This is a genomic window from Allobosea sp. (genome assembly GCF_017308075.1).
Classification (GTDB): Bacteria; Pseudomonadota; Alphaproteobacteria; order Rhizobiales; family Beijerinckiaceae; genus Allobosea.
This window is the reverse complement of sequence record NZ_JAFKFX010000030.1, coordinates 329,543-385,261: the sequence shown is the minus strand read 5'-3', so window position 1 is coordinate 385,261 and position 55,719 is coordinate 329,543. Positions and strand designations below refer to the sequence as shown.

The 55,719-nt window shown below is 67.9% G+C and carries 56 protein-coding genes and 1 other RNA gene (2 of these 57 only partly in view); 32 read left to right on the top strand and 25 right to left on the bottom strand.

Annotated features, from left to right (window positions below; genetic code table 11):
• Positions 1-35: the final stretch of a TRAP transporter permease gene (locus J0J10_RS13580; protein WP_291647033.1), read on the top strand. Its footprint begins 1,888 nt before the window's first position; the window shows 35 of its 1,923 coding nt (coding positions 1,889-1,923); its start codon lies off the left edge, out of view; the stop codon is at positions 33-35.
• 70 nt (positions 36-105) lie between these two features.
• Here the strand turns inward: J0J10_RS13580 and J0J10_RS13575 are convergent, their stop codons facing one another.
• Together J0J10_RS13575 and J0J10_RS13570 are read right to left on the bottom strand one after the other, a co-directional pair.
• On the bottom strand, positions 106-552 hold the full coding sequence (locus tag J0J10_RS13575; RefSeq protein ID WP_291647032.1) for a hypothetical protein: 447 nt from the start codon (positions 550-552) through the stop codon (positions 106-108).
• 215 nt (positions 553-767) lie between these two features.
• Entirely contained in the window at positions 768-1,514 is a 747-nt protein-coding gene (locus tag J0J10_RS13570) for a superoxide dismutase (RefSeq protein ID WP_291647031.1), read from the bottom strand.
• A 213-nt stretch (positions 1,515-1,727) separates the two neighbouring features.
• Between J0J10_RS13570 and J0J10_RS13565 the strand changes: the two genes are divergently transcribed.
• From J0J10_RS13565 to J0J10_RS13510, 12 genes are all read left to right on the top strand, one after another.
• Entirely contained in the window at positions 1,728-3,182 is a 1,455-nt protein-coding gene (locus J0J10_RS13565) for a methyl-accepting chemotaxis protein (protein ID WP_291647052.1), read from the top strand.
• Positions 3,183-3,268: 86 nt separating this feature from the next.
• The gene (locus tag J0J10_RS13560) at positions 3,269-3,736 is read left to right on the top strand and encodes a response regulator (RefSeq protein ID WP_291635464.1); all 468 of its coding nucleotides are present in this window, start codon (positions 3,269-3,271) and stop codon (positions 3,734-3,736) included.
• 157 nt (positions 3,737-3,893) lie between these two features.
• A complete protein-coding gene (locus tag J0J10_RS13555) occupies positions 3,894-4,175 on the top strand; it encodes an STAS domain-containing protein (protein WP_291647030.1) in 282 nt (93 codons plus the stop codon).
• 5 nt (positions 4,176-4,180) lie between these two features.
• On the top strand, positions 4,181-4,540 hold the full coding sequence (locus J0J10_RS13550; RefSeq protein ID WP_291647029.1) for a response regulator: 360 nt from the start codon (positions 4,181-4,183) through the stop codon (positions 4,538-4,540).
• 9 nt (positions 4,541-4,549) lie between these two features.
• Positions 4,550-6,808 (top strand): chemotaxis protein CheA, encoded by a 2,259-nt coding sequence (locus J0J10_RS13545; protein ID WP_291647028.1) that lies wholly within the window; start codon positions 4,550-4,552, stop codon positions 6,806-6,808.
• A 2-nt stretch (positions 6,809-6,810) separates the two neighbouring features.
• Positions 6,811-7,314 (top strand): chemotaxis protein CheW, encoded by a 504-nt coding sequence (locus J0J10_RS13540; protein ID WP_291635457.1) that lies wholly within the window; start codon positions 6,811-6,813, stop codon positions 7,312-7,314.
• An 88-nt stretch (positions 7,315-7,402) separates the two neighbouring features.
• Positions 7,403-9,364, top strand: coding sequence for a methyl-accepting chemotaxis protein (locus J0J10_RS13535; protein ID WP_291647027.1), 1,962 nt, complete (start codon positions 7,403-7,405; stop codon positions 9,362-9,364).
• Between the two features lie 24 nt (positions 9,365-9,388).
• Positions 9,389-10,237 carry a CheR family methyltransferase gene (locus tag J0J10_RS13530; protein WP_291635453.1) on the top strand — a complete coding sequence of 283 codons (849 nt, stop codon included), beginning with the start codon at positions 9,389-9,391 and terminating at the stop codon, positions 10,235-10,237.
• Positions 10,234-10,827, top strand: a complete 594-nt coding sequence (locus tag J0J10_RS13525; protein ID WP_291635451.1) for a chemoreceptor glutamine deamidase CheD — start codon at positions 10,234-10,236, stop codon at positions 10,825-10,827. Before J0J10_RS13530 ends, J0J10_RS13525 begins: the two co-directional genes overlap by 4 nt.
• A complete protein-coding gene (gene cheB, locus J0J10_RS13520; RefSeq protein ID WP_291647026.1) occupies positions 10,827-11,945 on the top strand; it encodes a chemotaxis-specific protein-glutamate methyltransferase CheB in 1,119 nt (372 codons plus the stop codon). Before J0J10_RS13525 ends, cheB begins: the two co-directional genes overlap by 1 nt.
• Before the next feature lie 10 nt (positions 11,946-11,955).
• Complete coding sequence (locus tag J0J10_RS13515) at positions 11,956-12,342, top strand: response regulator (RefSeq protein ID WP_291635447.1); 387 nt, start codon at positions 11,956-11,958, stop codon at positions 12,340-12,342.
• A gap of 154 nt (positions 12,343-12,496) precedes the next feature.
• A complete protein-coding gene (locus tag J0J10_RS13510; protein ID WP_291647025.1) occupies positions 12,497-13,057 on the top strand; it encodes a glutathione peroxidase in 561 nt (186 codons plus the stop codon).
• 21 nt (positions 13,058-13,078) lie between these two features.
• Here the strand turns inward: J0J10_RS13510 and J0J10_RS13505 are convergent, their stop codons facing one another.
• From J0J10_RS13505 to fliK, 6 genes are all read right to left on the bottom strand, one after another.
• On the bottom strand, positions 13,079-14,497 hold the full coding sequence (locus tag J0J10_RS13505; RefSeq protein ID WP_291647024.1) for a mannose-1-phosphate guanylyltransferase/mannose-6-phosphate isomerase: 1,419 nt from the start codon (positions 14,495-14,497) through the stop codon (positions 13,079-13,081).
• Positions 14,498-14,578: 81 nt separating this feature from the next.
• Positions 14,579-15,124, bottom strand: a complete 546-nt coding sequence (gene mog, locus J0J10_RS13500) for a molybdopterin adenylyltransferase (protein WP_291647023.1) — start codon at positions 15,122-15,124, stop codon at positions 14,579-14,581.
• A gap of 9 nt (positions 15,125-15,133) precedes the next feature.
• Positions 15,134-16,141, bottom strand: coding sequence for an NAD-dependent epimerase (locus J0J10_RS13495; protein WP_291647022.1), 1,008 nt, complete (start codon positions 16,139-16,141; stop codon positions 15,134-15,136).
• 60 nt (positions 16,142-16,201) lie between these two features.
• Positions 16,202-17,347 (bottom strand): GNAT family N-acetyltransferase, encoded by a 1,146-nt coding sequence (locus J0J10_RS13490; RefSeq protein WP_291647021.1) that lies wholly within the window; start codon positions 17,345-17,347, stop codon positions 16,202-16,204.
• A complete protein-coding gene (locus tag J0J10_RS13485; RefSeq protein WP_291647020.1) occupies positions 17,344-17,616 on the bottom strand; it encodes an EscU/YscU/HrcU family type III secretion system export apparatus switch protein in 273 nt (90 codons plus the stop codon). Before J0J10_RS13485 ends, J0J10_RS13490 begins: the two co-directional genes overlap by 4 nt.
• The gene (gene fliK, locus J0J10_RS13480) at positions 17,613-19,178 is read right to left on the bottom strand and encodes a flagellar hook-length control protein FliK (RefSeq protein WP_291647019.1); all 1,566 of its coding nucleotides are present in this window, start codon (positions 19,176-19,178) and stop codon (positions 17,613-17,615) included. Before fliK ends, J0J10_RS13485 begins: the two co-directional genes overlap by 4 nt.
• A gap of 116 nt (positions 19,179-19,294) precedes the next feature.
• On the opposite strand from fliK, the gene J0J10_RS13475 reads away from it, so the two are divergent.
• Positions 19,295-20,305: an aldo/keto reductase gene (locus tag J0J10_RS13475; RefSeq protein WP_291647018.1), complete on the top strand. Its 1,011-nt coding sequence runs from the start codon at positions 19,295-19,297 to the stop codon at positions 20,303-20,305.
• 200 nt (positions 20,306-20,505) lie between these two features.
• Here the strand turns inward: J0J10_RS13475 and J0J10_RS13470 are convergent, their stop codons facing one another.
• Entirely contained in the window at positions 20,506-20,916 is a 411-nt protein-coding gene (locus tag J0J10_RS13470) for a DUF2000 family protein (RefSeq protein WP_291647017.1), read from the bottom strand.
• On the opposite strand from J0J10_RS13470, the gene J0J10_RS13465 reads away from it, so the two are divergent.
• Positions 20,915-21,790, top strand: a complete 876-nt coding sequence (locus tag J0J10_RS13465; RefSeq protein WP_291647016.1) for an AraC family transcriptional regulator — start codon at positions 20,915-20,917, stop codon at positions 21,788-21,790. The genes J0J10_RS13470 and J0J10_RS13465 overlap by 2 nt on opposite strands.
• Positions 21,791-21,796: 6 nt before the next feature.
• Here the strand turns inward: J0J10_RS13465 and J0J10_RS13460 are convergent, their stop codons facing one another.
• On the bottom strand, positions 21,797-22,117 hold the full coding sequence (locus tag J0J10_RS13460) for a hypothetical protein (protein WP_291647015.1): 321 nt from the start codon (positions 22,115-22,117) through the stop codon (positions 21,797-21,799).
• A gap of 111 nt (positions 22,118-22,228) precedes the next feature.
• Positions 22,229-22,840 carry a TetR/AcrR family transcriptional regulator gene (locus tag J0J10_RS13455; RefSeq protein WP_291647014.1) on the bottom strand — a complete coding sequence of 204 codons (612 nt, stop codon included), beginning with the start codon at positions 22,838-22,840 and terminating at the stop codon, positions 22,229-22,231.
• Between the two features lie 100 nt (positions 22,841-22,940).
• On the opposite strand from J0J10_RS13455, the gene J0J10_RS13450 reads away from it, so the two are divergent.
• Together J0J10_RS13450 and J0J10_RS13445 are read left to right on the top strand one after the other, a co-directional pair.
• Complete coding sequence (locus J0J10_RS13450; RefSeq protein ID WP_291647013.1) at positions 22,941-23,681, top strand: SDR family NAD(P)-dependent oxidoreductase; 741 nt, start codon at positions 22,941-22,943, stop codon at positions 23,679-23,681.
• Positions 23,682-23,849: 168 nt separating this feature from the next.
• Entirely contained in the window at positions 23,850-24,962 is a 1,113-nt protein-coding gene (locus J0J10_RS13445; RefSeq protein ID WP_291647012.1) for an acyltransferase family protein, read from the top strand.
• On the opposite strand, the gene J0J10_RS13440 is transcribed toward J0J10_RS13445, so the two are convergent.
• Complete coding sequence (locus J0J10_RS13440; RefSeq protein WP_291647011.1) at positions 24,940-25,743, bottom strand: MBL fold metallo-hydrolase; 804 nt, start codon at positions 25,741-25,743, stop codon at positions 24,940-24,942. The two genes, J0J10_RS13445 and J0J10_RS13440, sit on opposite strands and share 23 nt — an antisense overlap.
• 107 nt (positions 25,744-25,850) lie before the next feature.
• A complete protein-coding gene (locus J0J10_RS13435; protein WP_291647010.1) occupies positions 25,851-26,390 on the bottom strand; it encodes a hypothetical protein in 540 nt (179 codons plus the stop codon).
• A 185-nt stretch (positions 26,391-26,575) separates the two neighbouring features.
• Between J0J10_RS13435 and ettA the strand changes: the two genes are divergently transcribed.
• Complete coding sequence (gene ettA, locus J0J10_RS13430) at positions 26,576-28,228, top strand: energy-dependent translational throttle protein EttA (RefSeq protein WP_291635413.1); 1,653 nt, start codon at positions 26,576-26,578, stop codon at positions 28,226-28,228.
• 198 nt (positions 28,229-28,426) lie between these two features.
• Here ettA and J0J10_RS13425 read toward each other — a convergent pair whose 3' ends face one another.
• Both J0J10_RS13425 and J0J10_RS13420 read right to left on the bottom strand, forming a co-directional pair.
• On the bottom strand, positions 28,427-29,599 hold the full coding sequence (locus J0J10_RS13425) for an alpha-hydroxy acid oxidase (protein ID WP_291647009.1): 1,173 nt from the start codon (positions 29,597-29,599) through the stop codon (positions 28,427-28,429).
• A gap of 69 nt (positions 29,600-29,668) precedes the next feature.
• Positions 29,669-30,295, bottom strand: coding sequence for a YitT family protein (locus tag J0J10_RS13420; protein ID WP_465247203.1), 627 nt, complete (start codon positions 30,293-30,295; stop codon positions 29,669-29,671).
• 118 nt (positions 30,296-30,413) lie between these two features.
• Between J0J10_RS13420 and J0J10_RS13415 the strand changes: the two genes are divergently transcribed.
• The 3 genes from J0J10_RS13415 (at position 30,414) to J0J10_RS13405 (ending at position 33,598) form a co-directional block, all read left to right on the top strand.
• Positions 30,414-32,612, top strand: a complete 2,199-nt coding sequence (locus J0J10_RS13415) for a glycoside hydrolase family 3 N-terminal domain-containing protein (RefSeq protein ID WP_291647007.1) — start codon at positions 30,414-30,416, stop codon at positions 32,610-32,612.
• A gap of 136 nt (positions 32,613-32,748) precedes the next feature.
• Positions 32,749-32,952, top strand: coding sequence for a cold-shock protein (locus J0J10_RS13410; RefSeq protein ID WP_291635407.1), 204 nt, complete (start codon positions 32,749-32,751; stop codon positions 32,950-32,952).
• A gap of 55 nt (positions 32,953-33,007) precedes the next feature.
• Positions 33,008-33,598, top strand: coding sequence for an MOSC domain-containing protein (locus J0J10_RS13405; protein WP_291647006.1), 591 nt, complete (start codon positions 33,008-33,010; stop codon positions 33,596-33,598).
• A gap of 12 nt (positions 33,599-33,610) precedes the next feature.
• Here J0J10_RS13405 and J0J10_RS13400 read toward each other — a convergent pair whose 3' ends face one another.
• Entirely contained in the window at positions 33,611-34,474 is an 864-nt protein-coding gene (locus J0J10_RS13400; RefSeq protein ID WP_291647005.1) for a DMT family transporter, read from the bottom strand.
• Positions 34,475-34,645: 171 nt separating this feature from the next.
• Between J0J10_RS13400 and J0J10_RS13395 the strand changes: the two genes are divergently transcribed.
• From J0J10_RS13395 to metH, 4 genes are all read left to right on the top strand, one after another.
• Complete coding sequence (locus J0J10_RS13395; RefSeq protein ID WP_291647004.1) at positions 34,646-36,073, top strand: aminotransferase-like domain-containing protein; 1,428 nt, start codon at positions 34,646-34,648, stop codon at positions 36,071-36,073.
• A 158-nt stretch (positions 36,074-36,231) separates the two neighbouring features.
• Entirely contained in the window at positions 36,232-37,245 is a 1,014-nt protein-coding gene (locus tag J0J10_RS13390; protein ID WP_291635403.1) for an ArsR/SmtB family transcription factor, read from the top strand.
• A complete protein-coding gene (gene metF, locus J0J10_RS13385; RefSeq protein WP_291647003.1) occupies positions 37,245-38,156 on the top strand; it encodes a methylenetetrahydrofolate reductase [NAD(P)H] in 912 nt (303 codons plus the stop codon). The genes J0J10_RS13390 and metF overlap by 1 nt, the downstream gene beginning before the upstream one ends.
• Before the next feature lie 139 nt (positions 38,157-38,295).
• Entirely contained in the window at positions 38,296-42,048 is a 3,753-nt protein-coding gene (metH, locus tag J0J10_RS13380) for a methionine synthase (RefSeq protein WP_291647002.1), read from the top strand.
• Between the two features lie 94 nt (positions 42,049-42,142).
• Here metH and J0J10_RS13375 read toward each other — a convergent pair whose 3' ends face one another.
• The 7 genes from J0J10_RS13375 to J0J10_RS13345 form a co-directional block, all read right to left on the bottom strand.
• A complete protein-coding gene (locus tag J0J10_RS13375) occupies positions 42,143-43,114 on the bottom strand; it encodes a GGDEF domain-containing protein (protein WP_291647001.1) in 972 nt (323 codons plus the stop codon).
• 110 nt (positions 43,115-43,224) lie between these two features.
• The gene (locus J0J10_RS13370) at positions 43,225-44,457 is read right to left on the bottom strand and encodes an ABC transporter permease (RefSeq protein WP_291647000.1); all 1,233 of its coding nucleotides are present in this window, start codon (positions 44,455-44,457) and stop codon (positions 43,225-43,227) included.
• A complete protein-coding gene (locus J0J10_RS13365) occupies positions 44,454-45,203 on the bottom strand; it encodes an ABC transporter ATP-binding protein (RefSeq protein ID WP_291646999.1) in 750 nt (249 codons plus the stop codon). Before J0J10_RS13365 ends, J0J10_RS13370 begins: the two co-directional genes overlap by 4 nt.
• A 187-nt stretch (positions 45,204-45,390) precedes the next feature.
• Positions 45,391-47,040, bottom strand: a complete 1,650-nt coding sequence (locus J0J10_RS13360) for an HlyD family secretion protein (RefSeq protein ID WP_291646998.1) — start codon at positions 47,038-47,040, stop codon at positions 45,391-45,393.
• A gap of 113 nt (positions 47,041-47,153) precedes the next feature.
• Entirely contained in the window at positions 47,154-47,942 is a 789-nt protein-coding gene (locus tag J0J10_RS13355) for an N-acetylmuramoyl-L-alanine amidase (protein WP_291646997.1), read from the bottom strand.
• Entirely contained in the window at positions 47,939-48,685 is a 747-nt protein-coding gene (locus J0J10_RS13350) for a J domain-containing protein (RefSeq protein WP_291646996.1), read from the bottom strand. Before J0J10_RS13350 ends, J0J10_RS13355 begins: the two co-directional genes overlap by 4 nt.
• Before the next feature lie 179 nt (positions 48,686-48,864).
• Entirely contained in the window at positions 48,865-49,152 is a 288-nt protein-coding gene (locus J0J10_RS13345; protein ID WP_291635385.1) for a glycine zipper domain-containing protein, read from the bottom strand.
• 297 nt (positions 49,153-49,449) lie between these two features.
• Here J0J10_RS13345 and J0J10_RS13340 point away from each other — a divergent pair, with 297 nt between their 5' ends.
• Together J0J10_RS13340 and rnpB are read left to right on the top strand one after the other, a co-directional pair.
• Positions 49,450-50,118: a lytic transglycosylase domain-containing protein gene (locus J0J10_RS13340; protein WP_291646995.1), complete on the top strand. Its 669-nt coding sequence runs from the start codon at positions 49,450-49,452 to the stop codon at positions 50,116-50,118.
• A gap of 45 nt (positions 50,119-50,163) precedes the next feature.
• Positions 50,164-50,556: RNase P RNA component class A (gene rnpB / locus J0J10_RS13335), an RNA gene on the top strand.
• A 67-nt stretch (positions 50,557-50,623) separates the two neighbouring features.
• On the opposite strand, the gene J0J10_RS13330 is transcribed toward rnpB, so the two are convergent.
• Together J0J10_RS13330 and J0J10_RS13325 are read right to left on the bottom strand one after the other, a co-directional pair.
• A complete protein-coding gene (locus J0J10_RS13330) occupies positions 50,624-51,577 on the bottom strand; it encodes an MBL fold metallo-hydrolase (RefSeq protein WP_291646994.1) in 954 nt (317 codons plus the stop codon).
• Positions 51,578-51,701: 124 nt separating this feature from the next.
• Positions 51,702-52,127, bottom strand: a complete 426-nt coding sequence (locus J0J10_RS13325; protein ID WP_291646993.1) for an organic hydroperoxide resistance protein — start codon at positions 52,125-52,127, stop codon at positions 51,702-51,704.
• A 202-nt stretch (positions 52,128-52,329) separates the two neighbouring features.
• Between J0J10_RS13325 and J0J10_RS13320 the strand changes: the two genes are divergently transcribed.
• The 5 genes from J0J10_RS13320 to J0J10_RS13300 form a co-directional block, all read left to right on the top strand.
• The gene (locus J0J10_RS13320) at positions 52,330-52,818 is read left to right on the top strand and encodes a MarR family winged helix-turn-helix transcriptional regulator (RefSeq protein WP_465247202.1); all 489 of its coding nucleotides are present in this window, start codon (positions 52,330-52,332) and stop codon (positions 52,816-52,818) included.
• 373 nt (positions 52,819-53,191) lie between these two features.
• The gene (locus J0J10_RS13315) at positions 53,192-53,650 is read left to right on the top strand and encodes a division/cell wall cluster transcriptional repressor MraZ (protein ID WP_291635377.1); all 459 of its coding nucleotides are present in this window, start codon (positions 53,192-53,194) and stop codon (positions 53,648-53,650) included.
• Positions 53,647-54,669 (top strand): 16S rRNA (cytosine(1402)-N(4))-methyltransferase RsmH, encoded by a 1,023-nt coding sequence (gene rsmH, locus J0J10_RS13310; RefSeq protein WP_291646992.1) that lies wholly within the window; start codon positions 53,647-53,649, stop codon positions 54,667-54,669. The genes J0J10_RS13315 and rsmH overlap by 4 nt, the downstream gene beginning before the upstream one ends.
• Before the next feature lie 2 nt (positions 54,670-54,671).
• Positions 54,672-55,061, top strand: coding sequence for a cell division protein FtsL (gene ftsL, locus J0J10_RS13305; protein ID WP_291635373.1), 390 nt, complete (start codon positions 54,672-54,674; stop codon positions 55,059-55,061).
• A protein-coding gene (locus J0J10_RS13300) for a peptidoglycan D,D-transpeptidase FtsI family protein (protein ID WP_291646991.1) crosses the window boundary here: on the top strand, positions 55,058-55,719 show its 5' end (the start). It continues 1,117 nt past the right edge of the window; only the first 662 of its 1,779 coding nucleotides appear in the window; it begins with the start codon at positions 55,058-55,060; the stop codon falls past the right edge of the window. Before ftsL ends, J0J10_RS13300 begins: the two co-directional genes overlap by 4 nt.

Sequence of the window (55,719 nt, the reverse complement as noted above, 5' to 3'; positions counted from 1 at the left end):
AGGCCGCCGAGGCGCAGCCCGACCCGGCGAAATAGCGCCGGGCCCGGCGCGTCGTGGTGTGACGCGCCGGGCTGAGCCTTGAACTCGCAACAGCCCGGGTAGGGGCTATTTGAACCCGATCACCATGCCGTCGACGCCCGAAGCGAGCTGCAGACCCTGGCGGCGAGCGTCGAGGCTGATGGTGACGCCCTTGTTGTTCTTGAGGACCAGGCGCCCCCGGCCGGCGCGGCCGACCGCCCAGCCTTCGCTCAACTGGACATAGGTTCCGGCGAAATCCTCGCGCTGCCTGAGCCCGTAGACCCGGCCCGTGGCGGTGAGCTTGGACGCGCCGATGCCGCCGACGCCGAGGCCGCCGACGCTGATCGGATAGTTCCGGCCGCGAAAGGACAAGGTGCCGCCGCCGAGCTGGCCCTGGCCGAGGAAGGCGATGGAGAGCGCCTCGATGCGGACGGAGCCGCTCGGCGGGCCGAGCGTGCGCTGCTGGGCGATGGCGGCGGGCGGGAGAAGCATCAGCGCGACCGCGCCGATGCGGGCAAGGCTGTTCAGTGTCACGAGCATGCTCCCTGCTAGGCGGATGCAACCTGAACGATAGAGCCGGCCAGGGTGTTCCACCAGCCGCGATCACCTTGTCGTGGCCTCGGATTCTTCAAAATGCTCGGTTTCCTCAACCCGGTCTTGCGGCCGCACCGGGGGATCAAGACCGGAGCCGTACGAAAAAATGCCCGGCCGTCGCGCCGGGCATCATGGCGGCGGGCCGTCGTCTGCGGTCAGATCGTCAGCTTGCCGGCCTTGGCGGCGGCATAGCGGGCATTGACCTTGTTCCAGTCGACCACATTCCACCAGTTCTTCAAATACTCGGCCCGGCGGTTCTGGTATTTCAGGTAATAGGCGTGCTCCCAGACATCGTTACCGATCAGGACCATCTGCTTGTCCATCAGCGGCGTATCCTGGTTGGGCTTGCTGGCGAGGGCGAGCTTGCCGTCCTTGGTCACGGTGACGAAGGCCCAGCCCGAACCGAAGACACGCAGGCCGGCCGCGTCGAAATCGGCCTTGAACTTGTCGAAGCCGCCGAGGTCGCGGGTGATCGCCGCAGCGACCTCGCCGGTCGGCGCGCCGCCGGCATTGGGGCCCATGATTTCCCAAAACATGCTGTGATTGGCATGGCCGCCGCCGGCATTGCGTACCGCGACGCGGGCGCCTTCGGGCACCTTGCCGAGATCGCCGAGCAGTTGCTGCAGCGGGGTTTGCGCAAGCACGCCATGGTCCTTCACCGCGGCGTTGAGACCCGCCACATAGGCGGCGTGGTGACGGTTGTAGTGGATGTCCATGGTGGTGGCGTCGATATTGGGTTCGAGCGCCGCTGCTTCATAGGCTCGCTTGGGCAGCGAGAAGGGTCCGGCCGGAGCGGCCGGCGCGGCAGCCTGTGCCCAGACCTTCGGGGCCAGGGCGAGGCCTGCGGCGGCGGCGCCGAAGCCGAGCAGCGAGCGGCGCGAAAGCGAAGCGAGGTGATGCATGGGACTCCTCCAGGGGCCGGTCGCCTTATGCTTGGGCTGCCGTTAGGTTATCGTGAAGAGCAAGGCTGGAATACGGCGATCGTGAGATCGGAGTTTCGGGTGGGTATGAGCATTCCATCGGCCAAAAATGGCATGATCACGGCCATTAACCGCCGATTTACTGCGTTCGTTTAGGTTCTGCCCGCCGATTGCTCATGCGGAAGCGCCGTGTCCATGCACGCCCAGGCATTGAAGACGCCTGTCCCGGCCAATGAGGAAGCGCCCGAAGCGCTGGCCGCCTCGCGTGCGGTCGTCGAGATCGCCGAACGCTTCGGCAAGCTGAGCAGCGAGATCACCGACATTTCGGGGCGGATCGGCGACGTCAATGGACAGCTCGACCGGCAGACCGACGGGCTGCACCGCGTCGTCGATTCCGTCGATCAGGTGGCGCGCGCCAATCAGGCGATCCAGCGTTCGGCCGAGGAGGCGCAGAATGCCGCCTCCGTCGTGAAGAGCGGGCTCGAGCGCGTCACCGGCGCGGTCCGGCTCGGCCTCAATGCGGCGCAGAAGGACATTGGCGAACTCTCCGACGGCGCTCAGTCGATCTCGCAGGCGCTCGCCGGCGCCGCGGACCGGGCCCACAAGCTGCGCGAGGCGAGCGAGGCGATCCAGTCGATCACCCGCGAGATCCAGCTGCTTTCGATCAATGCCGGCGTCGAGGCCGCCCGCAGCGGCGCCGCCGGACGCGGCTTCGCGGTGATCGCCGCCGCGGTCAAGCAACTCGCCGAACAGACCCGCGACGCCACGACCGCAAGCGCACGGCAGCTCGAGGCGCTCGTCGCCACCGTCGACCAGCTGGCGAGCCAGAGCGAGGCCAATGCCCTGGCGGCACGGCGCGCCAGCGAGGAGAGCCAGGGGATTTCACGCCAGATCGGCGAGCTCGACCATTTCGGCAAGTCGGTGGTCGGGCTGATCGCCGAGATCGACAGCATTTCGGCGCCGACGCGCGACAATGCGGTGGCCTTCGCCAAGGTCGGGGCGGAGCTGAAGGATCTGGTCGGCGGCGTCGAGCAGTCGAGCCACAGCCTCGAAGTCGCGGCGCGCCGGGCGACCTCGCTCGTCTCGACCAGCGAGGCGATCCTCGGCGCGATCGCCGCCTCCGGCGTGCGCACCCCGCAATCGGAGATGATCGCGACGGCGATCGAGGTGGCGACGACGATCGCCGGCATGTTCGAGCAGGCGCTCGCCGATGGCGAGATCGGCATGGCCGAGCTGTTCGACGAGGATTACCGGCCGGTACCGGGAACCAATCCGGTGCAGCAGATGACGCGCTTCGTCGCATTGACCGATCGCCTGCTGCCGCCGCTGCAGGAGAGGCTGCTCGCCGGCAACCGGCGTGTCGTGTTTTGCGTCGCGGTCGACCGCAACGGCTTCCTGCCGACGCACAACCGCAAATATGCGCAGCCGCAAGGCCCCGATCCGGTCTGGAACAATGCCAATTGCCGCAACCGGCGCCTGTTCGACGATCGCACCGGGCTGGCGGCGGCGCGCAACCAGGAGCCGTTCCTGCTGCAGACCTACAGGCGCGACATGGGCGGCGGCAATTTTCTGGTGATGGAAGATCTGTCGGCGCCGATCTTCGTCAGGGGCAGGCATTGGGGCGCTTTCCGCTTCGGGCTCAGCGTCTGAGCGGCGGATGGTGCGGCAAGCGGTTCTTGGAGTAGCGGGCCTGTGCGCCCGGATGTGGTGTTGAGTATCGGGTCGCAATCGCCGTCATGCATATCGCTCCCGCCTTTCCCAATCTCTCGGTGCTGCTGATCGACGCCAGCCCGCATTATCGGCGCATCATCCGCACGATGCTCTATCAGGCGCAGCTGCAGCGGATCTTCGAGGCGGCGGATCTCGCCGCCGCCGCGACCATGTTCATCCAGAAGCAGCCCAACATCGTCATCCTCGACTGGGATCTGCCGGACGGGGACAGCATGAAATGCCTGGCCTCGATCCGCTCCTTCAAGACCTCGCCCTTCGCCAAGGCGCCGGTGCTGGTGATGATGGAGCGACCCGACCGGCGCGCGGTCGTCCAGGCCGCCAAGCTCGGGGCGCATGAGATCATCGTCAAGCCGATCTCTCCGAACAATCTCTGGCTGCATCTGTCGGGGATCATCAACATCCCGCGCAAATACAAGGAGCAGAGCGGCGCCATCACCCTGGTGCCGCGGGCGATCAGCAACAGCCTGTTCTGAGGCCTCCATCGAACTCCGGGCATCGGCGGATCGGGAGCGTGGGCGCAGCGCCGCACGCCCCGAAACGGTCACAATCCTTCCTCGTCCGGCGAGCGCTTAGCGAAATTTTTACCAATTCCGTGACAGCGTTCGACAATTCGTCACAGGTCGAGCTGCCGTGGTCATTACCGTCTCCCTGCCGCCCCTTCTCGGCCGTTCCGAAGCTGCCGCCTTCCGCAATCAGCTCCTCGTTGCGCTCGAGCAGCGCGAAAGCGTCTGCGTCGAATGCGGAGGGGCCGGAGCCTTTCCCAGCCTCTGGATCCAGCTGCTGCACGCCGCTGCGGCCAGTGCGAAAGCGCACAATCTCAGCGTCACCCTCAAGGCGATGTCCGAGGAGTGCCGTCAGTCCTTTCAGGCGATCGGCTTCGATTTCGCCCAAAGCGCCCTCGTCCTGGAGTGAATGCGATGCGCATCCTGGCAATCGACGACACCAAGACCCTGCTCAGCCTGCTTAGCATGACGCTGCGTAATGCCGGGCATGAGGTGGCGGAGGCGGAAAATGGCGAGGAGGGCCTCGCACGCTTCGACCAGTTCAAGCCCGACCTCGTCATCACAGACCTCAACATGCCGGTGATGGACGGCATCGAGTTCACGCGCGCCTGCCGCGCGCGGCCGACCGGACAGAACACGCCGATTATCGTGCTGACCACCGAGAACGGCGCCGAGATCAAGGCGGAAGGCCGCCGCGCCGGTGCCAGTGCCTGGATGGTCAAGCCATTCGAGCCCAACACCCTGCTCGGCCTCGTCGCGCGCTACCAGAACTGAGGCGGCTTGATGGATCCTCTGGCGGAACTCAAACAGACTTTCTTCCAGGAATGCGAGGAGCTGCTCGGCGCCCTCGAGCAGAAGCTGCAGGCGCTCGACGAGGGCTCGCGCGATCCCGAGGACGTCAATGCCGCGTTCCGCGCCATCCACTCGATCAAGGGTGGGGCCGGGGCCTTCGGCTGCACCGAGCTCGTCTCGTTCGCCCATGTCTTCGAGGCTTCGCTCGACCATCTGCGTTCGGGCCGGGTAGCTCTGGACGATGCCCCGTTCAGCCTGTTTCTGCGCTGTTCGGATGCGGTTTCCGATCTCGTCGCCGCGGCGCGCAACGACGAGCCGGCGCAGGCCCGTCCGGATCTGCTGGCGGCGCTGGAAAAGGTCGGACAGGCCAAGCCGGACGCTCCGGCCGCTGTCAGCGACGAGCCCCCCGGCATCGCCGCGCTCGGCAATCTGCTCGCCATGGTCGAGGCCAAGACCGCGGCGCCGGCCGCATCGGCGCCTGCCGCCGATGATGGCTGGGACGACGAACCCGTCGCCGCCGTCGCCGCGCCCCGGCCCGGCCGGGAGGTCTGCGTCCGGATCAATCCGGACAGCGACCTGTTCCGCCGGGTGATCGAGCCGCGCGTCGTGATCGGCAGCCTGCCGGACGAGGAGATCGTCTCGGTGGCCTGCGATATGAGCCAGGTTCCGGCGCTGGAAGCGCTCGACGTCACCGATTGCCATATGCGTTTCAGCGTACTGCTGCGTACCGAGCTGCCGGTCGAGGAAATCGTCGCCAAATTCGACTTCACCCTCGCCAATGAGGAGTTCGAGGTCGAGGTCATGCCGGCCGCGGCCAATGATGACGGGCTCGACGAGATCGCGCCACCTCCCGAGGTGCCGCAGAACGTCGCCGCGGATCTCTCGGCGATCCTTGCCCGTCTCGGCCCGCCTGTCGCGCCGCTCCCGGCTGCCCCGGAGCCGTCGCCGGCGGCTTCGCTCGCGCCCGCTGCCGTCGCTCCGCCGCCGGTCGCCGCGCCGCGCCCCGCCGCCAAGCCGGCGGCGAACGACGCCGCGGCGGCACGCCAGCGCCAGGCGGTCAGCGTGCGCGTCGATCTCGACCGTATCGATCGGCTGATGAACCTGGTCGGCGAGATCGTGATCACGCAGTCGATGCTGGTCGAATGCGTCCGTTCTCTGCCCTATGACGTCTACGCCAAGACCGCCGAGGGCATCCTGACCCTGTCGCGCCAGACGCGCGAACTGCAGGACCATGTCATGGCGGTCCGCGCCCAGCCGGTGAAGGCCGTGTTCCAGCGCATGCCGCGCCTGGTGCGCGAGCTCGCCCAGACGCTCGGCAAGGAAGTGAAGCTCGTCCTCGAGGGCGAGAATACCGAGGTCGACAAGACGATCATCGAGGAGCTCGCCGACCCGCTGACCCATATGATCCGTAACTCCATGGATCACGGGCTCGAAACGCCGGAGGAGCGCATCGCCGCCGGCAAGAACCCCGAGGGCACGATCAGGCTGATCGCCGAGCATCGCGCCGGCCGGATCGTCATCTCGGTCACCGATGACGGGCGCGGCATCGGTCGCGACAGGCTGTTGGCCAAGGCCAGGTCTCGCGGCCTCGTCGGCGCCGACGAGAGGCTCGCGCCGGAGGAGATCGACCAGCTGATCTTCGCCGCCGGGCTGTCGACGGCCGATGCGGTCAGCGACATCTCCGGCCGCGGCGTCGGCATGGACGTGGTGCGGCGCAATGTCGAATCCCTCGGCGGCCGCATCAGCGTCGATTCCGAGCCGGGCCGCGGCTGCAAGTTCACGCTCGCTCTGCCGCTGACGCTTGCCGTGCTGGAAGGCATGGTGATCCGCTGCGGCGACGATCGCTATGTCATCCCGATCGCCAGCGTGATCGAGACGCAGCATCTCGCCAATACGCCGATCGAAAGGCTGACCTTCGGCCAGGAAGTGCTGCGCTGGCGCGGCGAGGTCACGCCGCTCTACCGGCTCGGCGCGGTGATGGGCTCGTCCGGGACGCGCGACGAGAACATCATCATCATCGCCGAGACGGAGCGCGGCGGAAATGTCGGCATCGCGGTCGACGAGATCGTCGGCCAGCAGCAGGTCGTCGTGAAGAGCCTCGAAGCCAATTACGGCACGGTCAACGGCGCCTCGGCGGCGACGATCCTCGGCGATGGCCTGGTCGCCCTCATCCTCGACGTCGACTCGATGCTGCGCCTGGCGGCGGCCGGCGGTCGCCCAACTGCTCCCGAACTCAAATTGGCTGGATGACCATGACCCTGCAACTCGGCGAAAAGCATTTCACCTCGGCCCAGCCCGAATCGGCCGCGCGCCGGATCGTCACCTTCCGCGTCGGCGACCGGACCTTCGGCATCGATGTCGGCATGGTCCGCGAGATCAAGGGCTGGCAGGCGACGACGCCGCTGCCGCATGCCGCTCCGCATGTGCGCGGCGTGCTCAATCTGCGCGGCGTGATCCTCGCCGTCTACGATCTGCGCACCGCGATTGGACTTGGCGTCACCGATGCGACCGCGACCCATGTCATCGTCGTCGTCGATGTCGAGGACAAGACTGCCGGCCTGCTCGTCGATTCGGTCTCCGACATCGTCGACGTGCCGGTCAGTGCGGTGCGTCCGGCGCCGGATCTGGAGCGCGACGAGCACGGCCTGATCGAGGGACTCGTGCTGCTCGACACCGATATCGTGGCGCTGCTCGACCTCGCGGCGGTGATCAAGGACGGCGGCGACGCCCAGGCCCGGCAGGCACGCGCCAACTGAATCGCCGAGCGATCGCCCAAGGACGCCCGCCACCGCGCCAGAGGAAGCTGTCCGGCCTGCGACCGCCCCGAAGAAACCAACAGAGCCGATGAGCATGATGCCGGCGGGCCTTTCGAAACTGACCTTCAAACTGCCGGCGCTCTTCGCCGGCGGGGCTCTGCTCGCCGCCACCGGGGTCACGATCGCGGTGCAGCAGGCGACTGCGGCGAAGCTTGCAGCGCTCGGCCTCGCCGGTCCGCAGGCCGAAACCGTGACCGCCGCCATGCTCGGCCCGGCGCTGGTCTTCGGCACTGCCGGGATCGCCGTCGCCGCCGGGCTCGGCTGGCTCGTCGCGCGCTCGCTCGCGCGGCCGCTGGTGGCGATGCGCGCGGGCGCCGAGCAACTGGCGCAGGGCAAGGAAGCCGACCTGCCGGAACTTGCGCGTCAGGATGAGGTCGGCGATCTCGCCCGCAGCCTGCAGCAGCTTCAGGACAGCAGCGTCGAAGCCAGCCGGATTCGTGCAGCGCTCGACGGTTGCCGTACCAACATCATGGTCTGCGACGCGCAGGGTCGTGTCGTCTTTGCCAACCGGTCGCTGCTGAAGTTCTTCGCCGAGGCGCAGGACGATTTCCGTATCGCCTTTCCCGGCATTTCCGCCAAGGACATGCTCGGCAAGGTGATGGACGTCTTCCACCACCAGTCGTCCGGCGGGTTCGTGGCCGGCGGCATGCGCTCGCTGCGCTTCGCGCTCGGGCGGCGCACGGTCGCGCTGACCCTGAGCCAGATGGTGCAGGCGGACGGCCGGCTGCTCGGCGCGACCATGGAGTGGCGCGAGCTGACGGACGAGGTCGCGGCAGCCAACGAGGTCGCCGATGTCGTCTCCGCCGCGGCCGAAGGCGACTTCTCGCGGCGTATCCCGCTCGCCGGCAAGTCCGATGCGCTCGCCCGCATCGCCGAGGGCATCAACCAGATCAACGATATCGTCGACAGCGGCGTCGGCGAATTCGCCGAGGTCCTAGCCGGGCTGGCGGAAGGGGATCTGACCCAGCGTGTCGTTGGCGACTATCAGGGCCGGCTCGCCGAACTGAAGCGCGGGCTGAACGAGACGATGGCGCGGCTGGCGCAGACCGTCTCGGGCATCCAGGCGACCTCCGGTCATGTCGCGACCACCGCCGCCGAGATCCGCAGCGGGGCTGCCGACCTCGCCCAGCGTACCGAGGACAGCGCTGCCAGCCTCGAGCAGACCGCGGCGACGACCGAGCAGCTCGCCGCCTCGGTCAAGCAGAGCGCGTCGCGCTCGCGCACGGCGACGGAGCGCGCCGGCGAGGCGATGGGCGTGGCCGAGGCAGGGCAGAAGGTCGTCGCGGACGCGATCCGCGCGATCGAGCGGATCGAGCAGTCCTCGGCGCGGATCTCCGATATCGTCTCGGTCATCGACGGCATCGCCTTCCAGACCAATCTTCTGGCTTTGAACGCCGCGGTCGAGGCGGCTCGCGCCGGCGAGGCCGGCAAGGGCTTCGCGGTCGTCGCCTCCGAGGTCCGCACCCTGGCGCAGCGTTCGAGCCAGGCGGCAAAGGACATCAAGGGGCTGATCGCCGCTTCCAACGAGCAGGTCGCCGACGGGGTTCGTTTCGTGCGCCATACCGGCGATGCGCTGAACCAGATCGTCACCGCGGCGGGGCAGGTGACGAGCACGGTCGCCGAGATCTCCGAGGCCACCGCCGAGCAGGCCGGCGGCATCGCGGAAATGAGCCAGGCCGTGGCGCATATGGACGAGGCGACGCAGCAGAATGCCGCGCTGGCCGAGCAGAGCGCCGGATCGGCGAACAGCCTCGCCAGCCAGATCGAGGCACTGCGGAACCTCGTCGCCTTCTTCCATACCGAACAGGCCTCGAGCCGAGGCCTGCCGATGCCGGCCGTCCCCCATGTGCCTGCGCCGCGCCAGAACTCGGCCTCGCAGCGTCCGGCGCCGGCGACGCCTTCCCGCGGCAGCGACAACCGTTTCCGGCCCGAGCCGCCGCGCCGCAAGGTCGCAGCCGGCGGGCGGCGCGACGAATGGGCGGAGTTTTAAGCGTTGCGGGTGCAGAGTCAGACCATGCTAGCCCCCAGCCCCCCGGCCGAAGCCACCCTGACGCGCGACGATATGGGTTTCGTCGCCAGACTGGTCTACGAGCATGCCGGCATCGTCATCCGCGAGCACAAGGAGGCGATGACGCGCGGCCGGCTGGCCCGCCGCGTCAAGGCACTCGGGATGAGCTCCGTCGCTGAGTACTGCGCCTTCCTGAAGACGCCGGCGGCGATCGACGAGATCCCCGAGCTGATCAACGCCGTCACCACCAACCACACCGCCTTCTTTCGCGAGCGGCATCATTTCGACCATTTGCGCGCTGAGGTCCTGCCACGCCTGATCCAGGAGCGTGCCGCCCGGCGGGGGCGCATCCGGATCTGGTCCTCGGCCTGTTCCTCGGGCGAGGAGGCCTACAGCATCGCCGCCGTTTCGCGCGATGCGATCGGCCATCGCGGCGATCTCGATTTCAGGATCCTGGCGACCGATATCGACACCGACATCCTCGACCGCGCCGCCGCCGGGGTCTATCCGCTCGAACAGTTCGAGCGCCTTCCCGGCGATCTGCGTCCGCTGCTGCGGAACGAGGCCAATCCCATGCGCGGAGAGGCCCGGATCAGCGAGGATCTCAAACGGCTTATCGCCTTCAAGCGGCTCAACCTGATCGAGCCCTGGCCGATGCGCGGCGCCTTCGACGTCGTCTTCTGCCGCAACGTCTTCATCTATTTCGACACGCCGACCAAGGCGGCGATCCTCGATCGCTTCGTCGGGCTCATCCAGCCCGGCGGCTTCCTCTATCTCGGCCATTCGGAATCCCTGCCGCAGCCCCATCCCGGGCTCCGGCTCATCGGCCGGACGATCTACGAGCGCATCCCATGACCCTGGCCCGATCCTCGCGGCGCTATTTCGATCCGCGCTTCGATGCGACCATCATCACGGTCGCGCCGGGCGAGCACGAGATCACCTCGGCGAAGGACGAGATCGTGGCGACGGTGCTCGGATCCTGCATCTCCGTCTGCATGCGCGATCCCCAGGCCGGGGTCGGCGGGCTCAACCATTTCCTGCTGCCGAAGAACAATGGCGGTTCAGACACCCATGCCGGCGAGCGCTATGGCGACACCGCCATGGAGGTGCTGATCAACGGGCTGATGAAGCGCGGCGCAAGGCGCAACCAGCTCGAGGCCAAGGTTTTCGGCGGTGCCCGCGTGCTCTCCGGCGCCACCATGCTGGCGATCGGCGAAGGCAATATCACCTTCGTCAACGAGTTCCTCGCCCGCGAGGGCATCCCGGTCGTCTCCAAGGACGTCGGCGGCACGCGCTCGCGCCGCATCCATTACCAGCCTTCCACCGGCCGTGCCTGGGTCCAGCACGTGCAGCAGGCCGCGCGCGATCCCGAACGGGAGCAGGAGCTCGCTTACCTCAACCGTCTCAAGACCCAGCCGGTGGCGGGCGAAGTGGAGATCTGGTGATGGGCATGCAATCCGCTTCGGCCGGTCCGGTAAAGGTCCTGGTCGTCGACGATTCCGTGCTGATGCAGAAGCTGATGACGCAGATCGTCAACGCGACGCCCGGATTCCAGGTGATCGGCGTCGCCGGCAGCGCCGAGGAAGGCTGGGACGCGATCCAGGAATTGCGGCCCGACATCCTGACGCTCGATCTCGAACTGCCCGGCCGGCACGGGCTGAAGCTGCTCGCCCGCGTGCTGAAGCAGGATCCGCTGCCGGTGCTGATCGTCTCGGCCTTTGGCGGCCCGGGCGCCGACAACACCATCCAGGCGCTGGAGCTGGGAGCGATCGACTTCATCGAGAAGCCGGACGGCACCACCCATACGCTCGAAGGCTTCATGAAGCATGTCGGCACGGCGCTGCAGCGGGCTTCGGCCAGCCGCCGCCTGCTCTTGGCGGCGCGTGCCACGACGCAGGGCGCGGTCGGCGCCAGAACTCCGATCCCGAGTCGCCCGGCCATCTCCCGCGAGATCTGCCGTACGGCCGGCAAGGCGCCGCTGATCGCGATCGGAGCATCGACCGGCGGCGTCCCGGCCGTCCAGGTGGTGATGCGCGATCTCGCCTTCACGCGGCTGCCGATCGTCGTCGTCCAGCACATGCCGGCCGGCTATACCGCGAAGTTCGCGGCCAGGCTCGCGGCGGCGACGGGCCTCGATGTCCGCGAGGCCGCCGATGGCGACCGGCTGAGGCCGGGCATGGCGGTGGTCGCCCCCGGCGGCCATCGCCATCTCGAGATAGAGGAGCGCCGCGGCGAGTTCGTCTGCGTGCTCAGGGAAGGCCCCCTGGTCAGCGGGCATTGTCCTTCCGTCGACGTGATGTTCCACTCGGTGGCGCGGGCCGCCGGCGCCCAGGCCGTCGGCGTGCTGCTCACCGGAATGGGACGCGATGGCGCTGACGGTTTGTTAGCCATGCGCAAAGCCGGGGCCGAAACATTAATCCAAAGCGGCGAGACCTGTGTGGTAAACGGGATGCCGAAAGCCGCGTTCGAGATCGGCGCCGCTGACCGGGCCGTCGCGCTCGACCAGATCGGTGGCGTCGTCGCGGGGCTGATCGGCGACAGGCCGCATCAGCGCACCGCCTGAGGAGAGTGTTATGACAAAGGCGAGAAGCGATTATCGCATCCTCGTGGTGGACGACCAGAAGAGCATGCGCGGCCTCGCGACCTATTTTCTGAAGCAGATCGAGTTCCAGGATATCGACGAGGCCGAGAACGCCCGCGAGGCGCTGATGAAGATGCAGGTCAAGCGCTATGATCTGCTGCTGCTCGACTGGAATATGGACGGGATGAGCGGCATCGACCTGCTGCGCGCCATCCGCTCGGTGCCCGAGCTCAACCAGATCAAGATCATCATGGCGACCTCCGAGCGCTCGGTCGACAAGATGGACGAGGCGACGACCAATGGCGCCGACCATTACGTCGTGAAGCCCTACGAGCTGCGCGACCTCGAAGTCCGCGTGAAGAAGGTCCTGGCCTGCTGAGGCCCGGACCGGATCTTGTTTTTTCCGCGAAGCCCCGGCCGCAAGGCCGGGGCTTCGCCGTCCCTGGCGAGCGGCTGAGGCGGTACCAAAAAACCTGCTCCCGCCGAGGCTGATTTTACATTACAGTGCCTGCCGACCTTGCGGGAGCCAGCCCATGCGCCTCCACCGCCGCCATCTGCTCGCCTTGCTCGCCTGTCCGCTGTTCGCCGAGGTGAAGGCGGCGCAGGGAGAGAACAACGCCTATGCCTTCAGCTTCGACAGGGCGGAGGGTGGCCGGGTCCCGCTCGAAGCCTATCGCGGCAAACCCATCCTGATCGTCAACACCGCGACGCGCTGCGGCCTTGCCGGCCAGTTCGCCGGGCTGGAGCAGCTCTGGCAGCGCTATCGCACCCGCGGGCTGATGCTGATCGCGGTGCCGAGCAATGATTTCGGCGGCCAGGAGCCGCTTGCCGGGGCCGCCATCGCCGAGGCGGTGCGGCAGAGCCATGGCGCGAGCTATCTGATCACCGAGAAGGTCGCGGTGCGCGGCGAGGCGGCCCACCCCTTCTATCGCTGGGCGGCGAGCCAGCGGCCGGCCGAGACCCCGACCTGGAACTTCCACAAATACCTGATCGGCCGTGATGGCAGTCTCGCCGGCAGCTTCAGCTCGCGCACCGACCCGGTCTCGCCCGAACTCGTCCAGGCGATCGGGCAGGCGCTGGAGAAGCGGCGCTGACGAGAAGGCGCGGGCCGGCTCTCAGCCGCGCGCGTAGATGTCCTCGATCCTGACGATGTCGTCTTCGCCTGTATAGGCGCCGACCTGGACCTCGATCAGCTCGAGCGGAATCCGTCCCGGATTCTTCAGCCGGTGCGTGCAGCCGATCGGCAGATAGACCGATTCGTTCTCGTGGATCATGACGGTGCGCTCGTCGACCGTGACTTCGGCCGTGCCCGAGACGACGACCCAGTGCTCGGCCCGGTGGAAATGCTTCTGCAGGCTGAGCTGGCCGCCTTCCTTGACATGGATGCGCTTGACCTGGAAGCGGGCACCGATGTCGATGCGCTGATACCAGCCCCAGGGCCGGTAGATCCGCAGATGCTCGCTGGCTTCGGGTCGGCCGGCGGCCTTCATCCGTTCGACCAGGTTCTTGACCTTCCCGGCTGCCGCCATCGAGGAGACCAGCACGGCGTCGCGGGTCGCGACCACGACGACATCGTCGAGACCGACCACCGTGGTCAGCATCTCGTCGCTGCGCACCAGCGAGCGGCGGCTGTCGATCACCACGGCGCGCCCCTCCAGCACATTGCCGTCGCCGTCCTTGGGCTTGATCTCGTGGATCGAGTTCCAGGAGCCGATATCCGACCAATCGAAGGAGGCGGCGAGCATGCCGGCGAGCTCCGTGCGCTCCATCACGGCGTAGTCGATCGAGATGCTGGTGGCGCGGACGAAGCTGTCCCGGTCCAGCCGCAGGAAGTCGAGGTCTCGTCCGGCCTTTTCAACGGCCGCCTCGGCGGCTTCGAGCACCTCGGGGGCGTGACGCGCGAGTTCGCTCAGCATCGTCCTTGCGGCGAAAAGGAAATTGCCGCTGTTCCAGAGATAGCCTTCGGCGAGATAGCGCGTGGCGAGTTCGAGCTTCGGCTTCTCGACGAAGCGGGCCAGGCGGCTGGCTCCGGGCTCGGCGAGCTCCTCGCCCGGTGCGAGATAACCATAGGCTGTCGAGGGATATGTCGGCGGGATGCCCAGCGTCATGATCAGCCCGGCCGCGGCGAGGCGCGCGGCGCGCTTGCAGTCGCTGCGGAAGGCGGCAGCATCGACGATGAGATGATCGGAGGCGAGGGCGATGCCGATCGCTTCGGGATCGCGCCGACTGGCCAGCACGGCGCCGACGGCGATCGCGGCGGCGGAATCGCGGCGCTCGGGCTCCAGCACGATCTCGCCCTCGATCCCACAGGCGAGCATCTGCTCGGCGGCGATGAAGCGGAAATCGTTGTTGGTGATGACGATCGGCGTGTCGAAGGTCGGGTCGGCCAGCCGCAGCAGAGTCGCCTGAAAGGTCGAGAGCCCGCCTTCGAGCAGCGGGATGAACTGCTTGGGCATGGTATCGCGCGACAGCGGCCAGAGCCGTGTGCCGGCGCCGCCGGCCATGATGAGCGGAATGATCTTGGGCGAAGGCATCTTGCGGTCTCGACGGCGAGCGAAACGGTGTCTGCCTCTCTAGGGCAGCGAAGCTACCATGTCATGAATGGTGCCGATTCTTCAGCCCTTCGGCTTCTGCCCCGGGCGGAAGGCCTGGATCACGGTCGGATCGGTCTCGAGATAGGGGCCTTCGATCAGGTCGATGCAATAGGGGATCGCCGGCATCACCGCGTCGAGGCATTCGGCGATGGCACGCGGGCGGCCGGGCAGGTTGACGATCAGCGATTTGCCGCGGATGCCGGCGAGCTGGCGCGAGAGGATCGCGGTCGGCACCTTGGCGAGGCTGACCTGGCGCATCAACTCGCCGAAACCGGGCATGAGCTTGTCGATCACGTCCTCGGTCGCCTCGGGGGTGACGTCGCGCGGGGCCGGGCCGGTGCCGCCGGTGGTGACGATCAGGCAGCAGCCCTCGACATCGGCGAGCTCGGTCAGTGTGGCTGCGATGCCGGCGCGGTCGTCGGGAATGACGTGCGAGACCGCCTGCCAGGGGCTCGTCAGCGCCCTGCCGAGATAGTCGAGAATCGCCGGGCCGCCTTCATCGGCATAGACACCGGCGGAGGCGCGGTCAGAAACGGTGACGATGCCGATCTTCGCAGGTGACGTCATGGCCTGTCCTCAAACCCGGTAGAAATCGCGATACCAACCGACCATCCGCCCGATCCCCTCGGCCAGCGGCGTATGCGGGCGGAAGCCGACGGCCGCTTCCAGCGCCGAGACGTCGGCGGCGGTGCGCAGCACGTCGCCCGGCTGGCGCGGCTTCATCTCCATGACCGCCTTCCTGCCGACGGCCTGCTCGATGGTCGCGATGAACTCCATCAGCGGCACCGGGGCGGAGTTGCCGATATTGTAAAGCCGCCAGGGCGCCGAGGACGTCGCGGGGCTGGGATCGTCGCCGGACCAGGCGGGGTCGGCGGCGGCGATGGTATCAAGCGTGCGGACGACACCCTCGACGATGTCGCCGACATAGGTGAAGTCGCGCTCGTGCCGGCCTTCGTTGAAGACCTCGATCGGCTCGCCCGCCAGGATCTTCCGGGTGAAGATCATCGGCGCCATGTCGGGCCGGCCCCAGGGGCCGTAGACCGTGAAGAAGCGCAGGCCCGTCGCCGGCAGCCCGTAGAGATGGGCATAGGCATGGGCCATGGCCTCGTTCGCCTTCTTGGTCGCGGCATAGAGGCTGACCGGGTGGTCGGTATTGTCCTCGACGCGGAAGGGCGTGCGCGTATTGGCGCCGTAGACCGAGCTCGACGAGGCGTAGACCAGATGCTCGACGCCGTTTTGGCGACAGCCTTCTAGGATATGTCCGAAACCGGCAAGATTGCTGTCGAGATAGGCTTGGGGATGGGTGATCGAATAGCGCACGCCGGCCTGAGCGCCGAGATGGACGACGCGCTCGAAGCGTCCCTCGGCGAACAGCGTCCGCATGGCTTCGCGGTCGGCGAGGTCGAGCTTTTCGAAGCTGAAGCGATTGTGACCGGCGAGACGCTCCAGGCGCGCCAGCTTCAGGGCGGGATCGTAATAATCGTTGAGATTGTCGATGCCGACGACTTCGTCGCCGCGTTCCAGCAGGACCCTGGCCGTCTCGTTGCCGATGAACCCGGCTGCTCCCGTCACCAGAACGCGCATCGCCTTACCAAGCTGCTCTTGAACGCCACGCGTCGTCTATCGGCCAGTGCGCGGTCCCGGTCAACGCGCCGCGCCGCCGGCCGGGCCGTCTTTGCGGTCGCGCCATTGCCGCAGCAGCAGCCGTCCGCGGGCGGCGAGCCGGGGCAGGGACGAGCCGGTGGGGCCGACCGCGATGATCGCATTCGCCATGGCCTGCCGCTCGCCCCAGGGATAGGCCGAGGCATCGACCCGGTCGCCGGCGCCGCTGTCGAGCCGGAACGGCCCATCGCCGGCAAAGTCGTGGCGCAGCATTTCGATGGCGAGGCCACGGCCGGGCGAGAGCCGGGCGAGGGTTTCGTCATAGGCGATCTTCAGGAAATGCGCCTGTCCGGCGAAATCGAGCAGCACGCCCGCGGCGACCGGCTTCCCGTCGAGTCGGAGCAGGTCGATCCTCGCCATGTCGGCCTCGGCGAAGCGGCTGATCACCTCGCGGAAATAAGCGGCATCGTCCGGAAGCCTCGCCAATGCCGTGCCGTTCGTGCCTTTCCAGCCGGCGGCTTCGAGCGCGAGGAAGTCATCCAGAGCGGTGACGGCGTCGGAGCGGCGATGGCGGCCAAGCTGCAGGGTGCCGGCGCGCTCCAGCATGCGATGCTGCTGCAGGCGCTTCTTGTAGCTCTGGCCCAAAGCGCGGCGCAGATAGCGCTCGGCATCCTCGCCCGGCCGCGGCATCGCCAACGGCCGCTCCCAGCGCTCGAAGCGGTGCAGCCTGCTTCCCGTTTCGGCGCAGGCCGCTGCCAATGCCGTGAAGCCTGCGCCTTCCACAGGCAGCAACGGCAGGCGCAGCAGCTTCGGCAGGTCGGCGGCGCCGGCGAGGAAGCGCAGCAGGGCGAGCGCCGCCGACGCAGCGACCTGCCGGTCGAGCATCGGGGCGGAGGAGACCTCGTAGAGCGGCACCAAGGGCGCCTGCAGCATCGTCGTGAAGCCGGTATGGAGGCTGCGCCGCTTGCCGAAGGCCCAGACGCCGACGAGTTCACCCGCGCTGCCCTCGGCGCAGAGGATGACGATCTCGTCGGCCCGTCGCACGGGCCCCGACAGGGCGGCGACGATGGCGGCCGGCGCCATGTGCAGATTCGGGGCTTCGGCGCGTCGGCACAGATCCGCGAAGGCCGCGGCCATCGCGCCATAGCTCGCAGCGGAAACGCGGCGGACGTCGATCCCTTCGCTCATGTCCGCCTGAAGTCGCGCCGCAGCGACAGCACGAAGGCGATCACCTGCGCGGTTGCGCGGTAGAGTTCTTCGGGAATGGCGTCATCGAGCTCGACGGCGGACAGCGCCTCGGCCAGCAGCGCGTTCTGCTCGATCGCGACCTCATGCTCGCGCGCCGTTTCGACGATCTTCCGGGCGACTTCGCCCCGGCCTTTGGCGGTGACGCGCGGCGCGCCGTGCCCGTCATATTCGAGCGCGACCGCGACCTGCGGGGCGAGTGGCTCGGTCATGAGCGGCGGTCCAGGAACTGGCCGGAAGCGGCCTTGGCCGGGCGCGGCTGGCCGGTGTGCACTTCCAGCGCGGCACTGTCGAAACGGGCCTGGACCAGCGAGGCCTCGAGATCGGGGCCCGCCTGGCGCAGCAGGCGGCTGGTCTCCTCGCGTTCCGCCCAGAAGGAGACGGAGATGGCGCGGCCCTGCAAGGTCACCAGGCCCTGGAGTGCGCCGAGCGGCTCGGCATCGAGCCCGAAGCGAACGCGCCAGATCGGAGCTTCGGGCGTGGCAGCTCCCGGTTGCGGCGGGTCGCGCTCGATCTCGAGCGGCAGCAGCGCGGTACCATTGTGCAAGGCGAGGGGAAGTTCGACGAGCCAGCGTTGCGGGGCTTGCGGCTCGCTGCGGCCGGTCTCCGGCGGCAAGGAGGCGTATTGGGCTAGTGTGATCCGGTCGAGCCCGGATTCTGCCTGTTCGAACAGGGTCTGGGCGATGGCTGCCGGACGCGCAGCCGCTGTCAGGCTGGGCTCCTGTGCCGGCTGCGGCGTCAGCAAGCCGGCACGTGGCATGGCGGGGCGTGAATCGGCGGCGGGCAGCGCCGCGGCGCTCGGGCCGGTCTGCGTTGAGGGACGTGCCGGCGCTGGCTCGCCCTCGGCAGAGCGCAGATCGCGGGCGGGCAGCGCCTGGATGGCCGGCCGCAGCAGGTCGCGTAGGGCCTGTAGCCCGGCCTTGAGATCAGCCTGCGGCAGCCGCGCTTCGCCAATCGCCTGCCGGGCTTCGAGGAAGAGGCCGGAGCGCGCGACGGCGTTGCGCAGGGCGTCTGCGGTGAGCGGCTTGCCTTCGACCGGCAGGCGCTGGGCGAGGATCTGGTCGACCAGGGCGAGCAGCGGTTTTGGCAGGATCAGTGCGACCGAGCCCTGTGCCAGCGCTCCGAGATTGGCGAAGAGCGGGGCGAGGCTGTCCTGCCGGGCGATGGCGGCGCCGAGCAGCGGGCCGGCGATCATGCGCGGTGAGGCGGGGGCGTGCGGGGGCTTGATGCCTGGCGCGGGGATCGCAGCGCTCGCCCGCTGGGCCGGAAGCGGCGAGGCAATTGAAGCGGTCGCGGTCGCGGCGATAGGGGCCGAGATCGATGCCGCGGCGGCGGCTATGGCAAGAGTGGCGCCGGTCGTCGTCACTGGCTGCTGGACGAAAGCTCCGGGGCGCGGCGTCGCAAGTGCCGTCTGGGCCGGTGCGGCGGTTTGGCCCGGGGCCAGAGCAGGCTCACCGGAAGGGGCGGGGCGGCTGCCGATCAGGACGGCCTGCAAGGGCGCGCCGGGCTTGGCCGGCTCGCCGAATCGGAGCAGCAGCGTGGCGCCGGGCTGAAGAGCCGCGTGCCGGGCTTCCGGTCCTGCCAGCAGGAGCGCGATCTTGACGCCGTTGACGAGCGCGGTGGCGTTACCCTGGCCGTCGAGCGACAGCAGCCTGGCCTCGACCGTATTGCCCGCTTTCAGGCCCGCGCTGTTCAGCGCCGCGAGCAAGGTCGCGAAGTTCTGGCTCTGCGCGAGCGTGGCGAGGTTCGCCTGGATGGTCGGCTGAACGGGCATGGGCAGAGCCTGTCACGAAAGGTTGAGGATTTCCTTGCGCAAGGTCGCCCTGCGCCGGTCGCGCTGGTGCGGGCGCGGCGTATCGGGCAGGTTTCCCGTCCCCCATGGAGATCGCCATGAATTATCGCCAGCTCGGCCGTTCCGGCCTCAAGGTCTCGCCGCTCTGCCTGGGCACGATGATGTTCGGAGGGGCGACGCCGGAAGCGGAGTCGCGCGCCATCATCGACCATGCCGCCGCGGCCGGGATCAACTTCATCGACACGGCCGACGCCTATTCCGACGGGCGTTCGGAGGAGGTCGTCGGGCGCGCCATTGCCGGCAAGCGTCATGACTGGGTGCTGGCGACCAAGGCGGCCAATCCGATGGGGCCGGGGCCGAACCAGCGCGGGCTCTCGCGCAAATGGCTGCTCCAGGCCTGCGATGCCAGTCTGAAGCGCCTCGGCAGCGATTTCATCGACATTTACTACCTCCACAAGGAGGATCACGAGACGCCGCTTTCCGAGACGGTACGAGCCGTCGGTGATCTCGTGCGGCAGGGCAAGATCCGCCATTTCGGCGTCTCGAATTTCCGCGCCTGGCGCGTCGCCGAGATCTGCCGGCTCTGCGACGAGCTCGGCATCGACCGGCCGGTGGTCAGCCAGCCCTATTACAACGCGATGAACCGCATGCCGGAAGTCGAGCACCTGCCGGCCTGCAGCTATTATGGGCTCGGCGTCGCCAGCTATTCGCCGCTGGCGCGCGGCGTGCTGACGGCGAAATACGAGCCCGGTCAGGCGCCGCCGGAAGGCACGCGGGCAGGGCGCGCCGACCGGCGCCTGATGCAGACAGAATGGCGCGAGGAATCGCTGGTGATCGCCCGGCAGATCCGCGACCACGCCGCGGCGCGCGGCATGACGCCGGTGCAGTTCGCGGTGCTCTGGGTGCTCAACAACAAGCTGCTGACGGCGGCCGTCGCCGGGCCGCGCACCATGGAGCAATGGCAGGGCTATCTCTCGGCCCTCGATGCCGCGTTCAGCGCCGAGGACGAGGCTTTGATCGACGCGCTGGTGCCGGCCGGCCATCCCTCGACGCCGGGCTATTCCGACCCGGCCTATCCGCTGGAGGGGCGGGTGGCGCAGACGAGGTGAGGGCGCTCCACTTTTCCCTTTTCCCTGAGGGTGAAGTGGCCCGAAGGGCTGGGTTGTGGGGGCGGCCTTTCCGTCATGCTCGCCCTTGTGGCGAGCATCCACGGCTTGAATGTTGTATGCGTCAAAGGAAGACGTGGATGGTCGGGACAAGCCCGACCATGACGCGGGGAGGTCGCGCGACCCCGGAATTTGCCTCCGCCTTAGGGATGCAGCTTCAGACCCTTGATCGCCTTGTCGACGGCCTTGCGCTCGCCATGGAGGGCTAGGCCGACGAGGTCGAGCGCCTCGGTCGCGACCTCCTCGACCGCGGCGCGGTTGGCCTCGTCATGGCCGGTGGCGAAGAGCTCGCGCGTGTAGAGCGAGGGGCGCAGGCCCGCCTCGCCGGCGCGGTGCAGCACGCGGGACAGATCGGTGGAGGAGGCGGCAAAGACCAGCACAGGCTGGCGGATCAGCGGGCCGTAGACCTTTCCCGAGCCGTCGCGGTAGGCTTCCCCGCCGAGTTCGGGCGTGGCGGCGACGAGCCCGCCCGAGAGGAAGCAGGCGACGTTGAGCTTCTGCCAGCTGGCGAGCTCCGCGTGGACGATGCCGGCAATCTTGGTGTCGAAGCGCATGACGGGCACGATAGGGCGCGGGTGGCCGGCTGGTCTTGAACGTTCGTGCGTTGCGGGCGACTGGATTCGCACGGCGCCGGACGAGGCCGGTCCCGAGCGGATCGAGGCCTTTTTCGACGACCACGCCTATGATCCGCACCGGCACGACACCTATGCGATCGGCTATACTCTGAGCGGCGTGCAGAGCTTCGATTATCGCGGGGTGAAGCGCGATTCGACGCCGGGCGACCTGATCGTCTTGCATCCCGACGAGCTGCATGACGGGCGGGCCGGCATGGCCGGCGGCTTTCGCTACCGCATGGCCTATGTCGAGCCGGGGCTGATCATGCGGGCGCTCGCCGGCCGGGCGGGCGGCACGCCCTTCGTCCGCGATGCGGTCTGCCGCGATGGCAGATTGCTGCGGGCGCTGATCGGCCTGCTCGGCGATCTCGACCATGCGCTGGAACCGCTGGAGCGCGATGCGGCGATCGGCGAGCTCGCCGAGGCGCTGCTGGCGCTCGACCCGTCCTGCGCGCTGTGCCGGCCGGAGACACCGGCCGAGCGGGCCTGCGTCCTGGCGCGCGACTTCCCGGCTGACAATCTCGACGAAGCCGTCGACTCGCAGAGGCTGGAAGCCGTCACGGGGCTCGACCGTTATGCGCTCGCCCGGCATTTCCGCCGCCGCTACGGCACCAGCCCGCATCGCTATCTGGTGATGCGCAGGCTGGAGCGGGCGCGGGCGCTGATCCGGCAGGGGCAAGGGCTGGCCGATGCCGCCGCGGCGAGCGGCTTTGCCGATCAGTCCCATATGACGCGGCGTTTCCGGCAGGCCTACGGGCTTTCGCCGGGGCGCTGGCGGGCGATGCAGGCCGGTGCGACGGACCCGGCCGCCTGAGCGCTGTCAGTTCAGGACGCAGAAGCCGCCGACCACTACCTGCGAGCGGCACCAGACCCGCGGCTCCTCGGCGGAACTCAGCCGCAGCGGCACGGTCGCGCTCGCCGCAACCTGGCTCGGGCTGCTGGCGTAGGGCGGTCGGGCCGAGGCAGGCTGGCCGGCCTGTCGGCTGCGCAGGCCGGGGGTCACGATGAGGGAGCCGTCACGGTTCGCCGGGCGCGCCTGGCTTTCATGCGAACGGCTGCCGTTGGACCTGAACTTGGCAGCTTCGGCGCTGGCCGGAGCGAGCATGACGGCGAGCACGGCGACTGCAAGGGCGCGGATCATCGAAAGCTCCATCGACTGCCGGCGACGGTGCCGGAGATCGATGCGCTTGCCCAGAAAAGCTTCGATTCAATCTGAGCAAGGCGTTAAGCGCACCGGCCGAACCCGCCCGCTTCAGCTCCTGGCCTGCGTCAGGCCATCCCAGGCCGACATCGCCGCTCTTGCGATCGCTTCCAGCTCGGGCCGGGTCGCGCCGTCGCGCGCCCGGATCGACATGCCCTGCTGCACCGTGACGTAGAACGAGGCGATGGCGGCTAGGTCGGATGCCGCCGGCAGTTCGCTCGCCTCGACCGCGCGACGCAGCCGCGCCTCGATCATCGCCTGGGCCTCGGCTCTCGCATCGCGCAGTGCCGTGCAGGTCTGTGGGCTCGTGCCGGCGCCATGGATCACCGAAAGCACGACCATGCAGCCGGCCGGTTTGCCGGGACGCGTGAAGAGCGCCGCGGAGCGCATCAGATAGGCCTCGACCGCCGCTTTCGCGCTCGGGGCGTCGGCGATCTGCCGGCCGAGCTCGACTCCGTCGCCTTCTTCATAAAGCGCCATCGCCTCGCGATAGAGCGCATCCTTGCTGCCGAAAGCGGCGTAAAGGCTCGGCGCGTTGATGCCCATCGCGGCGGTGAGCTCGCTCATCGAAGTGCTCTGGAAGCCTTTCTCCCAGAACAGCATCATTGCGTGGCGCAGTGCCTCGCCCCGGTCGAAGCTGCGTGGTCGGCCGCGTTCCGCCAAGTCGAACTCCTTTTTGTAGCAGTCGGTAAATAATCTGCTTGACGCAAGGCGGCAAGCGCATCACCTATTATGTATCATTCGATACATAATAGGTGATGCGATGATGAGGATGACCGGGAAGAAGGCGCTGGTGACCGGCGGCAGCCGCGGTATCGGGGCTGCGACGGCGCTGCGGCTGGCGCAGGAGGGGGCCGATGTCGCGATCACCTATGAGCGCGCCCGCGACAAGGCGGAGGCGGTGGTCGGGCGGATCCGAGCGCTCGGCCGCAAGGCGATCGCGCTGCAGGCCGACAATGCCGATGCCGAGGCGCTGAAGGCTGCGGTCGAGGGCGCCGCGCATGAACTCGGCGGCCTCGATATTCTCGTCAACAATGCCGGCATCTGGCATTATGGCGAGGTCGGCGGCTGGAGCCTGCAGGAGATCGACGCGATCCTTGCGGTCAATGTCCGGGCCGTGATCATCGCCTCGCAGGCGGCTGCCGCGTATCTGCCAGAGGGTGGGCGCATCATCACCACCGGCTCCTGCCTCGCCGAGCGCGTGACCGAGCCCGGCATCGCGCTCTATGCGATGAGCAAGGCGGCGCTGGTCGGCTTCACCAAGGGGCTGGCCCGTGATCTCGGGCCGCGCGGCATCACCGTCAACGTCGTCCATCCCGGCTCGACCGATACCGACATGAACCCGGCCGCCGGCGAGCAGGCCGAGGAGCAGCGCGCCCGCATGGCGATCCCACGCTTTGGCAAACCGGAGGATATCGCCGGCCTCATCACCTATCTGGCGAGCGAGGAGGGGCGTTTCGTCACCGGTGCGGGGCTCACCATCGATGGTGGGGTGAACAGCTGAGACAGGCGGCGAGCCGCCGGGGCGTTTCGAGGCCATCGCGGCCGCGGTCGTCCCGGGGGACTTTCTTGACGGTTCCTTGCGATATCATCCGTGGTTTCGGGGATCGATCTAACCGGCCGCTAAACTTGGCATGCCAGGGTGCCGTGTCGGAGCGGAGCCTTGCAGAGCATGTCGGAATTCGCGAGATCGGCCGAGGGCCGTGCCTCTTCTCGCCTGGACTGGGTCGATACGGCCAGGGGCTTCTGCATCATCCTGGTCGTACTGATGCATGTCGCCGGCGGCCTCCAGATCGCGCTGGAGCGTGAGAGCTGGATCGGCCCTTTCATCGATTGGGCCAAGCAGTTCCGGATGCCGGGCTTCTTCCTGCTCTCGGGATTGTTCGCCTCGCGGCTGATCGGGAAGAGCTGGCCGGAATTCCTCGACCGGAGGATCGTGCCGCTGGTCTATCTCTACCTGCTCTGGCTGGCGATCCATAGCCTGCTCAAATTCCGGAGCTGGGGCGAGGGTGATGCGGCTGCTCTGTTCGGCTCCTATGCGCTGGGGCTGATCCAGCCCTTCGGCCTGCTCTGGTTCATCTATCTGCTGGCCGTCTTCTTCGTGGTGACCAAGGCGATGCGCGGCTATCCCCTGGTGACCTGGCTGGTTGCCGCGGCGATCGCGACCGTGCCGGTGACGACCGGCTGGCTGCTCGTCGATGCGTTCGCGGCTTATTTCGTCTTCTTCCTGAGCGGGGCGCTGTTCACCCCTGCGATCTTCCGCTTCGCCGACTGGGTTCGCGAGCATCGCACCGCCGCGCTGAAGCTCTGGCTCGTCTGGGCGGCGGCGAGCGCCTTGCTGGCCGGCCTCTTCGGCTATCAGACGCTGCATGAGACGTTCGCGGCCGATCTGGTGCTCGGCCATGCCGGCGCACTCGGCGTCATCGCCTTTTCGGCCCTGTTCGCCGGGCATCTCGGCTGGATCGCCTATTGCGGCCGCAATTCCCTGCCGATCTACCTCGCCTTCTTCATTCCGATGGCGGCGACGCGCATCGCGCTGATCCGGACGGATCTGGAGTTCGACGTCGGTACGGCATCGTTGCTGCTCACGCTGCTCTGCGTCGCGCTGCCGCTGGTCCTGCATCGGCTCGTCGGGGGAACGATGCTGCGCTTCCTGTTCGAGCGCCCGCGCTGGTTCAGGTTGAGCTTCGCGGGCAGACGCAGCGCTGAAGCCGCGGCGCACAGATCGGCGGCCATAATGGAAGGCCGCTCCGCATTGCCGCTCAAGAGCCCGGCAGAACGATGATCGTCGGCTTCGCCGGCAGCGAGGCCTTCGACAACACGATCTGCGACTGCTCGCGCCGCTCGACCGGCCAGAGGTCCTGCGAGCGAGCGAGGAAGCGGTTGAGCGTGCCGCCACCGAAGAAGTGCATCGGGATCATCACCCGCGCCTGCAGCGATTTCAGTACGTCGAGCATGCCTTCCTGGTCGAGCGTGTAGCTGCCGTCGACCGGGAAGAGCACGATGTCGACCCGGCCGAGCGCGCGCAAATGGCCGGGCTCCAGCGGATGGTGGAGATGGCCGAGATGGGCGATGCAGAGCTCGCCGATCTCGAAGACGAACATCGAATTGCCGTCGAAATCGGTGCCGCCGGAATAGGTGCGGATATTGGTCGGGACATTGCGCACGCGCAGGTCGCCGAAGGTGACGTCATGCTTCGCGGCGCCGGCGCCGCTCTGGTCCCAGCCGGGCAGGACGCGCTTGATCGCCGGGTCCGGCGCTCGCGAATAATGCGTCGAATGGGCCTTGTTCATCGTGGCGATGTCGGGCGTCGCTGTCGGGCGGACATAGTCGTTGTAATCGGTCGCCGCCTTCACCCCACCCGGCGTCTCGATCAGGAAGGTGGCGTGGCCGACGAAGGTGAGGCGGACCTCGCCCTTGCCGAGATTGGCGAGGCTGATCGGCAGGCGGCTTCGCGCCATCTCCGGACGGCAGCCGGGCTCACCGGTCTCGGAGCGGACAGGCGAGGCAAGCAGAACCGCTGCCGCCAGCATGGCGAGGCCATGTCGCAAGAGAGTGTCCGACAAGCCCATCGCAAGCGCTCCGTCTCTGCCGACATGGCAGAGCTTCAGGCAAAAGCCGGGCCGTGAAAAGTCCGGCGGCGCGCTCTGGCGGTTTCGTGACTTCGCCTGCTTCAGCCGGTCCGGACCGTCACCGTCGCATCGGCGAGGCGGCGGTACAGGGTCTTGCGCCGCAGCAGCGGCACCCAGTCGTAGAGGAACATCTCGGCCGGCCGCCAGATCACCACCCAGCCGACGATGACGAGGCTCTCCTGGACGACCCGCATGAACGCGCCTTCGAAGGCCTGAGTCAGCAACCAGATCAGCGCCATGCAGAGCGAGAGCCCGGCCAGGCCGATCAGGAAGGCGAGGCGCCCGTCGTGGAAGAGTTGGCGGATGGCGCGGGCTTCGTCGCGCTCCTTGGTCCGGAACCAGCCGGTGATCGCGGCTGGAATATGGGCGGCGGGATCAGGTGCCGAACCGGATGATTGCAGGTGGACCACGATCTCGATCGGCTGCTTCTTCGGCAACTCCTCCGCCCATTCGACGATGTAGTGCTCGGCCTCGGCCGAGAGATCGCGCTCGCGGAAGGGAAACGGGTCGAGATTGTTGAAGAGCTGCGCACCGTCGGTCAGGCGCAGTTCGATCACGCCCTTGCTGTTCGAAGCCGCCACCGCCAGTCCCTCCGCCCTCGCAGCGTTCATAGGCGGCGGCGCGGCTCGGCGGAAGCGCGCGTTGCGCTCTGTGCGCCCGGCGAGGCATCGCGCGCCGGTTGCGGCCCGCTGCCCCTGTCGCTACATACGCGGCAGATTTCCCGAAAGCCTCAGGCCATCACGCCCGGAGCGGAGTTCGCACCTCTATGTCTCGTCAGTTCATCTACCATATGCGCGGCCTGTCCAAGACCTATCCGGGCGGCAAGCAGGTCCTGAACAACATCCATCTGTCCTTCTATCCGGACGCCAAGATCGGCGTGCTCGGCGTCAACGGCGCCGGCAAGTCGACCCTGCTCAAGATCATGGCCGGCTTCGACAAGGAATGGACTGGTGAGGCCTGGGTCGCGGACGGCGCCCGTGTCGGCTACCTGCCGCAGGAGCCGAAGCTCGACGAGAGCCTGAACGTCCGCGACAACGTCATGCTCGGCGTCGCGCCCCAGAAGGCGATCCTCGACCGTTACAACGAACTCGCCATGAACTATTCGGACGAGACCGCCGACGAGATGACCAATCTCCAGGACGAGATCGAGGCCAAGGGCCTGTGGGATCTCGATTCCAAGGTCGACCAGGCGATGGACGCGCTGCGCTGCCCGCCTGACGACTGGGCGGTCGACAAGCTCTCGGGCGGCGAGCGTCGCCGCGTCGCGCTCTGCAAGCTGCTGCTGGAGCAGCCGGAACTGCTGCTGCTCGACGAGCCGACCAACCATCTCGACGCCGAGACCACCGCCTGGCTCGAAGGCCATCTGCGGACCTATCCGGGTGCGATCCTGATCGTCACCCACGATCGCTACTTCCTCGACAACGTCACCAGCTGGATCCTCGAACTCGATCGCGGCCAGGGCATCCCCTATGAGGGCAACTACTCGGCCTGGTCGGTGCAGAAGCAGAAGCGCCTCGAACAGGAAGGCCGCGAGGACGTCGCCCGGCAGAAGACGCTGGCGCGCGAGCAGGAATGGGTCTCGGCCTCGCCGAAGGCCCGCCAGGCCAAGAGCAAGGCCCGTATCCAGCGCTATGACGAGCTGGTGCAGAAGGCCTCGCAGAAGGGCCCGGACACCGCCCAGATCATCATCCCGATCGCCGAGCGGCTCGGCAACAACGTCGTCGATTTCGAGGACCTGTCGAAAGGCTTCCAGGACAAGCTGCTGATCGACGGCCTGACCTTCAAGCTGCCGCCGGGCGGCATCGTCGGCGTGATCGGCCCCAACGGCGCCGGCAAGACCACGCTGTTCAAGATGATTACCGGCGCCGAGAAGCCCGATGCCGGCACGATCAAGATCGGCGAGAGCGTCCAGCTCGGCTATGTCGACCAGAGCCGCGACTCGCTCGACGACAAGAAGAATGTCTGGGAAGAGATCTCGGGCGGCAACGACATCATCTATCTCGGCAAGCGCGAGATCAATTCGCGCGCCTATTGCTCGGCCTTCAACTTCAAGGGCGGCGACCAGCAGAAGAAGGTCGGCTCGCTCTCGGGCGGTGAGCGCAACCGCGTCCACCTCGCCAAGATGCTGAAGTCCGGCGCCAACGTCCTGCTGCTCGACGAGCCGACCAACGACCTCGACGTCGACACGCTGCGCGCGCTCGAAGAGGCGCTGGAGGATTATGCCGGCTGCGCTGTGATCATCAGCCACGATCGCTGGTTCCTCGACCGCATCGCGACCCACATCCTCGCCTTCGAGGGCGACAGCCATGTCGAGTGGTTCGAGGGCAATTTCGCGGACTATGAGGAAGACAAGAAGCGCCGCCTCGGCATCGACTCCACGATCCCGAAGCGGATCCAGTACAAGAAGTTCACGCGCTGAGGCAAAAGCTCGCCGCCGCTCCCGCGTCTCCCGGAAGGTAGGCGGAGCGGCGGTTGCGCAATGGTGTCGGCTTGCCAGCGCGGCGTAAGGGCCTGACGCCCTATCCGGCCGGATGCACAGACAAAAAGACCGGCGGCGCTTTCGGCGCGGCCGGTCTTTGCTTTTCGGAGCCCGCGACTGCGCCGGCTTCGGCAGGCGTCAGCCGGCGGCAAGCCGCCGCAGCGCCTCTTCGCGCCCGCCGACGAGGATGTTCTCGTCGATCGTGTTGATGTCGCGCTTGCCGCAGAGCGCCATGGTGACGTCGAGTTCCTTGCGGATGATGTCGAGGCAGCGGGTGACACCGGCCTCTCCCATGGCGCCGAGGCCATAGAGGAAGGCGCGGCCGATGAAGGTGCCGTGTGCGCCGAGCGCCAGCGCCTTGATGACGTCCTGCCCCGAGCGGATGCCGCCATCGAACAGGATCTCGGTGCGCCCGCCGACCGCATCGACGATCGCCGGCAGGGCCTCGATCGAGGACAGGGCGCCGTCGAGCTGGCGGCCGCCATGGTTGGAGACGATCAGCGCATCCGCACCGCTCTTCACGGCGAGCTCAGCATCCTCGGGATCGAGGATGCCCTTCAGGATCAGCTTGCCGCCCCATTGGTCCTTGATCCACTGCACGTCGTCCCAGTCGAGCTGCGGGTCGAACTGCTCGGCGGTCCACGAGGAGAGCGAGGACAGGTCGCCGACGCCCTTGGCATGGCCGACGATGTTGCCGAAGGTCCGGCGCGGCGTGTCCAGCATCTGCAGGCACCAGCGCGGCTTCGTCGCCAGATTGATCATGTTGGCGATGGTCGGCTTCGGCGGGGCCGAGAGGCCGTTGCGGATGTCCTTGTGGCGCTGGCCGAGGATCTGCAGGTCGAGCGTCAGCACCAGCGCCGAGCAGCCGGCGGCCTTGGCGCGCTGGATCAGCCGGGCGATGAAGTCGCGGTCGCGCATCACATAGAGCTGGAACCAGAAGGGCGAGCCGACATGGTTGGCGATGTCCTCCAGCGAGCAGATGCTCATCGTGGAGAGCGTGAAGGGGACGCCGGCCTTGTGTGCGGCGCGGGCGGCGAGGATTTCGCCATCGGCGTGCTGCATGCCGGTCAGGCCGGTGGGAGCGAGCGCGACCGGCATCGAAACGGGCTGGCCGATCATGGTCGAGGCCAAGGTGCGGTTGGTCATGTCGACAGCGACCCGCTGGCGCAGCTTGACCTTGGCGAAGTCGGTCTCGTTGGCGCGGTAGGTGCCCTCGGTCCAGGCCCCTGAATCGGCGTAGTCGTAGAACATGCGCGGCACGCGGCGCTTCGCCTGGATACGCAGGTCTTCGATGGTCAAGAGCTGGGCCATGGTCGCCTCATCGCGCATTGTCGTCGCCCCGCTCGGTCGCATGGAATGTCGCGGGAGGCAACCGCAGCGTCATGTCACGCCGAGATAGCGGCCCGGCTTGTGGTTGATCGCGAGGTTGAGATTGAGCACGAAGGCGCCGACCAGCGACAATGCCACCTTGTCCAGCGGCAGCACGAAAGCGGCGGCGGCGAGGATCGCGGCATCGATGCCGAGTTGGACCCAGCCGGCGCGCAGCCCATGGCGCTCCTGCAGATAGGCGGCGAGCACGTTGACGCCGCCGAGCCCGGTGCGGTGCCGGAACAGCACCAGCATGCCGATGCCCATCAGCGAGCCGCCGGCGATCGCTGCATAGAAGGGCTCGACCTGTTCGATCCGGATCAGTTGCGGCGTCGCCCAGCTCAGGCCCGAGACCAGCGCGACGGCGAGGAAGGTTCGCAGCGTGTAGGCGCGGCCCATGCGCAGCAGGGCAAGCCAGTAGAAGGGCAGGTTCAAAAGGAAGAAGCCGGCGGAGAAGGACGGGCCGCCCGCCGCCTCGACCAGGAGCGCGAGGCCGGCGAGGCCACCGGTTACCAGCGTCGCCTTGGCGTAGAGCGCGACGCCCAGGCTGATCAGCATGGCGCCGAGCAGCATCGCGATTGCGTCTTCATAAAAGCGGTGCCGATTCGCCGCGCCCGTGCCGATCGTCATCTTTGCCATCCGTCGACGCGTCGCGCTTCAGCTTCCGTTCATGGCCCGGCGGCGAAGCAATGGTTGAGCCATCCGCGCCGATCCTGTACCGGGCGCCCGACCTTCCGAGCAAGCACAAGGCTTCGACATGATTCTGCGGCTCTTTGCTGCACTCCTGACCTGCGGCTTCGCCACCATCGCTTTCGCCCAGCAGGGGGTCGGCTGGAAGACCGGCCCCGAGGCCGCCGCGATCGAGCGCAAGGTCGATGCGCTCATCGGCAAGATGACGCTGGAGGAGAAGGTCGGCCAGCTCCACCTCTCCGGCCGCGGCGAGGGCTTCGACATCAATCAGGTCAAGGCCGGCCGGATGGGTGCGGTGATGAACTTCGTCGTGCCGCAGGAGGTCCGGCAGGTCCAGGAAGCGGTGCGCCAGTCGCGGCTGAAGATTCCGCTGATCATCGGGCTCGACGCGGTCCACGGCTTCTCGACCTATTTTCCGCTGCCGCTCGGCCAGGCGGCGAGCTGGAACCCGCAACTGATCGAGCAGGCGGCCTATTGGACCGGGCGCGAGGCGAGCGCCGCCGGCATCAACTGGACCTTCGCGCCGATGGTCGACATGTCGCGCGATCCGCGCTGGGGCCGGGTGCTGGAAGGCGCCGGCGAGGACGTCCATCTCGCCAGCGTCGTCGCGGCGGCGCGCACAAGCGGCTATCAGCGCGGCGGGGTGGCGGCGAGCGTCAAGCATTTCGTCGGTTATGGCGCGGGCGAGGCCGGGCGCGACTACAATTCGACCTGGATTCCGCTGAGCCAGCTACACGATCTGCACCTGCCGCCCTTCAAGGCCGCCTTCCAGGCCGGCGCGATGACGGCGATGGCGGCCTTCAACGCGCTGAACGGCATGCCGGCCACGGCCCATCGCGGCATGCTGACCGACCTCCTGCGCGGCAAATGGGGCTTTCGCGGTTTCGTAACCTCGGATTTCGGCTCGATCACCGAATTGCGCCTGCACGGCATCGCCAAGGACGATGCCGAGGCGGCGCGCAAGGCGCTGCTCGCCGGCATCGACATGGACATGATGGGCGACGTCTATCACAAGCACCTCGCCAATGAGGTGAAGGCCGGACGGGTGCCGGTGAAGGCCCTCGACGAGGCGGTGCGACGCGTTCTCCGGGTCAAGTACCATCTCGGCCTGTTCGAGCGCGGCGATGTCGACGTCGCTGCAGCGCCCTCGCTGATGCAGACGGAAGAGGCCCGCAAGGTTGCGCGGCAGGCGGCGCGCGAGGGCGTCATCCTGCTCAAGAACGACAAGGCGACGCTGCCGATCGCGCCTTCGGTGAAGTCGGTCGCGGTGATCGGCGCCATGGCGGTGCCTGAGGACGAGCGGGTCTGGACCGATCCGGCCGGTCTCGGCCGCCGCCTGGTCCAGCCGCTGCCGGATGCGCTGCGCGAGCAGCTGCCGGCCGATGTCACGGTCGCTTACGAACCCGCCTTCACCAGGAATTGCGGCACCGAGTTCAAGGACAAGGAGGCGGCCGTGAAGGCTGCTGCCGCCGCGGACCTCGTCGTCGCCATGCTCGGCGAGGATTGCGAGTTCATGGGCGAGGGCGCCTCGCGCACCGATCTCGGCCTGCCGGGCGTGCAGCAGGAGCTGCTCGCGGCGCTGGTTTCGACCGGCAAGCCGGTGGTGCTGGTCCTGGCGACGGGGCGGCCGCTGGTCCTCACCTGGGCCGACAAGCATGTCGCGGCGATCGTCCAGACCTTCCATGGCGGCACCGAGGGGCGCGCGGCCATCGCCGAGGTGCTGGCCGGCAAGGTCAATCCCGCCGGACGGGTGCCGATGAGCTTCCCGCGCTCGGTCGGGCAGATTCCAGTCTATTACGACCAGTTGCCCACCGGCCGGCCGCAGAAGATCCGCCAGCGCTATGAATCGATCTTCATGGACGAGGCCAATGAGGCGCTCTACCCGTTCGGCTTCGGCCTGTCCTATAGCCGCTTCACCTATGCCAATCCGCGTGTCTCGCGCGAGAAGGTGGCGATGAACGGCGCCGTCGAGATCGCCGTCGAGGTGAGCAACCGGAGCGAGCGCGACGGGCAGGAGGTGGCTCAGCTCTATGTTCGCCAGCCTGTGGCCGAGCGGTCGCGGCCGCTGCGGCAGCTCAAGGGCTTCGAGAAGGTCTTCCTGAAGGCCGGTGAGACGAAGACGGTGACCTTCCGGCTCGAGGCCGGCACGCTCGGCGCCCATGACGACGCCGGCCGTTACCGGATCGATCCCGGGTTGGTCGAAGTCTATCTCGGCGGCTCGTCTCTGGCCGAGGCTAAGACCCGGTTCGAACTCACGAAACCCTGAAGGGGGTCCACTTTAATTGCCAATGCTTTGATCTCGACAAGCATTCGTTTTCGGTCAATTCTCGATTGGCGCGGCCCCTGGAGAGCAAGTCTCCAGGGGGCCTCGCGAGACCATGGATGCTCCAAAGGATGCGGCGATGGCGACCGGAACCGTGAAGTGGTTCAATACCGAGAAAGGCTTTGGCTTCATTCAGCCCTCTGATGGCGGCAAGGACGTGTTCGTGCACGTCACGGCCGTCAAGGAAGCGGGGATGTTGACGCTGACCGAAGGACAAAAAGTCTCGTTCGAGCTCAAGACCGAACGGGGCAAAACAGCGGCCGGCGCGCTCAAGCTGCTCTGACCGGCTGGCCCATGAGAACGGCGAGGCCCCCGCCGCCCCGGCCGCGATGACGGCCGTGCTCGCAAGCGGCAGGCTTGCGGCAGTCCTGCGGACGGTGCAGGCGGCGCGCTTCGGTGCGGCCTTCATCACGGCGCCCGTCCGTCACATCGATCTCGATCATCATGGCATCCCCGGCAGCCGCCATTACGGCGCGTTTCGTCGCGCCGGGGCGCGCGAGCCCTGGCTGCCGCGCGGGATAACGCTGCGCAACGATCGCCAGCTGTCGGCGCTGTGTCCGGACGAACTCGCCGAGGTCGCCGCCGCGCTCGCAATCGAAGCGCTGCCGCCGCAATGGCTCGGCGGCAACCTCCTGGTCGAGGGGCTGCCGGGGTTTTCGCGGATCATGCCCGGCAGTCGCCTCGCGATCGGCGGCGCCTGGGGCGGCAAGGGGCGCTTCGACGGCACGGCTGTGCTTCGGGTCGAGGCCTATAACGCGCCCTGCCGGCTGTCGGGACGAGCCGTCGCGGCTGCCGCCGGCCGGCCGGAGTTGGAGTTCGCCTTCGTCAAGGCGGCGGCGCGCCTGCGCGGTCTCGTGCTCTCGGTCGATCTGCCGGGGCAGATCGCGCCCGGCGACCCGGTCGTCCTGCTGAAGCCGATGCAGGGCTGAACGGGGCCGGCGCTATCGCGCAAAGCGCCTTGCGCCGGCGACGCAGGCCACCACGGCGATCGAGGTCGCCACCATCTGCCAGCCCACGGTTTCGCCGAGCAGCAGCGCCGCCAGCAAAAGCCCGAAGAAGGGTTGCAGCAACTGCAGTTGGCCGACCGCGGCGATGCCGCCCTGGACCAGGCCGCGATACCAGAAGACGAAGCCGATCAGCATGCTGAACAGCGAGACATAGGCGAGGCCGAGCCAGGCCGGGATGCCCGCCTGCGCGAAGGAGGCCGGCAGTGTCAGCAATGTGAGCCCGGCCATGATCGGCAGGGACAGGACCAGCGCCCAGGAGATTACCTGCCAGCCGCCGAGATGGCGCGAAAGGCGGGCGCCCTCAGCATAGCCGAGGCCGCAGGCGATGATGGCGGCGAGCATCAGGAGATCGCCGACGGGCGAGGCGGCGAAGCCTTGCGTCCAGGCGAAGCCGACGACGCAGAGGCTGCCGAAGCCGGCGAAGACCCAGAAGGCTGGTCGCGGACGCTCGCCGCCGCGCAGAACGCCGAAGATCGCCGTCGCGAGCGGCAGCAGCCCGACGAAGACGATGGAATGGGCGGAGGTGACGTGCTGGAGAGCGAGCGCTGTCAGGAGTGGAAAGCCGACGACGACGCAGAGCGCGACCACCGCGAGCGGCAGCAGGTCGGCAGGCTCTGGCCGCTTCTGCCTGAGCACGAGCAGGAGGGCGAGGCCGAGCAACCCGGCGATGGCGGCGCGCGCGACGGTCAGGAAGATTGGATCGAAATCGGCGACGGCGACGCGGGTCGCCGGCAGCGAGCCGCTGAAGATGATGACGCCGATGAAGCCGTTGAGCAGTCCGTTCGCAGTTCGATCCATGATGCCTCCGTAGGCCGGTCCGCTCTCCTCGAGCCTCTTTCGAGACGCGATCTGCGATCGCTCCTCAGGCTGAGGGCTGTGGAAGACAGGTGGCCATTTCGCCATCCTGCATCGCGTGAGATGCCGCAGATTTCCAGAGACAGTCCAATACAGTTCAGGCAAACTGTCCTGATGCTGGAAGCCGTACAGATTAAGGACCCGGTCGCCGGCGACACGCTGGTCGGGCGCGTCATGGCGACGATCCGGCAGCGGATCGCCGGGCGGACATTGGCGCCGGGCGCGAAGCTTCCCTCGATCCGCGGGCTCGCGGAGAGCATGGGTGTGTCGAAATCGACGGTGGTCGAGGCCTATGAACGGCTGGCGGCCGAAGGGGCGGTCCAGGCCAGGCGGGGCTCCGGCTTCTATGTCCGGCGCCTGCCGCCGCTTTCGCTCGCCGATGTCGCGCCGCGGCTCGACCGGGCGGTCGATCCGCTGTGGATCTCCAGGCAGTCGCTCGATGCCGGGGTCGACGATCTGCGGCCCGGTTGCGGCTGGCTTCCGGCCGACTGGATGCCGGAAGCATCGTTGCGTCGCGGGTTGCGCAAGCTCGGAACCGCGGAGGCCGCGACGCTGGCCGAATACGGCACGCCGCTCGGCCTGCCCGCGCTGCGCCAACTGCTCGCCCATCGCCTCGCCGAGCGCGGCGTCGAGGCGGCGCCCGAGCAGATCGTTCTGGCGGAGTCCGGTACGCAGGCGATCGACCTCGTCTGCCGTTTCCTGCTCGAGCCCGGCGATACCGTACTGGTCGACGACCCCTGCTATTTCAATTTCCAGGCATTGCTGCGGGCTCATCGCGCCCGGATCGTCAGCGTGCCCTATACGCCGGCCGGGCCCGACCTCGCCCTGTTCGCGCAGGCGCTGGCCGAGCACCGGCCGCGGCTCTACATCACCAATTCCGCCCTGCACAATCCGACCGGCGCGACGCTTTCGGCCGCGACCGCGCATCGCCTGCTCAAGCTCGCCGAGCAGGCCGGGTTGACCATCGTCGAGGACGACATCTTCGCCGATCTCGAGCCGGAGTTCGCACCGCGGCTCGCCGGGCTCGACGGGCTGGAGCGGGTGATCCAGATCGGCAGCTTCTCGAAGACGCTGTCGGCCTCGATGCGCTGCGGCTATATCGCGGCCAGGCCCGATTGGATCGAGGGGCTGACCGATCTCAAGGTCGCGCTCTCCTTCGGTGGCGGGCGGCTCGCGGCCGAACTGGTGCTCGGTCTCCTGAAGGACGGCAGCTATCGCCGGCATGTCGAGGGGTTGCGCCAGCGGCTCGTCCGAGCCATGGCGGAGACGGCCGGCCGGCTCGCCGGGCTCGGCATCGAGCCCTGGCTCATGCCGCGCGGTGGATTGTTCCTGTGGTGCCGATTGCCGGGCGAGCTCGATGCCGGCGCGATCGCCCGGCATGCGCTCGCCGAGGGGATCGTGCTCGCGCCGGGTAACGCCTTCAGCCTGTCGCAGACGGCAAGGCATTTCATGCGCTTCAACGTGGCGCAGTCTGCCGATCCGCGAATCTACGGCGTGCTCCGTGAGGCGATGCAGGCAGCGGCATCACGCCAGCCTGCGTAGGAGAAGTGTGCGGAGCCCGTCCAATGTGGCGGAGGGGCTCCCGCGTTTGTTTGATCCGTCGGTGCCGACTGGAATATCGGACAATCAGGCTTGCATCTTCTTTGTGGTTGACATAAAGATATCTTTATATCTTTCACAGATATTCGAGGTGTTCGCCGGTGACTCGCCGCTTCCGCCATTCGCTGCCGATCCTTCTGGCCTCGCTGCGTGCAGCTGGCGAGGAGACGCGCCTGCGGATCCTGGCACTGCTGGCGGAAGGCGAGCTCTCGGTCTCCGATCTCACCGACATTCTCGGCCAGTCGCAGCCGCGCATCTCGCGACATCTCAAGCTGATGGCCGAGGCCGGCCTGCTGCGGCGCTCGCGCGAAGGGGCCTTCGCCTTCTTCCGGCTCGATGACGCCACGCCGGGTGGCGCGCTTGCGCTCTCGCTCGCACGCGATCTCGACCCCGCCGATCCGGTTCTCGCGGCTGATCGCGAGCGCCTGGCGGCGGTGCGGGCCAGCCGGGCCGCGGCGGCGCAATCCTATTTCGCCAATGTCGCGCGTGAATGGGACCAGTTGCGCTCGCTGCACGTTCCCGATGCCGCGGTCGAGGCGGCGGTCGAGGCGGCGGTCGGCGAGCAGCCGCTGCAGGCGCTGCTCGATCTCGGCACCGGTACCGGGCGCATGCTGGAGCGGCTGGCGCCGAAGGCGGCGCGCGCCGTCGGCGTCGATGCGAGCCATGCCATGCTGGCGGTGGCGCGCGCCAATCTGGAGAAGGCGGGGCTGTCGCGGGTCGAGCTCCGGCAGGGCGATATCTATGCTCTGCCCTTCGCGCGCGGCTCCTTCGATCTCGTGATCGTGCATCAGGTGCTGCATTTCCTCGACGATCCCGCGCGCGCCTTGCGCGAGGCGGCTGCGCTGCTTTCTCCGGGGGGGCGGCTGATCCTGGTCGATTTCGCGCCGCACGAGATGGAGTTCCTGCGCACCGAGCATGCGCATCGCCGGCTCGGCTTCGAGAAGGACGAGATCCTCGCCTGGTTCGCCGAGGCCGGGCTCGAATGCGATCTCGCCGAGGAAATCACGGCTGCCGACGGCGGAAGCGGCCAGCTCGGTGTCATGCTCTGGCGCGGCCGCGATCGGCGCCTCCAGGGCGATTTTCCCCTTCGTCAGTTCGATCGTGAGGTTGCGTGATGAACGCTTTCCGCCCCAGCCGGCACGGCTCGCGCCGCCCGCGCGTTTCCTTCGAGTTCTTCCCGCCGAAGAACGAGGAGATGGAAGTCAGCCTCTGGGAGAGCGTGCGCCGGCTCGAGCCGCTCGGGCCGGCCTTCGTCTCGGTGACCTATGGTGCCGGCGGCTCGACGCGCGAACGCACCCACAACACCGTCAAGCGCATGGTCGACGAGACGGCCTTGAAGCCGGCGGCGCATCTGACCTGCGTCTCGGCCTCCTGCGGCGAGGTCGACGAGGTCATCCGCGCCTATTGGGAGGCCGGGGTACGCCATATCGTGGCGCTGCGGGGCGATCCGGCGGGCGGGCTCGGCACGGTCTATGAGCCGCATCCAGAGGGCTATCACCAGACTTCGGACCTCGTCGCCGGCATCCGCAAGGTCGGCGATTTCGAGGTGACGGTATCCGCCTATCCGGAAAAGCACCCGGAAGCGGCCTCGCTGGACGCCGATATCGACGCGCTGAAGAAGAAGGTCGATGCCGGCGCGACCCGGGCGATCACCCAGTTCTTCTTCGATAACGACGTCTATTTCCGTTATCTCGACAAGGTCCGGGCTCGCGGCATCGAGATCCCGATCCTGCCCGGCATCGTGCCGGTGCAGAATTTCCGGCAGACGGCAGGCTTCGCCCGCAAGACCGGCGCGAGCGTGCCGCAATGGCTGGCCGACCGCTTCGAAGGGCTTGAGGACGATCCGGCGACACGTCGTCTCGTCGCCGCCGCCGTCTGCGCCGAGCAGGTGCTCGACCTCGTCGACCGCGGCGTCTCCGACCTGCATTTCTACACGATGAACAAGGCCGACCTGGTCTATGCGATCTGCCATCTCGTCGGCCTGAAGCCGGAGAAGGTGCAGGCGCAGCAGGTGGCGGCGGAGTGATTTCGCCATTGCGAGCGTAGGTGCGGCAATCGAGGGGCGGCAGAACTCTACCTCTCTGGATTGCTTCGTCGCTCCGCTCCTCGCAATGACGGGAAGGGCGCTGGCAGCGCCGCAAAGAACCGAGACGAAAGCGTTTCCGATGTCCGACTACAAGCCCACTCCCGCCGACGGCGCCGAGATCGAGCGCGCCCTGCGTCAGGCCGCTTCCGAGCGCATCCTCGTGCTCGACGGCGCGATGGGCACGCAGATCCAGAACCTGAAGCTGTCCGAGGCCGATTTCCGCGGCGAGCGCTTCAAGGGCTGGAACCACGACCTCAAGGGCAACAATGACCTGATCGCGCTGACGCAGGCGGATGCGCTGCGCGACATCCATCTCGCCTATTACCGGGCGGGTGCCGACATCGTCGAGACCAACACCTTCTCCGGCACCTCGATCGCCCAGGCCGATTACGGCATGGAGGCGATCGTCTACGAGCTGAACGTCGCATGCGCGCGGCTGGCCCGCGAGGCCGCCGAGATCGCGCGCAAGGAGGATGGCCGCCGCCGCTTCGTCGCCGGCGCGATCGGCCCGACCAATCGCACGCTCTCGATCTCGCCCGACGTCAACAATCCCGGCTTCCGCGCCGTCAGCTTCGACCAGGTCCGCGACGCCTATGCCGAACAGGTGCGCGGGCTGCTCGATGGTGGCTCGGAGCTCCTGCTGATCGAGACGATCTTCGACACGCTCAACGCCAAGGCGGCGATCGTGGCGATCGAGCAGGTCTATCGCGAGCGCGGCATCCGCCTGCCGGTGATGATCTCCGGCACGATCACTGATCTTTCCGGCCGTACGCTCTCCGGCCAGACCGTCGAGGCGTTCTGGAATGCGGTGCGCCATGCCAATCCCTTGACCATCGGCCTCAACTGCGCGCTCGGCGCGCGCGAGATGCGCGCCCATATCAAGGAGATGTCGCGGATCGCCGGGACGCTGGTCTGCGCCTATCCGAATGCCGGCCTGCCCAACGAGTTCGGCCTCTATGACGAGCGGCCGGAGGCGACGGCGGGGATGCTGGCCGAGTTCGCCGATGCCGGCCTGGTCAACATGGTCGGCGGCTGCTGCGGCACCACCCCCGATCATATCCGCGCCATCGCCGAGGCGGTCGCCGGCAAGGCGCCGCGCGCCGTCCCCGCGCCGAAGCGCTATCTGCGCCTGTCGGGACTCGAGCCGTTCACGCTCGACGAGACCATCCCCTTCGTCAATGTCGGCGAGCGCACCAACGTCACCGGCTCGGCCAAGTTCCGCAAGCTCGTCACCAATGGCGACTATGCGGCGGCGCTCGACGTGGCACGCGAACAGGTCGCCAATGGCGCCCAGGTCATCGACATCAACATGGATGAGGGCCTGCTCGATTCCGAGAAGGCGATGACCGAGTTCTGCAACCTGATCGCCTCGGAGCCGGACATCTCCCGCGTGCCGATCATGGTCGATTCCTCGAAATTCCACGTGATCGAGGCCGGGCTCAAGACGATCCAGGGCAAGCCGATCGTCAACTCGATCTCGATGAAGGAGGGTGAGGAAGCCTTTCTCGAACAGGCCCGCATCTGCCGGCAATACGGCGCCGCCGTCGTGGTCATGGCCTTCGACGAGAAGGGCCAGGCCGACACCTATGAGCGCAAGATCGAGATCTGCACCCGCGCCTACAAGCTCCTGACCGAAGAGGCCGGCTTCCAGCCCGAGGACATCATCTTCGATCCGAACATTTTCGCGATCGCGACCGGCATCGAGGAGCACGACAACTACGGCAACGACTTCATCGAGGCGACGCGGACCATCCGCGAGACCCTGCCATACGCCCATGTCTCGGGCGGCGTCTCGAACCTGTCCTTCTCGTTCCGTGGCAACGAGAAAGTCCGCGAGGCGATGCACTCGGTCTTTCTCTACCATTGCATCAAGGTCGGGATGGACATGGGCATCGTCAATGCCGGCCAGCTCGGCTCCTATGACGGGCTCGATCCGGAATTGCGCGAGCTCTGCGAGGATGTCGTCCTCAACCGCCGCAAGGATGCGACGGAGCGTCTGCTCGAAGCGGCGCCGCGCTTCAAGGGCGATGGCAGCGCCGCCGTCTCGACCAAGGACCTCGCCTGGCGCGATGACGATGTCGAGAAGCGCCTGGAATACGCGCTGGTCAACGGCATCACCGAATTCATCGACCGCGACACCGAGGAGGCGAGGGCGCAGGCGGCTCGGCCGCTCGACGTCATCGAAGGTCCGCTGATGGCCGGGATGAGCGTGGTCGGCGATCTGTTCGGCGCCGGCAAGATGTTCCTGCCGCAGGTGGTGAAGTCGGCCCGCGTGATGAAGCAGGCCGTGGCCTATCTCATGCCCTATATGGAGGAGGAGAAGCGCCTCAATGGCGGCTCCGTGCGCTCGGCGGCCGGCAAGGTGCTGATGGCGACGGTGAAGGGCGATGTCCACGACATCGGCAAGAACATCGTCGGCGTCGTGCTCCAGTGCAACAACTATGAGGTCATCGATCTCGGCGTGATGGTGCCGGCGCAGAAGATCCTCGATACCGCGCGCAAGGAGAAGGTCGACATCATCGGCCTGTCGGGCCTGATCACGCCCTCGCTCGACGAGATGGTCACCGTCGCTGCCGAGATGGAGCGCGAGGGCTTCGACATTCCGCTGCTGATCGGCGGGGCGACGACGAGCCGCGTCCACACCGCGGTGAAGATCCACCCGGCCTATGAGCGCGGTCAGACGGTCTATGTCACCGATGCCTCGCGGGCGGTCGGCGTCGTCTCCAGCCTGCTCTCGCAGGAGCAGAAGGGGCCGTATGTCGAGAACATCCAGGCCGAATACGCCAAGGTCGCGGCGGCGCATCGTCGCTCCGAGGCTGAGAAGCAGCGTCTGCCGCTCAGCAAGGCGCGCGCCAATGCCTTCGCCCCCGACTGGGCCGGCTATCAGCCGCCGAAGCCGAGCTTCCTCGGCACCCGCGTCCTCCAGAGCTATGATCTCGCCGACATCGTGCCGCTGATCGACTGGACGCCGTTCTTCCAGACCTGGGAACTGAAGGGCCGCTTCCCGGCGATCCTCGAGGACGAGAAGCAGGGCGAGGCGGCGCGCGCGCTCTGGGACGATGCCCAGGCCATGCTGAAGCGCATCGTCGAGGAGCGCTGGTTCAACCCGAAGGCGGTGGTCGGCTTCTGGCCGGCCAATGCGGTCGGCGACGACATCCGGCTCTACACCGGCGAGAGCCGGCAAGAGAAGCTTGCGACCTTCCATGGCCTGCGCCAGCAGTTGCTGCGCCGCGACGGCAAGCCGAATCTGTGCCTTTCGGACTTTATCGCGCCGGAAGGGGCGGTGGCCGACTATATCGGCGGTTTCGTGGTTACGGCGGGCGCCGAGGAGGAGCGCATTTCGGAGCGCTTCGCCCGCGACAATGACGATTACCGCTCGATCATGGTCAAGGCTCTGGCCGACCGTGTCGCCGAAGCCCTGGCCGAGCGCATGCACCAGCGCGTGCGCACCGAGTTCTGGGCCTATGCGCCGGAGGAGAATCTCAGCAACGATGCGCTGATCCGCGAGGAGTACCAGGGCATCCGGCCGGCGCCCGGCTACCCCGCCCAGCCCGACCATACCGAGAAGGCGACGCTGTTCGAGTTGCTCCAGGCCGAGCGCCGCGTCGGCGTCAAGCTGACCGAGAGCTACGCGATGTGGCCGGGCTCCTCGGTTTCGGGGCTCTACCTCTCGCACCCCGATTCCTATTATTTCGGGGTGGCCAAGGTGGAGCGCGACCAGGTCGAGGACTATGCCGCGCGCAAGGGCATGGATATTCGCGAGGTCGAGCGCTGGCTGGCGCCGATCCTGAACTACGACAGCAGCGCCTACGCCCTCGAAGCGGCGGAATGACGGGAACGAAGATCGAGGGGCGCCAGCCGGAACGGCAGGCGCTCTCTCCTTCGCCGTCTGGTCGGGGATAAGCGGCGCTGGCCGGCGCTTCGGCTCAGCAAACGTGCAGGACCTCGCGGCTCCCGGGCGGGGTTGCATCGGCTGCGGCGTGGTCCAGCGCCGCGCCGAACAGATGCAGCTGCCCGCGCCCGGCGGCCTTGGCGACATAGAGAGCGGAGTCCGCTTCGGCGAAGAGCTGCTCCGGGTCGTGATGCCGGCCGGGCCGGATCAGGGTTGCGCCGATCGTCGCGCTGACGTCGATTGTCCGGCCTTTCCAGCGGACCGGGCGGCGTAGCGCGTTCAGAGTCTGCATCAACCGCTGCTTCAGGGGCAGAAGCCCGGCCGTGGAGCAGAGCAGTGCGGCGAACTCGTCGCCGCCGATCCGGGCGATCAGCGGCTCGCCGGGGAGCGTCGCCTCGAGCCGAGCCGCGACCTGGCGCAGGCATTCATCGCCGGCGGCATGGCCGAGCTCGTCATTGATCTGCTTGAACAGGTCGAGATCGATGAGGGCCAGCATGCCGAGCGCCGGACCGGTTTCGGCATGGCCGCGCAATTCGCGCATCTCCGCCTCGAAGGCGCGGCGATTGGCCAGTCCGGTGAGCGGGTCGCTATAGGCCAGACGTCGCAGCCCCTGCCACATCTCCTTCTCGCGCGTGACGTTCTGCTTCGTGCCGTAGATCCGGTCGGGCCGGCCATGCAGGAAGGAGGCTTCCGCGGTCAGCCGCATCCAGCGCTCCTCGCCGCAGACGCTGCGGATGCGCGCATCGAGCACGAAGCTGCCACCCGAGCGGATGATGCCGGCGCGCAGCCGCTCCATCTCGCGACGTGACTCGCCGTGATAGAGGTCGACGGTCGAGGGCCGGTGCAGCGTCGAGCCCCGCGGCAGGCCGAAGAGGTCGTAGACGCCGTCCGTCCAGCACAGCCGCGTGGTCGCAAGCTCGCACTCCCAGGCGCCGAGATTCGCCAGCAGAGCAGCCTGGTCGTAGAGGCGCCTGGCCTCGCCGTCGGTGAGCAGATTTCGGGTCAACGACTGTCTCGCATGGCATGGCGCGGCAGGGCGTCGTTCCCCTTCGCGCTGTGCCAAGACGCTAGGCGGAAATGGTTAATGCATGCCTGACCGGGGCATGACCGGGCGCATTATTCACGTCGCAGCGCCTCGATGGGGTCGAGGCGCGCCGCCTGCCGCGCCGGGTAGAAGCCGAAGAAGACGCCGATCAGCCCGGAGACGCCGACCGCGATCAGGATGGTCTGCACCGAGATCACGAAGGGCCAGCCGGCGAAGCGGGCGATCGCCGTCGCGGCGCCGACGCCGAGGGCGATGCCGACGGCGCCGCCGATGGTGGCGAGCGTCGTCGCCTCGATCAGGAATTGCGAGAGCACGTCGCGCTGGCGGGCGCCGACGGCCAAACGCAGTCCGATCTCGCGGGTGCGCTCGGTCACCGAGACCAGCATGATGTTCATGATGCCGATGCCGCCGACCAGCAGCGAGACGCCGGCGACGGCAGCGAGCAGCCAGGAGAGGGTGCTGGCGGCGGCGGTGGCGGTGTTGGCGATCTCGGTCAGGTTGCGGACGATGAAGTCGTCGTCCTGGTCCTCGGTGAGGCGATGGCGCTGGCGCAGCAAGGCGCGGGTCTGCTCGATGCCGGGATTGATCGCCTCCTCGCTGGCGAACTTGACCATGATGGTCTGGACCGAGCGGTCGCGGGCATAGTTGCGGCCGACGATGCGGCGCCGGCCGGTGTCGAGCGGCACGAAGATCACGTCGTCCTGATCCTGGCCGAGGGCCGACTGGCCCTTGCCCGCCATCACGCCGATGACCTTGAAGGGCACGTTGCGGATACGGAACATCTGGTCGAGCGGGTCGGAGTCGCCGAACAGGTTGCGCGCCACGGTCTGGCCGATGATGGCGACGATCTCGCCGCGGCGGATCTCCTCCGGCTCGAACAGGCGCCCTTCGGCGAGGCCCCATTCGCGGGCGGTGAAGAAATCGAGATCGGTCGCGGTGATCATCGTCGACCAGTTGGTCCCGGCATAGACCGCTTGGGCGCGGGTGGTGATCACCGGGGCGGCTGCGACGACGTCCTCGACCTCGTTGACGACGGCGCGGGCATCTTCGTCGGTCAGGGTCGAGGAGGCGCCGGCGCCGAGCCGGACACCGCCCTGCGTGACGTTGCCCGACTGGATGATGGCGAGATTGGCACCGAGCGACTTGATCTGGCTGTCGACGCGTTCGCGGGCACCAGAGCCGATCGCGACCATGGCGATCACCGCGGCGACGCCGATGATGATGCCGAGCATGGTCAGGGCCGAGCGCAGCGCATTGGCGCCGATGGCGGAGAGGGCGGAGCGGATGGCTTCCAGCAGGCTCATTCAGCGGCCTCCGGCATGGGGGCGGCGCTGTCATGCGCTGCGAGCGCGGTGCGGGCGTCGGCCGGCTCCTGTCTGATGTCGGCGATGACATGGCCGTCGCGGAAGCGCACCACCCGGCGGGCATGCCTTGCGACCTCGGCATCATGCGTCACCAGCACGACGGTGACGCCCTCGCGGTTGAGGTCCTGGAAGAGAGCGAGAATCTCGAGCGCGGTGCGGCTGTCGAGCGCGCCGGTCGGCTCGTCGGCGAGCAGGAGGCGCGGCTGGTTGACCAGGGCGCGGGCGATGGCGACGCGCTGCTGCTGGCCGCCGGAAAGCTGCATCGGCCGGTGATGGGCGCGCTCGGCGAGGCCGACCCGGCCGAGCGCGGCGAGTGCCCGCTCGCGCCGCGCCTTGCGGTCGACCCCGGCATAGACCATCGGCAATTCGACATTGGCGCAGGCATCGACGCGCGGCAAAAGGTTGAACTGCTGGAAGACGAAGCCGAGCTTGCGGTTGCGCAGTTCGGCGAGTCCGTCGCCGGACAGCGTCTCGACCTCGACGCCGTCGAGCCGGTACTGGCCGCCGGTCGGCCGGTCGAGGCAGCCGATCAGGTTCATGAAGGTCGATTTTCCGGAGCCCGAGGGGCCCATCACCGCGACGAGATCGCCCGCCTCGATGTCGAGGCTGACCCGGTCGAGCGCGGTGACGCGGCCGGAATCGAGGTCGTAGACCCGGGAGAGCGCGCGTGCCTCGATCAGGGGCATGGTGGGGCTCCGGCCGGCGTCGGGCAAATGCTCCTGAGTGCTCCAGGGCGTGTCATTCCGGCCGCAGCGAAGCGGCGCGCCGGAAGCCATCGCAAGGGGCTGCGCTCTACGATGGATTCCGGAGCTGCGCGGCTTTGCCGCTTGTCCGGAATGACAGGAAGAGGGCAGCTCTTCATGGCCGACCTCGTCAGAACAGCCGCGGGCCGCGAGGGGCGGGGCCGCGGCTCGCCGGCGCGGGCTCGGCGCCGCGTGGACCGCCGCCGACCACGACCTGCGTGTTCTCGATGATCTCGGCGGCGGGCACGATCTGGGTGAACGCGCCGTCGCTCGGGCCGAGCCGGACGGCGACCGGCTTGGGCTGGCCGTTGCCGTCGAGGATATAGACGCGGCCGGGCGCGAAATCCTGCGCCGCCGGGCGCCCCTCCTGCATCAGCGCCTCGAACTTGGCGCGGCGCTCGGGGTCGAGCACCGCGGCGATCTTGCTGCGCATCTCGTCGCGGGCGGCGCGGAAGGCGGCGCGGCGCTCTTCCTCCGAGAGACCCGCGATCGGGCGCCGGCCTTCGCCGCGCCGCTCGGCGAAGATCGCGGCGATCGCCTGCTTCTGCTCCGGCGTCGGCTGGACCTCCTCCTCGATGCGCTCGCGCAGCGCGCCAGCGGCGCGGTTTCCGCCGCCGCGCGTAGTCGGCGCCTCGGCGGGAAGCGCCGTCGGGCCGCCGAGCGGGCGGAAACGCAGCGCCGCGTTGGGCACGCGCAGCACGTCCTGCCTGTCGTCGGTGACGATCTGGACATTGGCGGTCATGCCCGGCAGCAGCGCGAGGTCACGGTTCTGGACCCGGACGACGCCGGTATAGGTGACGACGTTCTGGATGGTCTGGGCGCCGAGCCTCACCATCTCGACGCGCCCCTGGAAGCTGCGGTTCGGATAGGCGTTGACGCTGAAGGAGACGGTCTGCCCGGCCTTGAGGCGGCCGACATCGGCCTCGTCGATATTCGCGTAGATGTCGATGACGTGCAGATCCTGCGCGATCTGGAACAGCTCCGGCGCCGAGAGCGAGGCGGCGACGGTCTGACCGAGATTGACCTGGCGCTGGACGACGACGCCGTCGACCGGCGAGCGGATATCGGTACGCTCGAGATCGATCAGGATGTCCTTGAGCTTGGCTTCGCGCTGGGCGATCAGCGCCTCGCCGGACTGGACCTGGCCTTCGGCGAGCGAGATGTCGGCGTCGAGCCCGCCGATCTCGGCCTTGAGCGAGGCGATCTGGGCTTCGTTGGAAGCGAGCGTCGCCGTCTGGATCTCGACCTGGGTGCGGGCGCTGTCGAGGCTTTGCTGGGCACCGGCGCCGCGCGTGAACAATTCGTTCTGGCGGTCGAAGGTGCGCTTGGCATCAGCAAGCTGTGCCCTGGTGCGGTCGCGCTGGGCTTCCAGGTCCTTGACGGTGGAGTCGGCCTTGGTGCGAGCGACCTTGGCGCGCTCCAACTGGGCGCGCTTGACGACAAGATCGGCCTTGGCCTGGGAGAGGTCGGCGGCGGCGGCGTCGCGGCGGGTCTTGATCTGGTCGCTGTTCAGGCGGGCAACGATCTGGCCAGCCTTTACCTGCGAATTATAGTCGGCAAGGATCTCGACGACCTGGCCGGATAGCATCGAGCCGACGACGACAGTGGTGACCGGGGTCAGGGTGCCGGTGGCGCGCACGGAGGCGGTGATCTGGCCGCGGTCGATCGCGGCCGTGCGATAGGCGGCGTCGCTCGCGACGCCTCCTGTTGGCCGCAGGGCCAAATAGCCGGCGGCGAGCGCTGCCGCTCCGATACCGGCCCCGATCATCCAGAGACGCAAGGTTCATCCTCCTCCGGCAGCACAGCGCGGTCGTTCTGCCATGGCCGCAGCATGCCAGAAGCGGCCGGCGCAGACGAGTTAACTCGCGGCAATGTTCGCGGAGCGCCGCGGCTCTACGCCGTCCGCGCTTCCTGCGTCAGTGCCAGCAGATCGCGCAGGGTCGTGATCGTCGAGCCGTCGGCGACGCCGTCGACCTTCTGCGGCCGCCAATGGCGCTGGAAGGCGGCGACGACCGCCTCCAGGCGCTCGTCATAGACCCCGTCCACCGAAACGCCGTAGCCGAGCATGGCGAACATCGCCTGCAGCGCCTCGACCGGCGGGCCGGCATCGCCGCGCGCGAAGAAGCGGCCGCCCTTGATCGGCGCCGGCTCGAGCCAGAGGCCGACGCCACCCTCGGCGAAGCGACGCCAGGGAAACTTCTCGCCAGGGTCGATCTTGCGGCCGGGCGCGATGTCGGAATGGGCGAGCACGCGCTCAGGCGGGATTTGCCAGCGCTCGCAAATGTCCCGGCAGAGGTTCAGCGTCGCGGCGAGCTGTTCCTCCGGGAAGTCGGGAAGGCCGCCGGGATGGCCGGGATTGGCGATCTCGATGCCGATCGAGGCGGAGTTGAGATCGGTCTCGCCGGCCCAGTGAGAGGCGCCGGCATGCCAGGCGCGGCGTTCCTCGGGCACGAGCTGGAGGATGTGGCCGTTCTCGAAGACGAAGTAGTGGCAGGAGACCTGGGCGGTCGGGTTGCACAGCCATTGCAGCGCCTCGCCGGTGTCGGGCATGCCGGTATAGTGCAGGATCAGCGCGTCCGGACGGCGATCGGTCGAGCCATCGCGGAACTTGCGCTCGCCATGATTGGGCGAGGGGAAGACCTTGGCGGCGAAGCGGCTGTCGGGCTTCGTCGAAACGCTCATGCTGGCGCCGCCAGCCGGCTGGCGAGGCCGCGCTCCTTCTGGATCGCGTCCCAGGCGGCGTTGATCGCGGCCAGCCGGCGCGTCGCGATGCAGATGGCTTCCTCGGGCAGACCGCGGGCGATCTCGCGATCGGGGTGGTTCTCGACCACCAGGGCACGATGCAGCTTGCGGATCTCGGCGTCGCTCATCTCGCGGCTGGCGCCGAGCACGAGATAGGGGTCGTCGCGGCGGCGGACATGGCGCGCCTCGATGCGGGCGAAGCCGGCCTCATCGATGCCGAAGATCATCGCGACATCGTGCAGATAGTCGTGCTCGCGCTCATGGATGGCGCCGTCGGCGGCGGCGATAAGGAAAAGCCCGTCGAGCACGTCCTCGAGCAGGGCCGGCTCCTCGCGGAAGCTCTCGGCGATCTGGCTGGCATAGGCCTCGAAGCCGGCGCTGGTCTGCTTGGCGAGGTCGAACAGGCGCTCGATATGGCCCTGCTCCTCGGCCGGCACCGTGACGATGCGGCGGAAGGCGGCGACCTCGTCGCGCGTCACGACGCCGTCGGCGCGCGCCATCTTGGCGGCGAGGGCGACGAGGCCGGTGGTGAAGATGAGCTGCCGCGGCGCTGGCCCGAAGGGCGCGCCCTCGCGGTCGACCAGGACATGGCCGGCGAGCGCGCCGACCAGCGCTCCGAGCGGGCCGCCGAGCGCAAAGCCGAGGCCTCCGCCCCCCAAAGCGCCCCAGTGGAATGATTTCATCGATCGATCGGCCCTAGAGCAGGATGCGAAAAAGTGGAAACCGGCCTTTCTCCATGCAAGCTGCCCGCGCGCCTCGATACCTGGCGGAAGCGAAGTTCGGGCGGCCGCGCTACGCGCTTCCGCCCGAATATGTCTGGTTCCGCCGGGTGGGCCGAAGCCTATCCGAGCTGACGATGTGCTCAGCGGCAGTAGAGCCGGCCGTAACGGTCGCGATAATAGCCGTAAGGGCAACCGTCATAATAGCCGTCATCATAGGGCGACGTTGCCGCACCCACGATCGCGCCGCCTGCGGCGCCGATGAGGCCGCCTGCGACGGCGCCGCCGGCGCGGCCGGTGGCGAGCCCGCCGATCACGGCACCGGTGGCGGCACCGATCGCGGCGCCTCCGCCGACGCGCTGTTCATGCGGCGTGCAGGCCGCCGCGCCAAGAGCGAGCCCGAGGGCCGCGACTGCCAGCAGTTTATTCATTTCATTCCCCCGTCTCGGGGTCGAACCCGCGCAGCAAGGTGCCTTCAGCGTCGACCCAGCCCATAGCGGCCGTCAATTGCGGTCGCAATGCGGCGATGATTTGGCTCTTTGCCTTGACTGCGTCAACGCCGTGAGGCCCGAATCGTTCCATGCCTCAATACATGATGATTACTTTTGAATGATTTAGTCATAAATAATCGATCTGTCGCAATAGAATATAGAATTGCGGAGTGATGCGCCGGATTGTCGTCACATTCATCTATCATTTGGCCCGCCGTTCAATTCGATCAACGTGACATGGGGCTCCCCAATATGATCCGGATCTATGGTAGCGGCTGCGCCGCCTTTGCGATTTGCCTGGGCCTACTGCAACCGGCTGCTGCCGAGATCAACGCCGAGACCGATGCGCGCGCCTTCATCGTGCGCGAGGCCGAGATCAAGCGGGCACAGGAGGCGCCGGAAACCGGCCGGCAGCAGGCGCGGCATGCGCCGGATGGGACGGGGGAGATGGTGTCGCCTGCCGCCCAGAAGTCAGCCGCCAAGCCGAGCCGGGCGGAAAAGCCGCGCCGTCAGGCGCTGGCTGCGCCGGCCGGCAGCGACAATCTGCGGGCTCTCGTCGCCCGCCATGCGGCGGCCAACGGCGTGCCGTTCTCGCTAGCCGATGCGGTGGTCCGCATCGAGAGCCGCTACAACCCGCGCGCAGCCAATGCCGGTAATTACGGCCTGATGCAGATCCGCCATCAGACGGCGCGCGGCGTCGGCTACAATGGCGGCGCGGCCGGGCTGCTCGATGCCGAGACCAATGCCCGCTACGGCATGAAATATCTGGCGCAGGCCTACAGGCTCGCCGGTGGCGATACCTGCCGCACCGTGATGATGTATCAGAGCGGCCACATGGCGAAGCGCATGAGCGGCGCGAACCGCGTCTATTGCTCCAAGGTGCGCACCATCACCGCCAGCAACTGAGCCGGCGCTTGACGCCGGCGGCGCAAGAGCGCACAGGCGATCCCGCCAGTCGGCCGGACGGCCGCTCCCGCTTCGCGGGGGAGGAAAGTCCGGGCTCCACGGAAACACGGTGCCGGATAACGTCCGGCGGGGGCGACCCCAGGGAAAGCGCCACAGAGATCGAACCGCCCCTGGTTTCGGCCAGGGGTAAGGGTGAAAAGGTGCGGTAAGAGCGCACCGCGGGCCCGGCAACGGGAACGGCATGGCAAGCCCCACCGGGAGCAAAACCAAATAGGGACGATGCTTTCCGCGCAAGCGGGGAGGGGCCTGTTTCCTGGCCTTGTCGTCCGGGTTGGTTGCTCGAGGCGCGCAGCGATGCGCGTCCCAGAGGAATGGCCGTCACGTCGGGGGAGAGATCCTCCGGCCATCCAGAACCCGGCTTACAGGCCGGCTGGCACCTCAGGACCTCCGAAGATGCAAAAATGGGCCGGGAGCGATCCCGGCCCTTTCGTCGTCCAATGACCGGTCAGAGTGTGTAGCTCCACTCCGCCGGAACGAAGCGGAAGGCCGTGCCGGCCTTCAGCACCTTGCCGAAGCCGGGGAAGGGCATATGCGCGCCGCTGATCAGCAGCTGGTCCGCCGCCGCCATGTCGAGCACGCGCCGGCGCGAGGCGGCCGCCTGCGCGCCATCGGCATCGAAGACGAAGGCGACCTCGGGCCGAGCCGTCTGGATCACCGCATTGTGGATGCAGTCGCCGACCAGCAGCGCCTGCTCCTTTCCGGAGGCGATGCGCAGCAGGCTGTGGCCCGGCGTGTGGCCGGGCGCGTGTTCGAGGCTGAGGCCCGGCGCGATCTCGCCCGGCTTCACCTTGCGGGTGCGGGCGGCATAGGGCGCGAGCGTGCCGCGGGCCGAGGCGAAGAACGGCTTCATCGCCTCCGGCGCCTGGTTGAGGATGCCGTCATCATGCCAGAAGGCGTATTCGGTCTCGTTGATGATCACTTCGGCATTCGGGAAGCGCGCCGCCTTCTCGGCGGTGATCAGGCCCTCGGCATGGTCGGGATGGGCGTGGGTCAGGATCACCGCGTCGATCTGTGCAGGCTCGATGCCGGCGGCGCGCAGATTGGCGTCGAGCCGGCCCATGGTCGGGCCGAAGGCGGTGTTGGCGCCGGTGCCGGTGTCGAGCAGATAGGTCCTGTCCTTGGCGTTGACCACGAAGGCGTTGACCGAGGTCGGCAGCTTCTCATCCTGGCCGGCATTGGCCAGAGCCTGGCGAACGGCGTCGGGGTCGCTGCTGAGGAAGGCCTTGGCGTCGAGCGGGATATAGCCGTCGAGGATCGCGGTGATCTCGATGTCGCCGAGCTTGCGGCGATAGATCCCTGCGACTTGGGTCGAGGCTTGCGGAGCCCGGGCGAAAGCGGGGAGGGCGGGTGCCAGTACGGCCGCGGCGAGGCCGGTGAGAAGATGGCGGCGGTCGATCATGCTGTGTTCCAGAGGCTAGGGGCGAAGGGCTTCCGGAAACGATGCCCGCGCCTCGCGATGCGGGACCTAATCGTCTCACGGCCGGGTCAAGGCCGGCCGTGAGGAGCAGATGGGTGGCGTCGCGTCAGGCCGCAACCGTCAGCTGGACGTCGATATTGCCCCGGGTCGCGTCCGAATACGGGCAGACGATATGGGCCTTCTGCACGAGGTCCTCGAGCTTGGTCTTTTCGATGCCGGGCGCCGCGATCGTCAGCTTGACGGCGATGCCGAAGCCCTTGCCGTCGTCGCGCGGGCCGATGCCGACATCGGCGCTGACACGTGCATCATCCGGGATCTTCACGCCTTCCTTGCCGGCGGCGAATTTCAGCGCGCCGAGAAAGCAGGCCGAATAGCCCATGGCGAAGAGCTGCTCGGGATTGGTGCCGTCGCCGCCGCCGCCGCCGAGCTCCTTGGGCGTGTTCAGCACGAGCTTGACGTTGCCGGTGTCGGTCGCGGCCTGGCCTTCGCGGCCGCCGGTGGCCGAGCCATGGGCGGTGTAGAGGATCTTCATGACTGCTCTCCTTGTCGGGCTGGTTTCCGTCGTGGTCGATGGAAATTAAATTGTGCACAATCTAATTGTTGGCAATTCAAATTTCCGTGAACGGGCGGCGCTCAGGGCGATGAAAGCGTATCTTGGTGTCAGCATAGGGTAGACTGTTCCGTGGGCGGGTTGTTCCAATCCGCTCGGACCGTTTCCCCGCTGAGGATCCGTGATGCGGGCAGCTGACGGCAAGGCCATGACGAAGGATGCGCAGGCGCAGCCGGTGCGCGGGCTCGACGAGCAGATCTGCTTTGCGGTCTATTCGGCCGCCCATGCCTTCAACCGGGCCTATCGGCCGTTCCTGGCCGAGCTCGGTCTGACCTATCCGCAATATCTGGTCATGCTGGTGCTGTGGGAGCAGGACGGCCAGAGCGTGAAGGCGATCGGCGAGCGACTGATGCTCGATTCCGGCACGCTGACGCCGCTGCTCAAGCGCCTCGAAGGCAATGGTCTGATCCTGCGCAAGCGCGGCCGCGAGGATGAACGGCAGGTGCTGGTCGAGCTGACCGAGGCGGGACGTGTCCTGCACGAGAAGGCGGGGCGCTCCGCCAATCCGGTGCCCTGCGCGGTCGAGGATAGCGGCGTCCCGCCGGCGCGCCTGCTGGAAGAAGTCCGGGCCCTGCGCGAGGCCTTGCTGCGTCGCGCCGCTGCGGAGGACTAGGCTCGCCGGGGCGAGGTCGGTTGCCTCAAAAATATTTCTCCGCGGGCAGGCCGGTGGGCCCGGCTCGGCGGCCCCGTTGCGCTCGCGTCCGCGAGCCCGAAATCGACGTTTTTACGGATAGTTAACCTTAACGGGCTGTGATGTTCGCAGGCTGGCGCCGGGTCGTGTCCGGCTCCCTGAATCCGTTGACGCCCATAACATCCCATGGTATCCCAAATCATCCCGTCGAAACCGACAGGCAAGCGACAGGTCGGGGTCCGTGTGCCGCGCGGATTCAGGCTGAAGGCTTCGCTTTGTCGGGTTCGACGGGAGTATCCGCGGCCGGTTCTGGCCGGCCCGCTCCGCACCGTGGAAACCTGGCCGGGAGGCGGCGTTGACGGACCGCTTCGTCTCCCATTTCACCAACAAGCTCGATGCCAAGGGCAGGGTCTCGATCCCTGCGACCTTCCGCGCCGTCTTGGCGAAGGATGGCTACGAGGGGCTCTACGTCCATCCGGCGCTCGACCAGGCCAGTCTCGATTGCGGCGGGCATGCGCTGCGCGCGACGATCGACGACATTCTCTCGCGCTTCTCGCCGTTTTCGGAGGAGTGGGACTCGCTCTCCACGGCGCTGAACGGAACCTCGGAAGTGTTGAAGGTCGATCCGGAGGGGCGCATCGTGCTGAGCGAGGCACTGAAGGCCCATGCCGGGATCGGCGACGCCGTCGCCTTCGTCGGGCAGGGGCACAAATTCCAGATCTGGGAGCCGGAGCGCTTCCGGCTCCATCTCGATCAGGCGCGGGCGAAATTGCGGGACGTCCGGCGCGCGCTCGGCGCAGGGGTGACCTCGTGAAGCCGGCCGAAGGGGAGGTTGCCGTGCCGCATGTGCCGGTGCTGATGGAGGAGGCGCTTGACGCGCTCGCGCTGAAGCCGGGCGGCCGCTATCTCGACGGCACCTTCGGCGCTGGTGGCTATTCCCGCGCGCTGCTGCTGCGTGAGCCGCAGGCGGAGCTTCTGGCGCTCGACCGCGATCCCAATGCGATTGCCGGCGGGGCCGGGCTCGTCGCCGCCATGGCTGGCCGGTTGACCCTGGCACAGGCCCGTTTCGGCGCTCTCGCCGAGGAGGCCGAGCGCTTCGGTATGCTGCCGCTCGACGGGGTGGTGCTCGATATCGGCGTCTCGTCGATGCAGCTCGATCAGGCGCAGCGCGGCTTCTCGTTCCGCTTCGACGGGCCGCTCGACATGCGCATGGAGGCCAATGGCCAGAGCGCCGCCGAGCTCGTCAACGAGGCCGATGAGGGCGTGCTCGCCAACATCATCTATCACTATGGCGAGGAGCGGCGCTCGCGCGCCATCGCCCGCGCCATCGTCGAAGCGCGCCGCAAGGCGCCGCTCAGCACGACCAAGCAATTGGCCGATCTCGTCGCCGGCATCGTCCGGGCCGATCCCAACGGTCCGCATCCGGCGACGCGGACCTTCCAGGCGCTCCGGATCGCGATCAATGACGAACTCGGCGAGCTCGTCCGGGCTTTGCATGCCGCCGAGGCGGCGCTGGCGCCGGGCGGGCGGCTCGCCGTCGTGACTTTCCATTCGCTCGAGGACCGCATCGTCAAGCTGTTCTTCGCGCAGCGTTCCGGGAAGGCTCCCGCCGCTTCGCGCCATGCGCCGGCGGCAACGGTGCCTGCCGCGACGTTTCGCCCGGTGACGAAGGGGGCGGTGGCGCCGTCCGAGGCCGAGATGCGTGCCAATCCGCGCGCCCGTTCGGCGAAACTGCGTGCCGCCGAGCGGACCGAGGCCGCAGCGCGCGCGCCCGAGGCCGAACTGGTCACACTCGCGGTCGTGCCCGCCCCGCAAACCCGTCGGAGGAGCTGAGCTTGATCAAGCTGCTGCACGTCATCGCCATCGGGGCGCTGGTCTCCTCGGCGCTCTACGCCTACTCGATCAAATACGAGACCACGCTCGAGGCCGAGCAGCTCCAGAAGCTGAAGGCCAAGGCCCAGCGCGAGCGCGACGCGATCGCCGTGCTGAAGGCCGAATGGCAGTTCCTCAACCGGCCCGACCGCCTGCAGGCGCTGGCCGACCGGCATCTCGATCTGCAGCCGCTGGCGATCAACCAGATCGTCCGGCTCTCCGACATTCCCAATCGCGGGCCCAAGGTCGATTCGATCGGCCGCAAGCTCGAGGATCTCGGCCTCGGCCTGCCGACCGAGACGCCGCGCAACGTCAAGAGCAACAGCTCCACCACGCCGGGAGGCCGCCCATGACGCCCGAGCCCGTCGCTCCAGCCGTCGTCGCCGCGCCAGTGGTCGAGAAGCCGCGCCGGCCGAGCCTGCGCGCCGGCCTGTTGCGCGACATCTTCCGGATGAGCGGGGAGAAGAGCGAGCCGCGGGTCGGTCTCGTCATCCTCGGCTTCAGCGCGCTCTTCCTGGCGATCACCGGCCGGCTGGTGGCGCTCGCCGCCTTCCCGAACGACCAGGTCGGCCTGCGCCGGGCGACCTCGAACGCGATCTCGGCGGCGCGGCCCGACATCGTCGACCGCAATGGCGTGCCGCTCGCCACCGATATCCGGACCGTCTCGGTCTTTGCCGAGCCGCGCAAGATCCTCGACAAGGACGAGGCGACCGAGCTGCTCACCGCGGTGCTGCCCGACCTCAACGCCAAGGATCTGCGCGACAAGCTCGGCACCAAGCGCGGCTTCGTCTGGGTCAAGCGCGAGATCACGCCGCGCCAGCAGGCCGAGGTGCACCGGCTCGGCATTCCCGGCGTCGGCTTCGTGCCCGAGAACAAGCGCGTCTATCCGAACGGGCCGGCCGCCGCGCATGTGCTCGGCTTCGCCAATGTCGACAATGTCGGCATCGCCGGCATCGAGAAATACATCGACTCGCAGGGGCTGCAGGACCTCAACGGCGCCGGTCTGGCGGT

Excerpts from the sequence above, each read along its gene's own strand:
- J0J10_RS13515 (WP_291635447.1), top strand. The coding sequence starts at position 11,956 with ATGACAAAGGCGAGAAGCGATTATCGCATCCTCGTGGTGGACGACCAG.
- J0J10_RS13470 (WP_291647017.1), bottom strand. The coding sequence starts at position 20,916 with ATGCGCTTCGACACCAAGATTGCCGGCATCGTCCACGCGGAGCTCGCC.
- J0J10_RS13350 (WP_291646996.1), bottom strand. The coding sequence starts at position 48,685 with ATGAAATCATTCCACTGGGGCGCTTTGGGGGGCGGAGGCCTCGGCTTT.
- J0J10_RS13460 (WP_291647015.1), bottom strand. The coding sequence starts at position 22,117 with ATGATCCGCGCCCTTGCAGTCGCCGTGCTCGCCGTCATGCTCGCTCCG.
- J0J10_RS13570 (WP_291647031.1), bottom strand. The coding sequence starts at position 1,514 with ATGCATCACCTCGCTTCGCTTTCGCGCCGCTCGCTGCTCGGCTTCGGC.
- J0J10_RS13355 (WP_291646997.1), bottom strand. The coding sequence starts at position 47,942 with ATGAGCGTTTCGACGAAGCCCGACAGCCGCTTCGCCGCCAAGGTCTTC.
- J0J10_RS13330 (WP_291646994.1), bottom strand. The coding sequence starts at position 51,577 with ATGATCGACCGCCGCCATCTTCTCACCGGCCTCGCCGCGGCCGTACTG.
- J0J10_RS13445 (WP_291647012.1), top strand. The coding sequence starts at position 23,850 with ATGTCGGAATTCGCGAGATCGGCCGAGGGCCGTGCCTCTTCTCGCCTG.
- J0J10_RS13565 (WP_291647052.1), top strand. The coding sequence starts at position 1,728 with ATGCACGCCCAGGCATTGAAGACGCCTGTCCCGGCCAATGAGGAAGCG.
- J0J10_RS13560 (WP_291635464.1), top strand. The coding sequence starts at position 3,269 with ATGCATATCGCTCCCGCCTTTCCCAATCTCTCGGTGCTGCTGATCGAC.
- J0J10_RS13535 (WP_291647027.1), top strand. The coding sequence starts at position 7,403 with ATGAGCATGATGCCGGCGGGCCTTTCGAAACTGACCTTCAAACTGCCG.
- J0J10_RS13395 (WP_291647004.1), top strand. The coding sequence starts at position 34,646 with ATGCTGGAAGCCGTACAGATTAAGGACCCGGTCGCCGGCGACACGCTG.
- J0J10_RS13475 (WP_291647018.1), top strand. The coding sequence starts at position 19,295 with ATGAATTATCGCCAGCTCGGCCGTTCCGGCCTCAAGGTCTCGCCGCTC.
- cheB (WP_291647026.1), top strand. The coding sequence starts at position 10,827 with ATGGGCATGCAATCCGCTTCGGCCGGTCCGGTAAAGGTCCTGGTCGTC.
- J0J10_RS13400 (WP_291647005.1), bottom strand. The coding sequence starts at position 34,474 with ATGGATCGAACTGCGAACGGACTGCTCAACGGCTTCATCGGCGTCATC.
- mog (WP_291647023.1), bottom strand. The coding sequence starts at position 15,124 with ATGACGTCACCTGCGAAGATCGGCATCGTCACCGTTTCTGACCGCGCC.
- J0J10_RS13490 (WP_291647021.1), bottom strand. The coding sequence starts at position 17,347 with ATGAGCGAAGGGATCGACGTCCGCCGCGTTTCCGCTGCGAGCTATGGC.
- J0J10_RS13550 (WP_291647029.1), top strand. The coding sequence starts at position 4,181 with ATGCGCATCCTGGCAATCGACGACACCAAGACCCTGCTCAGCCTGCTT.
- J0J10_RS13410 (WP_291635407.1), top strand. The coding sequence starts at position 32,749 with ATGGCGACCGGAACCGTGAAGTGGTTCAATACCGAGAAAGGCTTTGGC.
- J0J10_RS13340 (WP_291646995.1), top strand. The coding sequence starts at position 49,450 with ATGGGGCTCCCCAATATGATCCGGATCTATGGTAGCGGCTGCGCCGCC.
- J0J10_RS13525 (WP_291635451.1), top strand. The coding sequence starts at position 10,234 with ATGACCCTGGCCCGATCCTCGCGGCGCTATTTCGATCCGCGCTTCGAT.
- J0J10_RS13425 (WP_291647009.1), bottom strand. The coding sequence starts at position 29,599 with ATGGCCCAGCTCTTGACCATCGAAGACCTGCGTATCCAGGCGAAGCGC.
- J0J10_RS13320 (WP_465247202.1), top strand. The coding sequence starts at position 52,330 with ATGCGGGCAGCTGACGGCAAGGCCATGACGAAGGATGCGCAGGCGCAG.
- J0J10_RS13365 (WP_291646999.1), bottom strand. The coding sequence starts at position 45,203 with ATGCCCCTGATCGAGGCACGCGCGCTCTCCCGGGTCTACGACCTCGAT.
- J0J10_RS13495 (WP_291647022.1), bottom strand. The coding sequence starts at position 16,141 with ATGCGCGTTCTGGTGACGGGAGCAGCCGGGTTCATCGGCAACGAGACG.
- J0J10_RS13540 (WP_291635457.1), top strand. The coding sequence starts at position 6,811 with ATGACCCTGCAACTCGGCGAAAAGCATTTCACCTCGGCCCAGCCCGAA.
- J0J10_RS13510 (WP_291647025.1), top strand. The coding sequence starts at position 12,497 with ATGCGCCTCCACCGCCGCCATCTGCTCGCCTTGCTCGCCTGTCCGCTG.
- J0J10_RS13545 (WP_291647028.1), top strand. The coding sequence starts at position 4,550 with ATGGATCCTCTGGCGGAACTCAAACAGACTTTCTTCCAGGAATGCGAG.
- fliK (WP_291647019.1), bottom strand. The coding sequence starts at position 19,178 with ATGCCCGTTCAGCCGACCATCCAGGCGAACCTCGCCACGCTCGCGCAG.
- J0J10_RS13465 (WP_291647016.1), top strand. The coding sequence starts at position 20,915 with ATGACGGGCACGATAGGGCGCGGGTGGCCGGCTGGTCTTGAACGTTCG.
- metH (WP_291647002.1), top strand. The coding sequence starts at position 38,296 with ATGTCCGACTACAAGCCCACTCCCGCCGACGGCGCCGAGATCGAGCGC.
- J0J10_RS13420 (WP_465247203.1), bottom strand. The coding sequence starts at position 30,295 with ATGGCAAAGATGACGATCGGCACGGGCGCGGCGAATCGGCACCGCTTT.
- J0J10_RS13325 (WP_291646993.1), bottom strand. The coding sequence starts at position 52,127 with ATGAAGATCCTCTACACCGCCCATGGCTCGGCCACCGGCGGCCGCGAA.
- metF (WP_291647003.1), top strand. The coding sequence starts at position 37,245 with ATGAACGCTTTCCGCCCCAGCCGGCACGGCTCGCGCCGCCCGCGCGTT.
- J0J10_RS13530 (WP_291635453.1), top strand. The coding sequence starts at position 9,389 with ATGCTAGCCCCCAGCCCCCCGGCCGAAGCCACCCTGACGCGCGACGAT.
- ettA (WP_291635413.1), top strand. The coding sequence starts at position 26,576 with ATGTCTCGTCAGTTCATCTACCATATGCGCGGCCTGTCCAAGACCTAT.
- J0J10_RS13415 (WP_291647007.1), top strand. The coding sequence starts at position 30,414 with ATGATTCTGCGGCTCTTTGCTGCACTCCTGACCTGCGGCTTCGCCACC.
- J0J10_RS13370 (WP_291647000.1), bottom strand. The coding sequence starts at position 44,457 with ATGAGCCTGCTGGAAGCCATCCGCTCCGCCCTCTCCGCCATCGGCGCC.
- J0J10_RS13345 (WP_291635385.1), bottom strand. The coding sequence starts at position 49,152 with ATGAATAAACTGCTGGCAGTCGCGGCCCTCGGGCTCGCTCTTGGCGCG.
- J0J10_RS13485 (WP_291647020.1), bottom strand. The coding sequence starts at position 17,616 with ATGACCGAGCCACTCGCCCCGCAGGTCGCGGTCGCGCTCGAATATGAC.
- J0J10_RS13450 (WP_291647013.1), top strand. The coding sequence starts at position 22,941 with ATGATGAGGATGACCGGGAAGAAGGCGCTGGTGACCGGCGGCAGCCGC.
- J0J10_RS13505 (WP_291647024.1), bottom strand. The coding sequence starts at position 14,497 with ATGCCTTCGCCCAAGATCATTCCGCTCATCATGGCCGGCGGCGCCGGC.